The sequence below is a fragment of the Pseudomonas halotolerans genome (assembly GCF_039581215.1).
Classification (GTDB): Bacteria; Pseudomonadota; Gammaproteobacteria; order Pseudomonadales; family Pseudomonadaceae; genus Aquipseudomonas; species Aquipseudomonas tehranensis.
The window spans coordinates 284,834-326,422 of record NZ_JBCNTJ010000005.1 but is presented as its reverse complement, the minus strand read 5'-3'; the positions used below and the strand labels follow the sequence as shown (position 1 = coordinate 326,422).

Annotated in this window: 31 protein-coding genes (1 of these 31 running past the window's edge); 15 read left to right on the top strand and 16 right to left on the bottom strand. The window is 62.9% G+C overall.

Going from position 1 to position 41,589, the window contains the following annotated elements:
- Positions 1-502 precede the first annotated feature (502 nt).
- The 12 genes from tagQ to tagH form a co-directional block, all read right to left on the bottom strand.
- Positions 503-1,435, bottom strand: a complete 933-nt coding sequence (gene tagQ / locus AAIS01_RS10150; protein WP_343468851.1) for a type VI secretion system-associated lipoprotein TagQ — start codon at positions 1,433-1,435, stop codon at positions 503-505.
- 84 nt (positions 1,436-1,519) lie between these two features.
- Positions 1,520-3,247, bottom strand: coding sequence for a formylglycine-generating enzyme family protein (locus AAIS01_RS10145; protein WP_431191918.1), 1,728 nt, complete (start codon positions 3,245-3,247; stop codon positions 1,520-1,522).
- Complete coding sequence (locus AAIS01_RS10140; RefSeq protein WP_343468849.1) at positions 3,240-4,436, bottom strand: ABC transporter permease family protein; 1,197 nt, start codon at positions 4,434-4,436, stop codon at positions 3,240-3,242. The genes AAIS01_RS10145 and AAIS01_RS10140 overlap by 8 nt, the downstream gene beginning before the upstream one ends.
- The gene (locus AAIS01_RS10135; RefSeq protein ID WP_343468857.1) at positions 4,436-5,152 is read right to left on the bottom strand and encodes an ABC transporter ATP-binding protein; all 717 of its coding nucleotides are present in this window, start codon (positions 5,150-5,152) and stop codon (positions 4,436-4,438) included. The genes AAIS01_RS10140 and AAIS01_RS10135 overlap by 1 nt, the downstream gene beginning before the upstream one ends.
- Positions 5,152-8,196: a serine/threonine-protein kinase gene (locus AAIS01_RS10130; protein WP_343468848.1), complete on the bottom strand. Its 3,045-nt coding sequence runs from the start codon at positions 8,194-8,196 to the stop codon at positions 5,152-5,154. The genes AAIS01_RS10135 and AAIS01_RS10130 overlap by 1 nt, the downstream gene beginning before the upstream one ends.
- The gene (locus tag AAIS01_RS10125; RefSeq protein ID WP_343468847.1) at positions 8,193-8,924 is read right to left on the bottom strand and encodes a PP2C family protein-serine/threonine phosphatase; all 732 of its coding nucleotides are present in this window, start codon (positions 8,922-8,924) and stop codon (positions 8,193-8,195) included. The genes AAIS01_RS10130 and AAIS01_RS10125 overlap by 4 nt, the downstream gene beginning before the upstream one ends.
- The gene (gene tagF, locus AAIS01_RS10120; RefSeq protein ID WP_343468846.1) at positions 8,925-9,578 is read right to left on the bottom strand and encodes a type VI secretion system-associated protein TagF; all 654 of its coding nucleotides are present in this window, start codon (positions 9,576-9,578) and stop codon (positions 8,925-8,927) included.
- Entirely contained in the window at positions 9,575-13,075 is a 3,501-nt protein-coding gene (gene tssM / locus AAIS01_RS10115) for a type VI secretion system membrane subunit TssM (protein WP_343468845.1), read from the bottom strand. Before tssM ends, tagF begins: the two co-directional genes overlap by 4 nt.
- Positions 13,072-14,391, bottom strand: coding sequence for a DotU family type VI secretion system protein (locus AAIS01_RS10110; RefSeq protein WP_343468844.1), 1,320 nt, complete (start codon positions 14,389-14,391; stop codon positions 13,072-13,074). The genes tssM and AAIS01_RS10110 overlap by 4 nt, the downstream gene beginning before the upstream one ends.
- Before the next feature lie 6 nt (positions 14,392-14,397).
- Positions 14,398-15,732, bottom strand: a complete 1,335-nt coding sequence (gene tssK, locus AAIS01_RS10105) for a type VI secretion system baseplate subunit TssK (protein WP_343468843.1) — start codon at positions 15,730-15,732, stop codon at positions 14,398-14,400.
- A 15-nt stretch (positions 15,733-15,747) separates the two neighbouring features.
- Positions 15,748-16,248, bottom strand: a complete 501-nt coding sequence (gene tssJ, locus AAIS01_RS10100) for a type VI secretion system lipoprotein TssJ (RefSeq protein WP_343468842.1) — start codon at positions 16,246-16,248, stop codon at positions 15,748-15,750.
- Between the two features lie 50 nt (positions 16,249-16,298).
- Entirely contained in the window at positions 16,299-17,756 is a 1,458-nt protein-coding gene (gene tagH, locus AAIS01_RS10095; RefSeq protein ID WP_343468841.1) for a type VI secretion system-associated FHA domain protein TagH, read from the bottom strand.
- Between the two features lie 405 nt (positions 17,757-18,161).
- Between tagH and tssA the strand changes: the two genes are divergently transcribed.
- The 14 genes from tssA to AAIS01_RS10025 all read left to right on the top strand — a co-directional run bounded on the left by tssA (position 18,162) and on the right by AAIS01_RS10025 (position 36,495).
- Positions 18,162-19,196: a type VI secretion system protein TssA gene (tssA, locus tag AAIS01_RS10090; protein ID WP_343468840.1), complete on the top strand. Its 1,035-nt coding sequence runs from the start codon at positions 18,162-18,164 to the stop codon at positions 19,194-19,196.
- Positions 19,197-19,277: 81 nt separating this feature from the next.
- Positions 19,278-19,793, top strand: coding sequence for a type VI secretion system contractile sheath small subunit (gene tssB / locus AAIS01_RS10085; protein WP_092403365.1), 516 nt, complete (start codon positions 19,278-19,280; stop codon positions 19,791-19,793).
- A gap of 15 nt (positions 19,794-19,808) precedes the next feature.
- Positions 19,809-21,305, top strand: a complete 1,497-nt coding sequence (gene tssC / locus AAIS01_RS10080; RefSeq protein ID WP_092403363.1) for a type VI secretion system contractile sheath large subunit — start codon at positions 19,809-19,811, stop codon at positions 21,303-21,305.
- A 220-nt stretch (positions 21,306-21,525) separates the two neighbouring features.
- A complete protein-coding gene (locus tag AAIS01_RS10075; protein WP_047226771.1) occupies positions 21,526-22,014 on the top strand; it encodes an Hcp family type VI secretion system effector in 489 nt (162 codons plus the stop codon).
- An 81-nt stretch (positions 22,015-22,095) separates the two neighbouring features.
- Positions 22,096-22,554: a type VI secretion system amidase effector protein Tae4 gene (locus AAIS01_RS10070; protein ID WP_214914027.1), complete on the top strand. Its 459-nt coding sequence runs from the start codon at positions 22,096-22,098 to the stop codon at positions 22,552-22,554.
- On the top strand, positions 22,551-22,994 hold the full coding sequence (locus AAIS01_RS10065) for a hypothetical protein (RefSeq protein ID WP_343468839.1): 444 nt from the start codon (positions 22,551-22,553) through the stop codon (positions 22,992-22,994). Before AAIS01_RS10070 ends, AAIS01_RS10065 begins: the two co-directional genes overlap by 4 nt.
- Entirely contained in the window at positions 22,988-23,500 is a 513-nt protein-coding gene (tssE, locus tag AAIS01_RS10060; protein ID WP_214914029.1) for a type VI secretion system baseplate subunit TssE, read from the top strand. Before AAIS01_RS10065 ends, tssE begins: the two co-directional genes overlap by 7 nt.
- The gene (tssF, locus tag AAIS01_RS10055; protein ID WP_343468838.1) at positions 23,497-25,356 is read left to right on the top strand and encodes a type VI secretion system baseplate subunit TssF; all 1,860 of its coding nucleotides are present in this window, start codon (positions 23,497-23,499) and stop codon (positions 25,354-25,356) included. The genes tssE and tssF overlap by 4 nt, the downstream gene beginning before the upstream one ends.
- Positions 25,320-26,372 (top strand): type VI secretion system baseplate subunit TssG, encoded by a 1,053-nt coding sequence (tssG, locus tag AAIS01_RS10050; protein WP_343468837.1) that lies wholly within the window; start codon positions 25,320-25,322, stop codon positions 26,370-26,372. The genes tssF and tssG overlap by 37 nt, the downstream gene beginning before the upstream one ends.
- Complete coding sequence (tssH, locus tag AAIS01_RS10045) at positions 26,365-29,043, top strand: type VI secretion system ATPase TssH (protein WP_343468836.1); 2,679 nt, start codon at positions 26,365-26,367, stop codon at positions 29,041-29,043. Before tssG ends, tssH begins: the two co-directional genes overlap by 8 nt.
- A 167-nt stretch (positions 29,044-29,210) precedes the next feature.
- A complete protein-coding gene (locus AAIS01_RS10040; protein WP_343468835.1) occupies positions 29,211-31,142 on the top strand; it encodes a type VI secretion system Vgr family protein in 1,932 nt (643 codons plus the stop codon).
- 18 nt (positions 31,143-31,160) lie between these two features.
- Positions 31,161-31,595, top strand: coding sequence for a DcrB-related protein (locus AAIS01_RS10035; RefSeq protein WP_343468834.1), 435 nt, complete (start codon positions 31,161-31,163; stop codon positions 31,593-31,595).
- 12 nt (positions 31,596-31,607) lie between these two features.
- Positions 31,608-36,008, top strand: coding sequence for an RHS repeat-associated core domain-containing protein (locus AAIS01_RS10030; RefSeq protein WP_343468833.1), 4,401 nt, complete (start codon positions 31,608-31,610; stop codon positions 36,006-36,008).
- Positions 36,009-36,021: 13 nt separating this feature from the next.
- Positions 36,022-36,495, top strand: a complete 474-nt coding sequence (locus AAIS01_RS10025) for an SMI1/KNR4 family protein (RefSeq protein WP_343468832.1) — start codon at positions 36,022-36,024, stop codon at positions 36,493-36,495.
- 167 nt (positions 36,496-36,662) lie between these two features.
- Here AAIS01_RS10025 and AAIS01_RS10020 read toward each other — a convergent pair whose 3' ends face one another.
- Both AAIS01_RS10020 and AAIS01_RS10015 read right to left on the bottom strand, forming a co-directional pair.
- On the bottom strand, positions 36,663-37,376 hold the full coding sequence (locus AAIS01_RS10020; protein WP_343468831.1) for an SAM-dependent methyltransferase: 714 nt from the start codon (positions 37,374-37,376) through the stop codon (positions 36,663-36,665).
- 455 nt (positions 37,377-37,831) lie between these two features.
- Entirely contained in the window at positions 37,832-38,833 is a 1,002-nt protein-coding gene (locus AAIS01_RS10015) for a zinc-dependent alcohol dehydrogenase family protein (protein WP_343468830.1), read from the bottom strand.
- Positions 38,834-38,940: 107 nt separating this feature from the next.
- On the opposite strand from AAIS01_RS10015, the gene AAIS01_RS10010 reads away from it, so the two are divergent.
- Positions 38,941-39,819, top strand: a complete 879-nt coding sequence (locus AAIS01_RS10010) for a LysR family transcriptional regulator (protein WP_343468829.1) — start codon at positions 38,941-38,943, stop codon at positions 39,817-39,819.
- Positions 39,820-39,827: 8 nt separating this feature from the next.
- Here the strand turns inward: AAIS01_RS10010 and AAIS01_RS10005 are convergent, their stop codons facing one another.
- Both AAIS01_RS10005 and AAIS01_RS10000 read right to left on the bottom strand, forming a co-directional pair.
- Positions 39,828-40,559 (bottom strand): hypothetical protein, encoded by a 732-nt coding sequence (locus tag AAIS01_RS10005; protein ID WP_343468828.1) that lies wholly within the window; start codon positions 40,557-40,559, stop codon positions 39,828-39,830.
- A gap of 68 nt (positions 40,560-40,627) precedes the next feature.
- Positions 40,628-41,589: the 3' portion of an MFS transporter gene (locus AAIS01_RS10000; protein ID WP_343468827.1), read on the bottom strand. The gene runs 352 nt beyond the window's last position; the window shows 962 of its 1,314 coding nt (coding positions 353-1,314); its start codon lies beyond the right edge, outside the window; the stop codon is at positions 40,628-40,630.

Below are 41,589 nucleotides of genomic sequence, written 5' to 3'. Positions count from 1 at the left end.
ATAGCCGCGCTGGGCCATGGATGGCCCTTCGCGGCGGGCCCACGGAGCAATGCCGGAGTGAGGGCACACCGAGCCTAGGCGAGGTGCCGAGTGGTGGGGCAAAGACCTTTTGGTTACTTTTGGGGCGTTTGCCAAAAGTGACCCGCCGTAAGGGCGGAACCCTAAGCCGCCGTTACCGCAGCAACGGATATGTACCCAGTCAACCAAATCCTGGCCGGCTGTCAGGCCGCCATCGCGAGCAGGCTCGCTCCCCCAGTGTGATCGACGTACAACCGGGAGAGCCAGGCCGGCTGTCAGGCCGCCTCGCGAGCAAGCTCGCTCCCACAGAGGATCGGGGATATTGCGGCAACACAAAACAAATGTGGGAGCGGGCTTGCTCGCGAAAGCGGGGTGCCAGCCAACACACATGCTGACTGAATTGACGCCTTCGCGAGCAAGCCCGCTCCCACAGGTTTTGTGCGCTGATCACTCCATAAAGGAATGATCAGCAGCCCTCACTCAATCAAACATTCGGGCAAGGAACCGGCGCCCAGTCACCCAGGTCCGGGTTTTTGCACATGCTGTTGACCTGGCTGGTGCCGGCGCTGGCAACCTGCTTGCTTTCATCCTGCTTGGCCTTGGCCGTCTGCAGGGTTTTCTCGGTGGTCACCGCTTCTTTCGGCACGGTTGGCAACACCGGCTTTTTCGCCGGCTTCACGGCTTTTTTGGTCTTGGTCGAAGCGACAACCGGCTTGGTTTCCGCAGTCGCTACGGTTACCACGTCGGTACGCTGCACACCCACCTGCTGCAGGTCTTTTTCATAGGCCTGGGTGTAGTTGTTCAGGTCTTCGGCGGCTTTGCCGTTGACCGCGACGATCAGGTCGTTGGACTCTTTGAGGCCGGAGACGATTTCTGCCAGGCGCTTGCGGCCTTCGGTTTCGTTGACGGTCTTGGCCTTGCGGTCGGCCACCAGCTTGCTGAACGCGTTCTGGTAGCACTGCTGCGAAGCCTTGGCGTACGCGGTGCTGCGGTCGATGTCGGCGGCGCTTTTGTTGACGTCGGCGGCGTAGGACGCGATGCGCTGGTTGTCATCGGCGATCTGCTTCTGACGCTCGGTGTAGTAACCGGTCGCGCCACCGGCCAGCGCGCCACCGGCAGCACCGATGGCGGCGTTGCGACCGCGGTCTTCCTTGTCGGCGGTCAGGGCGCCCAGCAGCGCACCGCCGACTGCGCCAACCGCTGCGCCGGTGAGCACCGATTTGGTCATGTTGCCCTCGGTGGCGCGCAAGTGTTGCACCGGCTCATAGCAGTTAGGGTAGTACTCGACCTTGGTGCTCGACGCGACCTTGGAAGTCGGCGACGTGGCGCAGCCGGTCAGTACAGTGCTGAAACCGACAGCGACCATCAGCAGGTGACGCTTGGAAACCGAAGCAAAAGGTTTACGGGAGAAAAGCATGATTGTGTTCTCTTTTAAGTGTTGACCAGCTCAGTACGGCCCACCGCCGCCTGAGTCCCTTCCAAACTCGCTGACAACCAACGGTCAAGACCGCTGACCGCTCGATGCGAGCAGTTCCTTCAATATCGCTGCCGGGTCGGCTCGTTTTTGCTGACGATAATTGCCGACATGGCGAACGAATAACGTCGCGCGCGCCACCAGGCTTCTGCCCAGCACCGGCTTGCGCTCCAACTCCTCCTTGATGCGTTGAAATTGCGCCTGGATCACGGCATCGGTGTAGCGCGTGCCGGTGGCCAGGTTGTCGATGTAAATCGCCACGGCGCCATCGAGTGCGCTGCGGCCGTTGTTGATGGCCGTGGCGAACAGCTTGGCGCTGGCCTCGTCCTTGGCGTCCACGGCCTGCTGGCGACTGTTCTGCAAATTGGTCAGGCGAATGTTGTAGTTATTGATGGTCTCGGCCACCAGGGCCGCCGATTGGATCAGGTTGCCCGCCGCTTCCTCGCGTTGCTGGGCGATGAGCGAGACATTGCGTTTGAGCTCTTCGTTGACCAGCCCCAGCTCGGCTTGCAGGCGCGGGTCGACGCTGGCAGCGATGATGCTGTCCAGGCGCTTGGTCGGGTCTTCGGCTTCATCGATGGCATCGGTCAGGGATGCGAGGCGGCCTTCTTTCTCCCATTGGGCGAACAGTTCCTTGTACCGTGAGCGCGGCGCCGACAACGCCCCGACCGCCACGCGGAACCCGGTGGTTTCGTTGCTTTGCTCGGTGCCGTCGGCGGCGAATAAGGGATATTCGCGGCGCATGCCGGTGAACAGCGTGCCTTCGCCTTCCAGGTAGTTGCCGCCCTTGACCACGAAGCCACCGTAGGCGCCCTGGCGGCGACCGGCATGCACCAGCTGGAAGGACTCCTGGACCATCTCGGCGGCGTTGCCGATCACGTCGAACAAGCCGATGGGGTTCGGCAGTTTGATGCCGACGGGCATCAGCCGCGCCGCCTGGCCGGTGCCGCCAGCGACTTGGTTGAACACCGCCCAGTCGGCCAGTGGCCCGTCGCTTTCACTGCCTTCCAGGCGCCGGGGAAACAAGCGCCCCTCCAGGTCCTGGCGGCTGACGGCTTGCCCACCACGAGCGGCGAATTCCCACTCGACTTCGGTGGGCAAACGCACGAAGCCCAGCCCGCCGTCTTCGGCGGAGCTGCCGCGCCCGCTCACCGGCAGCAGCGCCTTGTGGTACTTCATCAGCCAGGCGCTGTACACCGCAGCAAAGCGTTCGGCCTCGAACTTGGACAGTTTCACCTTGGGCAGCCGTCCGGCCATGCCTTGTGGAAGCTCCGCTTGCAGCACCTCGCAGGCCGGTGCCGGTTCACCGCTGGCCAGCGATTGCGCCTGGGCCATGACCTGGGCGTATTGACGCGCGGTGACCTCGTATTTGCCGATGAAGTACAGCATCGGTTTGAGCGGGGTCTTGGCGTCTGCCTTGGGCATCAACGGCGCGATGGTTTTGTTCCAGTCCTTGGGCAGATCCTTGAGGGTGAACTGGCCGTTGATGAAGTCCCGGCGATACCCGGAAATGAACGACTGCTTATAACCGGCCTCGCCTTCGCTGAACGGGTAGCCGAGGCTGATCTCCCGATCATCCAGAGTGCCTTGGGCAAGGACGTAAACGTAACGGAACACCATTTGCCCTTCGCACGGCAACGGCAGGCTGACGTCACCGGGCAGCGGTTTAGGGTTGTCCAGTTTGTCGGTGCTTTCATCGGCCCAGGCCAAACCGGCCAGGCTCAGCGCCACGGCGGCGCCCAATAACTTATACATCGCGAATTCCTTCACACGCCTGGATGCGCACCACCCGCCAGCCACCACACGCCGCCGCCACGGCGCTGACGCCGAGCACGGCCAGCAGGGCCAAGGTGTAGTGACTCACCAGCAAATGGCTGGCGTACTCACCCGGCATCTGCGCAAATAAATAATTGAGGCCCGACTGCGCCAGGCCATACAGCCCGGCACTCAACAGGGCCGCCAATGCGGCGCTGTAGAGCGCCTGCAACACCACAAACAACAACAGCGCCGCCGTGGAAACCCCCAGCAGGCGCAACACCGACAGCTCCCGACGCTTGCGCTCGACCGCCGCCAGGGCACCGGCAAAAATCGCCGCGAACGCTCCCGCCAACGCCAACCCGGCGATGATCCAGAACACGATCGAGAGGTTGCGGCTCAGCGATTGCACTTGTGCGATGGTCTGGGCCTGGGTGGATACCAACAGGTTCTGCGCCGCGAAGTATTGGCGCAGCGGCTCGACATCGCCGAGGTTGCGGGCGTACAGGCGAAACGCCGGGTAGACCCGCTGCGCGCTCTGTCCCACCGTATCGCCCGGCCAGCCGAACGCGGGCACGGCGCGACCGTCGCGGTAGTCCTCCGCCGCTTCCAGTAGCGCCAGCGGCGCGAACAAACCATCCCGGGCAAAAGCCTCAAGCGGCAACACGTGCAACACCTGCACGCGCGTGCGCTGCGCCTCGCTACGACCGGCCACCTGCCGACTGAAACTGGCCTGCAGCCAATCACCGGCCTTGGCGCCGAGTTTTTCGGCGGCGGTGTGGCTGAGCACCACTTGATCCAGCCCTTGCGGCACCGGCAGGCGCTCAAACAAGGGATCATTGGCCGCCGTGGGGATCATTTCGACAGTGACGGGCGCAGCCTCGCTGCTCAAATCCGCAGTGGCCGCAATCTGCCGCGTGCGGGCCAGGGCAAACGCCACATCACTGCGCCGGCCCAATTGCTCAACGAACTCAGCGCTGAACCGACCACCGCCCAACGGGATGATCTCCCGGGTCGCCGGGTCATTTTCCAGGCGCTCGGTGAGGCTGCTGACCAGACCGAATTTCAGGCCGAACAACACCAGCAACGGCGCGACCACCGCCACCAGCGCCAGCACCGAACAGGCCGACAGCCAGGCATCGTTGCGGTAATCCTGCCAGGCCAGGGAAGCCACCAGCGCGCCGCGCATCAGCAAGCCTCCCCGAGGGTCGCGGTGACGCCGCCATCGGCGTCGCGACGACAACTGATGCGCCGCACCTGCAAACCACTGGCGCGAGCCAGTGACTCATCGTGAGTCGCAACGACACAGCACACGCTGTGATCGCGGGCCTGGGCCACCAACAACTGCATAACCCGTTCAGCATTCAGCGGATCGAGGGCCGCGGTCGGCTCATCGGCCAACAACAGGCGCGGCCCATGCGCCAGGGCCCGAGCACAACTGACTCGCTGACGCTGGCCAACGGATAAATCCGCCGGCTTCTTGTCCAGTTGATCGGCAATGTCCAGTTGCCCGACCAGGCGCGTGACGCTGCCGTCATCTGCCATGCCGAGCAGTTTGCGCGACAATTCGATGTTGCCGCGCACGTCCAGAAAACCCAGCAAACCACCGGTCTGCAACACATAACCAAGATGCCGGCTGCGCAGGTCCGCCAAGGCGCCCTGTTGCCCCGCACGCCATAGCGCGGCGACGTCCAACGGCGTGTTGGCCGGCGTGAAATCGAACTGCCCGGCCTGATCCGGCGCCAGCACCAAGGCCAGCAGATCCAACAAGGTGCTCTTGCCGCAACCGCTGGGGCCAACCACCGCCAGTTGTTCGCCGGCACGCAATTGCAGCCGTGGAATCACCAGACTGTAGCGCTGGCTGCCGGCGCCCCGGCTTTTGTGTACGGCACTGATGTTCAGCATCATGGCAGCGTCGACAATGGCACGCGGTACAGGGCATCGCCCGGCTCGGCATCGCCGAACCGTACCCAGTTGGCCAGATCGTTGTGGAAGGTCTCGTAGAGGCGGATTTTCGAATCCAGCTCGTCGATGAAATCCTCCTGCTCGGCCACGCTCAGGGACAGCCACAAATCCTGGGTCATGTTCAGCGACTTGCTGCGGTACGGCAGCCCTTCGAGGTACTCGCCGAGAATCCCGCCGTCAGCCAGGTTGCCACCCTTGCGCAACGCCGAAGGATCACGGCTCATGTAGGCACTGGCACTGGCGATTTCCTGGAAGAAATCCTTGGGCGACGTCTGGGTCTTGCGCGCCGCATCGACGATCAGCTTCAACGACTGCTGCAAGTCGTTGAGTTGCAGTTTGGTCAGCATCACGCAGACCTGGAACGCCGGCAGCGCCGGGTTGGTCAGGTCACGGTCGGCGGTCCAGGCGCTGACCAGTTGCGGCGCCTGGCTGGCAGATTTTCGCCCCAAAAAGTCCATGTGCATCGCGTAGCCCACCGCCGCCGATTTATCGGCCAGGCTTGGCGCGGCGCCCAGCTGCGGCACGGCTTGCGGTTTGTTGCTGCGCACCTGATGGACCAGGTCGGCGAACACCGAGCCGATCTCGTCGACGCGCTCGCCAAACTTGCGCACATCGGCGCCCGGCACCGGGATGTACAGGTCACCGATCTGCGGGTTGGCGTCGGCGGTCAGAGTGCGATATTGGCTCTGCGCACCGCCGTGGGTTTTCTTGCCGGCGTCGCTGAGCAGGTGCAAGGCATAGATCTTGATCTGTTTGCCCAGCGCCGCCTGACGCACTTCGGCTTCGTTCATTTGCGTGGCGGCAAACGGATCGTTCTTGCGCAAGGCGCCGGCATCGGTGACCAGCAGGATCAAGCGCCCGCCGTAACCGGACCAGTCCATGCCTTCAACGGCTTCCATGACCCCGGCAAACGCATCTTCGTTGAACGAGTGGCTCGACACCGTGGACGCCTTGACCTGTCTCGCCATCTCCATGAAGCGCTGCGGATCGCGACCTTGCTCCAGGGTGATCAGGGTCTTGGCGACGTATGCCAGGCCGGGGGTCTTCTGGGTGCTGCTGCGAAAACCCACCATGCCGAAGCTGACACTGTCCAGCTCGCCACGCTCGGCGATGCGGCTTTGCAGCTGGTGGACCACGTCGCGGACTTGATCGATGTAGGGCTGCATCGACACGGTGGTGTCCACCACTAGCACCACGGCGGTACGGAACGCGTCGGCGTTGGCGGTGCTGATGGGCGTGTTGGTTGTAGCCTTCGGCGCGTTGCCGGGGTCGATGGACGCCACGTTCAGCAACTGCACCGGCTGGCCGGTCTCATCGAAGCTTTCGCGGGAATCGAAGATCGGCAACAGGTAGAACTGGTTCTGCGGCACAGCGCTGGCGGCCGGTTCCAGGGCCAGCACTTGCTGGTTGTCTTCACGGTTCTGCTGGGCCTTGAGCAAGACATTCCTGGCCGCTGAAGGGTCGGCCAGCAGCTTTTCCACTTCGCCGGGCTGACGCAGGAACATCACTGGCGCACGGCCGGAACGTTCGGTGAACTTGAGCACCAGGCTTTGCTTCCAGTCGCTGACCTGTGTGGCCGGCAACCAGCCGTCGCTGCGCCCGTCCGTGGCCGCGCCGACCCGCAACCAGGGGCTGCCATCGTGGTCTTTGCGCTCATACACGTACAGCACGGAAAACGCCGGCAACGCCTTGCCCGGCGCCGCACCCGCTTCTTCAGCGAGCTTGGCGCCCGGTTTACTCAGCACTCGCTGGAACAGGGTTTTCTTGCCAGCCATCAACAATGGACGCTGGTCGCCATCGGTCTGCGTCGCCACAGGCGGTTTTGCCGGGGGCATTTCTGGAGCCTTCACCGGCGGTGGATTAACCGGCGGCGTCGAGACAATCGGCGGCGTGTCTTCTCCATCGTCGCCCGACAACCACCAATAACCCGCGCCACCCAACGCCAGCGCCACGGCTACCGCGACGGCGGCGAGTGCGAACACCGGCCCCTTGCGTTGCTCCGAGACGCTGGACTGCGGTGTCGGTTTCACGGGCGGCGCAACCGGTTTGGACGGCGTGGGCTGCGCCGGGCCGCTCGGAATGTCGATGGACACTGGCGTCAATCCCGCCAGGTCATCGCCGGAGGCTGGGGTCGAGACGGGCAGCGGCAACGGCCGGATCAACGTCGCTTGCGCCGATTCCTCGGGCAGATTGTCCAGCGCCCGCAACAGCGCCGCTGCATCCGGAAAACGCTCCGCCGGGTCTTTGGCCAGCAGTTTGCGCAACACGTCCTGGTAATGACCGTGATGCACCGGCAACTCCGGCAACGGTTCGGTCAGGTGCGCCAGGGCCGTGGACAGCGCGTCATTGCCGGTATACGGCAGTTTGCCGACGAGGATTTCGTAGAGCACCACGCCCAGGGCATACAGGTCGGCGCGACCGTCGATGTCTTGCCCACGAGCCTGTTCCGGGCTCATGTAGCTGGGCGTACCGACGGCGAAACCGGCCTGGGTGAATTGGGTGCGGTCGTCCAGGGACTTGGCGATGCCGAAGTCCGAGAGCACCGCCGTACCGTCAGCGCGGAACAGGATGTTGGCCGGCTTGACGTCACGGTGCACCAGGCCCAAGCCATGGGCGTAACCCAGGGCCGAGGCAATCTGGCGAATGTAGATCAGGCCCTGCTCCGGCGACAGGCCGGCGGCGATGCGCTCCTTGAGCGTGCCGTTGGGCAGGTATTCCATGGCCATGTAATACAGCTCACCGACGTTGCCGATGTCATGGATGGTGACCGTGTGCGGGTGGGACAGGCGCGCCAGGGTCTTGCCTTCGCGCAGGAAGCGCTCGCAGAACGTCGGGTCGGCCGCCAACGCGGCCGCCATGACTTTCAACGCCACCTTGCGCTCCAGGGACCGCTGGGTCGCCAGGTAGACGCTGGCCATCGCGCCTTCACCGATCGGCCCTTCAATGTCGTAGCCAGGGATGACAATGTTCAGGGTCAAGCTCATGACGGCACCTTCACGACAACCACGGTGATGTTGTCCGGCGCGCCGCGCATCAGGCCCAGGGACACCAGGCTGCTGGCGATCTCGCCGGGCTCATCGTGGTTCAAGACTTCACGGATTTCATCGTCCTCGACGGTCTTGGTCAGGCCGTCGCTGCACAGCAGGTAGCTGTCGCCGGGCACCAGCAGCAACTCGACCATCGCCAGGTTCAGTTGCGCCTCGACCCCGATGGCACGGGTGACGATGTTGGCCCGTGGATGCACCCGGGCTTCGGCTTCGCTGAGCAGGCCGCTGTCCTGCAGGTCCTGGACGTAGCTGTGATCGCGGGAAATGCTGTCGAGCTGGCCGTCGCGCAGGCGGTACAAACGACTGTCACCGGCCCACAGGCACATGCCGCGCAGGTCTCGCGCAACCAGCGCCACCACGGTGCTGCCCATCATGGTCACGCCACGGTTGGCGGTTTCTTCACGCACGGCGGCGTTGACCCGCAGCAAGTCGCTGTGCAGCGCAGCGACGTATTCGTCCAGCGAGCGGCCCGCGGCAATGCCGCGCAGGCTGTCGACGATCAAGCTACTGACGTAGTCGCCCGCCGCGTGCCCGCCCATGCCATCGGCGACCACCCACAGGCCGTTTTCCGGCAGTTCCAGGCACGCGTCTTCGTTGACCTGGCGAACCATGCCGACATGGCTCTTGCTTGCAGATTTGAAGGCTTTCCCAGCACTTGGACGCATCTACACCACACCTTCTTGGCCAAGCAAAAATTGCGCAAAATCAGCGGCGGCCGGCAAACCCTGGCACCGCATCAAACCGGGCGCGATACGTTCCGAACCCTGGCCCCACCACAAACTGGCGCCTTCGCAGGCCGATTCGGCGAGGGCACTCAGGCGCTGTTTCGGGTCGGTGGCATCAAAGCGATGCAGGCTGGCAAAACGGCTGCTCGGGTTGCGCGGCAGGTATGCCGGGCTGCCCAGGCTTTCCAGTTCTGCACCGAAGGCCTCGAAACTTGCCTCCACGTTCAAGGTGCTCAACAGCAGGCTCTCCACGCGCTCAAACCAATCATCCGCACCGCCCACCACGGACGCCGGGTCCGCGTCGGGGCCCAACAGCACCGCGACGGTCAGCGGAAAATAACGGCCGACCCGATCGATACTCGGCATCACTACGCCGACGGCGGCGTCGGGCCCACAGACCCCGGGCGCGACCATGAAGCGCCACAGCGGGCTGACCAGATAGGCATCCAGCCAACGCTCGCCCAGGCCGGTCTGGCTGGCGAGCAAGCCCGCCGCCAGCCACGAGTCCCAGGGGCCGATAAAACTCTGGGGCAAGCCACGGCTGACAAAGTCTCCGCGGCTGGCCAACTTTCCATAGAAGCCTGGCGTACTCATAGACGCTCCGGCAGGCTGAAGCCGCTGAGCACGCGGCTCCTGAACGGGTTGAAGGCACTGTTGGCCCGCAGTTCGTAAGAGGCGCTGGCGCCGTCGACCCGCAGCCGCAGGTTGAAGCGGTCCGGCGAGTTGCCGGCGGTCAGGTCCGATTGTTCCAACAGGCGGAACCAGGCCCACGGCCCGTCCAGGGTGATGCCGGAGCGACCATTGGCCGAGGGCGGCATGATCGAGATCCGCACCACGCCGATGCTGCCGGGGTTAGGCCACTGCATGGCGGTCGGACGGCTCGGGCCGTGGTCGTAGCTCAGTTGCTGGCCATCGAGATCGAGCAAAAACTGAGTGATGGTCGAGTCCATCGCCACCGGTTTGAGCTCGAAACGCACCAGCGGCTGAGTGCCGCCGGCGCGGAAAAACGCATCGCGGATGGTGGCCGCACGCTGAAAGGTTTGCAGCACGCCAGGGGCGATCCCGAGTTTCTGTGCCGCACCCGGTTGCCAGCGCCAGGCCTGGGTCGAGGTATCGACGTAGGGTTGCAGGTATTTGCGGAAGTAGTTATCCATCACCCCGCCGACGCCGAAGAACTGGCCGAAGTCGTCCAGGGTTGCGTCCCGCGCACTGCCCGGCGACAGGGGGTAACGCCCGGCCAGAGACTGGCGGTAGATGTTCACCACTTCGCTGGTCCAGGCAGCGTTCAGTTGATTGCGCACCCCGCCCATCATGCTGTTGGTGGTGGAGTTGACCACCGACTTGACCAGCCCCTGCACCAGCGGCGGCTGGCGCTCGGCGTTGAGGCTGACGCGGGTGGCGGCGGCCTGGGCCTGGTTCTTGGCTTCGCCGAGCAGCGCGTCACCGCTGGCGCCGACCATGGCACTGACCTGCACGTACAAGGCATTCATGTCGGCGAGCAGGCCATCGATGGCCGCCGGTTCGCCTTCGTTTTTGCTGACGATGCTGTTGAGCTCGGCGAAATGCGCGGTGACCGGGTCAACGCTGGCCTGGGGTGCGTTTTGCGCGGTCTGTTCCTGGCCGAGCAAGCTGCCCAGGCGCTCCTTGAGCTTGTCCACACCGCCTTCAACCTGCGCGCCTTGAGCGGCCAGCACACGTTCTTCCTGTTGCAGGTCGGTTTCTTTCGCCACCGCCACCAGCAGTTTTTTCAATGGCGAACTTGGCCCGGAGAGTACCCGCAAGACATCGGCGGCCTGGGCCACGCTGGTGATCGGCACAAAGTCGATGTCGGCCAGCAAGGCGTCCCATTGGCGCTGGTAATCCTGGAAATACAAGCGGCGCACTTCGGCGGCCAGGCTGGCGACGTCCTGCTGCCCGGCCTCGTCGCGACCCAACACCCATTGTTCTTCAGCCAGCGTTCCAGCCTGGTTCAGGCTGGTGAGCAAGAAACCCTGGCGGTAGCCTTTGACCGTGAAGAACCCGCTCAGTGGCTCGCCCAAGGGTTTGCCGCTCTTGCGGCTGAACACCAGCGCGGCGTCGCGCCCGGCGGCTTCGTTGAGGCGAAAGTCGGCGATGCCCTCGGGCAGTTTCTGGCGCTTGACCCGGTCATAGACGCGCTGGGCCACGGGCAGTTGCTGCAACTGCCGGCGCAGGTCTTCGATCAAGCGCGGGTCCAGGCGTGCGGTGGGCGGACGACGCTCGAACAGCGCCTGTAAATGCTCGCCCAGGGCCAGACGTTGATCGGCCGGCAGGTCACGCGGCAGGCTGCGGTCCCAATCCAGGGCCACCCAGGCCTTGATGAAGTCGGCATCGTAGTGCTCGTTGTCAGCGAGCATCAGGTAGGCCTTCAATCCTTCATAGAGGAAGTCCGAACTGCCGCCGCTGTGCAGCTGCTCTTCGATACGTGTCAGCAAGCGTGGCGCGAACACGGCGATCAGCAGCTTGCGATAGACACTGCCGGACTCGGCTTCGAGCATGTCGCCTTGATACAGACCCAGGCCCTCGGCCCAATCGGGCGCGTCGTCGGCCAGGTGCTTCACGGCGTTGAGCAATGGCAATACGGCGAGGACATCGCGTTGTGCCGGACTAAGACTTTGCACGGCCTGACCCAGCGGCGCGACTTTCTGATCGACCTGGGTGATGTACGCCTGGTTGGCCCGATAGCTGATCCACCACAACGTCGAAACCACCAGCACCAAAGCCACCGTGGAGGCCAGTACGCCACGGGCGATCCACTTGCGCCGCCGCTCGACCTTGGGATCGACGCCCACCAGCCCACGCTCGGCGAACGCCACGGCGGTGAAGAGTTTTTCGATGAAGTAACTGCGCCCGGTGCCGGTCTGGCGCGCCAGGTGCTGGCGGTCCAGGTTCATGCTCTGGGCCATGGAGCCGATCAAGCGATCGATCGGGCTGCCTTCCTGGGTACCGCTGGTGAAATACACCCCGCGCAGCAGCACACGTTCTTCGAAGGCGTTGGGCTTGAACACGCCTTCGAGGAAACTTTGCAGACAATCTTTCAACGCGCCGAACTGCTGCGGGAAACCGTAGATCAAGTCGCGCCGCGCCGGATCGCGCTCTTGCTGCAAGCGTTCCACCAGGCGGTCGTTGAGGCGCTGCTCAAGGCCAGCGAATTCGCTTTGCAGATGCGCCAACGGGCTGTCGTTGCTCTTGCCATCGTCCAGAGCGAAGGTCATGCCCCAGACCTGGGCGCGCTCTTCCTTGCTCAGGCTGTCGAAGAACTCCATGAACCCGGGCACCAGGTCGAGCTTGGTCAGCATCAGGTAGATCGGAAAGCGTACGCCCAGCTGGGTGTACAGCTCCTGGATGCGCAAGCGAATCGCCGCAGCATGCGCCGCGCGCTCGGCATCGCTGCCCAGCAGCAGGTCGGACAGGCTGATGGCAATGAACGCACCGTCAATCGGGCGACGGGCCCGTTGCTTTTTCAACAGCCCGAGAAAGCCCAGCCACGCGGCCTTGTCGACCGTCGCGTCGCTGTCCTGGGTGGTGTAGCGGCCGGCGGTATCGAGCAGCACCGCCTGATCGGTGAACCACCAATCGCAGTTGCGCGTGCCGCCCACGCCGCGTACCGCGCCGGCGCCCAGTTGCGCGGCCAACGGGAAATGCAACCCGGAGTTGACCAGCGCAGTGGTCTTGCCCGAACCCGGCGGGCCGATGATCACATACCACGGCAGTTCGTAGAGGTTGCGGCGCTCGTCCCCGCCCAGCTTGGCTTTCTTCAACAGCGCCAAGGCTTCGTCCATGCGCTGGCGCAGGGTTTCGAGTTCTTCGGCCGTCGCGACGCTGGTGGGATCGGGCGGTGTTTGCGCGGCCAGGCTGCGCATGACTTCAGCGGCCTGCCGACGGGCCTGGATGATGCGAAACACCCGGTAGGCGATCCACACCGCGAACACCAGGATGATCAACGCCCAACGACGGCCTTCGGGCACCAGCCAGTCCAGCAGCGGGCCGACGAACCAGATGATCAGGCTCAGGGCGATCAGCCCCAGCAATGGGATGACCCAGCGGATCATAAAACTGAAAAACGCCTTCACTCGACCCCCTCCGCCAATACTGTGATTTCAACCCGACGATTGCGCGCACGCCCCTCTGCGGTGGCGTTGGACGCCAACGGCTCGGTGTCGCTGCGGCCTTCGGCGCTGAAGCGCTCGGCCTGGCCGGTCTTGGCCGAGAGGATTTGCAGCACCGACTTGGCCCGCGCCTCGGACAAGGCCCAGTTGGATGGGAATCTGAGGGTGGCGATCGGACGATTGTCGCTGTGGCCGGTCACCAGGACCTGGCCCTTGACCTTGCGAATGGCGTCGGCGATGCGCAGCATCAGCGGCTCCAGATCATCGGAGATGCTGGCGCTGCCCGAGGCGAACAGTTCATCGCCACGGATGGTCACCACCGAGCGATCCACGGCATCTTCCACCGCGACCCGACCGGCGCGGATTTCATCGGCCAGGAAACCGGCCAGGCGTGGTCGCTCGATCACTTTGGGCTGCACCACGGGACGGTCGATGGCCTGCACCGGGATTTCCCCCAGGGCATGGATGTTCTTGAACACCGGCTCGGCATCGGAGGCCAGCTTCATGCGCAGGCCGAACAGCAGCGCCAGCAACAAGGCCGCGCCGATGGCCACGGCGATCCACGGCGGCATGAATTGCGCCAGTCGATCGCGGGCCACGCTGACACCGCGCCAGTGCGGCGACAGCTCACGTTCGTAGTCGCCACGGGCGCTGCGGATCACCGCGCTGGTGCGCTCGCGCAAGGCTTCCAGTTGGCTGCGCCCGTCGTTCATCACCCGGTAGCGCCCTTCGAACCCCAGGCACATGCACAGGTACAAAAGCTCCAGCAGGTACAAGCGTTCCCGTGGGCTTTGCAGGCAATGCTCCAGGAGCTGGAAGACCTTCTCGCCGCCCCAGGCTTCGTTGTGCACGGTGATCAACAGGCTCTGCTTGCCCCAGTCGCTGGTGCCGCCCCAGGGGGTGCTCAACACGGCTTCATCCAGGGCGGTACACAGGGCGTAGCGGGCCAGCAGCACGTCATTGCGCACCACGCCGGCGGCTTCGGCGCGCTCCTCGAACTGGCGCAGGTACGCCAACAGTTGCGCCCGCAGGCTGGCCGGGGCCGGGTGGGCGATGGTGCTACGCAGGCGCGTCAACAGCGCCAGCAGCGGACCGGCCGCGCTTTCCAGCGGGTTGAGGCCTTGGGCCTTGCCGGTCAGGACCGGGGCGGCCGGCATCGACAGCGGTGCGGCCGCCGGCTGTGGACGACCCAAGTCCGGACGGCCAGGATCCGGGCGGAATGGGTCGGCGCCACGGCCACCGGGCGTCGGCATGAACTGGGTACGATCGTCGTTGCTCATCGCGGTTTATCCTCGGATCGCCCAGAAAGCCAGGTTCAGCCCCGGGAACTGGCCGGCGATATGAAATGCAAAGCCGCCGGAGTTGCTCAGTTGCTGCCAGTGATCACTGCCCCGGTCGAGTTCGTAGTAGGTGGAACCGGCGTGGTACGGAAGCTGGCGTGGCGCCACCGGCAACGGCAGCAGGCCGATGCCCGGCAGTTGCAGGTTGACCAGATCGCGAATGTGTTCCACCGAACCGACCTTGCTCTGCTGGCCAAAGCGACCGCGCAGGGTTTCGGCCGGAACATCGGCACGCACCACCAGGATGAAACTGGCGCTGTCGAGCAGGGTCTTGTCGGCCAGCATCGCCACATGGATGCCGTAGGCTTTCTCGACAATCGGAATCGGCGTGGCCTTGCTGTCGATCAGCATCGACAGCGCCTCGCGCAGGGCCTGCATGACCGGCGCGTAACTGAGCGCCAGGTCATCGTGTTGGTATTGCGGATATTCCTGCGGTCGTCGTCCCGAAGCGGTGAAGGTCGAGAACTCCCCGGCCAGGCTGACCAGCTCGCTGTAGAACCGCTCGGGGTGCAATGGGCTCAGTTGGCTCAGGTGCTGGATCAGCGGCTGGGCGCGGTTGACCAGTTGCAAGAGCATGAAATCGGCGATCTCTGAGGCGCCCCCGGCACCGGAGGCCACCACCCGCCCCGCGAGGGCTTCGCCGCGTTGATGGAGCAGGCCCAACAGCTCGCTGCGAAACGCGGCCAACGGTTTGGAGGCGGCCACATCCAGCAGCGGCGGGATGTAGCTGTCGTCCAGCACCAGGGCGCGGTCGGCACGTTTTTCCTTGATGCGTACCAGGCCGATGGCGGCGTAGTCACTGATGCCGTCCTGCGCGGTCAACAGGCGCAACGCCCGCGAACCCAAGGCCACCGGCGCGCGGTTCTCGAACGGTGCGTTATCGTCGCGCACTTCGCACACCTGGCTCACGTAGCGCGCAGCGCCCAGCGCTTCGCCTTCATCCACGGTGTCACGCGCACCGGCACGCTTGAGCGGCAAGGCCAGGTACACCAGACCGTCGCGCAGGTTGTCATCGACGTTCAGCGCAGGCGGCGCCAGGTCATCCTGGGGGATATTGAACGGTGTGCCGTCCGGCAGCAGGCCCCGCGCCGAAATGATCGCCAGCTTGCCCTGGGCCAGCAGGCCCTGGTCGATCAGCAGTTCGGAAAACCCCCAGGCCCCGGCCGACAACGGGCGGCTGCGAGCGTCGATGAGGTTTTCCAGGTAACGGTCATGCTGCTGGAAGTGCTGCGTTCCAATGAACATGCCTTCCGACCAGACCACGCGATTGTTCCAGGACATGGGGGCTCCGATTGCTTATTGGGCAGGGCTGGATGGGGGGACGACGACGGCGCTGCGCACGGCGCGCACGTCGAGGCTGATCTGGTATTCGGTGTATTGGCGCGGCGGGACATTCATCACCGTGCGCCACAGCGACCGGTCCAGTTCGCGATAGCCCACCAGTACGCCGATATGGCGGGTCGCCGGATCGAGGTCGCGTTGCAGGCTCAACTGCTGACCGGGCTGGATCAGCACTTCGTCCTGATCGATCAGGTCGGCGCCGAGGGTCGCCTGGGCCCGTTCGGCCAGGGCGAAATAATCGGAGCGGGCGAAGGTGGCGGCATTTTTCAGTTCGAAAATACGCACCCGGACCGGCGCCGGATGCCCCGTAGCGCCGGGGTTGAGGCCGGCAATGGCGTGAAAGTGCAGTTCGATGGCAGCGGTATCAGCCTCTTCGGACTGTGAATCGGCCGCATCCTTGGCGCATGCCGTCAGCAGAAGCCCGGTGGCGACTGCGAGTAAAAACCTGAAAATCATCCTGCGTCCTCAATGACGTTTGAGCTATCCGTTGATTGCTTTTAAAGGTGTTATAGGCGGCGCTGTCGCGCGCTGTGCTCTTCGTAGGCGCGACTGAATTCACGACCGAACAGGTCCTGGAAATCCTCCTGGGCTTCCCGGGAAATGTTGCTGTAGAGCTCGGTGAATTGCTGCCAGTACTGGGCCTGTCGCGAGCCGTTGAAAAGGCTCGACAGGCCAGCGGGTTTGCCCATGCGCTCCTCCAGTTGCGCCGGCTCAAAGCGCGCCAGCAAATGCTTGATGGCCGCTTCCACGCCGGCCATCACTGCCAGTTGGTGAGCGCGCAGGTCGTCGAAGCTGTCACGCACCGCCACATCCGGCGCCATGAACGCCTGGTTACCATGGCGCAGCAACAACAACATGGCCTCCTCGACATTGGGGGCGAACTTCAGCGGGTTGTTTTCCACTGGCTGAATCATCGTTTGCTGAATGCGGAACTCGCCCTTGAGGCTGCTGCGGGCGCGCAAGACATCGATCAAACCTTCGACCATCAGCCGATAGCTGCGCCCGATGCTTTCCATCTGCGCCTCGGCCTGGGCCTGGTCCAGGCGCAACTGGTCCAGCCCGGCGCCGCGCAGGAAGGCTTGCAACAGGTCGGGTTGGGCGGCGTCGAGCGGCTTGGGCGGCATGGCCGGGGTTGGAACGCTGGGCACGGGTGCCTCGCGCAGCGGCGTAGTTTCGGTGGCGACGCTGACCTGGGGCGGGGGTGTCGGCACCGGCTCTACGACAGGCCGCTCGACAACGGGCGGTGGCGCAACCGGTGGCGCAGCGACAGGAATCGGGGCAACGGCCACGGACGCGGGCTTGTCGCTGAACAGGTCCCAGTCCTCCGGTATCACCGAGGCTGGCGCCTGCGCCACAGGCTCGATCACAGGCGGCGGGCTGGGAGGAGCAATGGGCGTGGGCGGACGGAAATCATGCTGTTGGGCCGGCACATGGTCAGGCTGGGTGGCCGGCGGAACACTGCTTGGGCTCAGGAAGTCGAACAGGTCCGGCAAGGTGTCCATGGCCGAGGCGCCCTGGAAATGGGCTGGGGGAGCCACGGGCATCGGCGTGGGTGTATTCACGCCGGCACCCTGGTGCCCCATCAAGGCTTCGAAGCTGCTGGGCGCCTCAGCAAACGGATTGCTGTCGGAGACTGGCAGGTTGAAATCCACCCGTGCCTGGATTTCATAATCGCCAATCCGGATAACTTCGCCGTCTTGCAGCGGTTCACTGTTGCCCTTGCGCAAACGGACACCGGCCTTGACCAATTCCACACCATTAGTGCTGTTATCGGTTAAGTAATAACGCCCGTCTTTGTATTGAATAACGCAATGTTTACCGGAAACCAGGCGCTCAGGGTCCGGTAATACCCAATCATTATCGGAGTTACGGCCAATTGCCATCACTCCCTGGTCCAGGGACTTTTCAGAACACTGGCCTGGGGTAATCTTGTGATAACTAGTGATAGTCAAACACAGCGCCATCTTGCCTCCTTGCTGAACACTTGCGCATGCGATCGAGTGACGGGATCCGCTCCCGGACGACTCGCCGACAAACCTTTGCAACCCACTGCGAAACGGCTTTTTGCCAGCATGATTGCTGATATTAACCTGCTTGCGTGACAAAAAACCTGCATCAGTGCCTGCCTCGACCTACCGGTCGCGCAGGTTGTTAAGCGCCTCACAACTGTCACACAGGGGAAATAGCTTACCTTGACAAGCCATAAGTACTACACCAAAAATGCACAACTTCTTGAATATACGTGATGGCACTTTAAGATCATCAAGCATCTAAAGGGCCATTAGCCTCAAGGAACATGTGAAGTTCCATTCGGAACTTGCGTGTGCACTGCCCGAGTTATTCAGCGGGCGATAGGGAGATCGAACGAAGTGGATGTGCCTCTGCTGCTCGCCGCTGTATCCGCAACTTCGCCGTGTGGTGAAGATTTGGAATATGACGCGGACTTCTTGCGCCTGGAACGCGATTCCCAAGGTCAGCCCGAGCGCAGCATGGGCGATTCGATATTGCCTGCCGAACCCCCAGAATGGCGCAGCATCCAGCAGCAAAGCCTGGACCTGCTGCAACGCAGCAAAGACCTGCGCATCACCCATTTCCTGCTGCAGAGTTCTCTGGCCCTGGAGGGCTTACCGGGGCTGGCCCGCGTGTTGACGCTGATCAGCGAATTGCTCAAGCAGTACTGGGCCGACCTGCATCCGCGCCTGGACGCCGAGGACGACAACGATCCCACCGTGCGGATCAACGCCCTCGCCGGCCTGACGTCCGATATCACCATTGGCCTGCTGCGCGAAAGCATCCTGGCCCGTTCGCGCACCTTCGGTGCCGTGAGCCTGCGCGCCGCCGCCAATGCCAGCGGCCTGCAAAGTTTCCCGAATGAAAGCCTCGGCGCCGAACAGCTCGCCGGAGCCTTGCTCGATGCTGATCCCGAGCAGCTGGAAATCACCCGGGCCGCCCTGTTGCAAGCCCGCAGCGCCGTCGAAGCCATCGAGCAACAGGTCAGCGATCAAGTCGGTTCTGCCCAAGGCGTGGACCTCGGCCCGCTGAAGCAACCACTCAAGATGGCCCTGCAGATCCTTGGCCAGTTCGCCCCACAGAGCGGCGACAGCGCCCTGCCCGATGTCATCAGCGGCGACGACAACGCCGCGCCGGTTGAACACGCCACCGGGCCGAGCGCGAGCGCGCCACGCAGCGCCGCCCCTGGCGAGGTCAACAACCGCGACGACGTGTTGCGCAGCCTGGACCGGATTCTCGCTTACTACGCCCGTCAAGAGCCCTCCAGCCCCCTGCCGGTGCTGTTGAATCGGGCCAAGATTCTGGTGAACGCCGACTTTGCGACCATCGTGCGCAACCTGATTCCCGATGGCATGAGTCAATTTGAAAACCTGCGCGGCCCAGACAGCGAATAAAAAGCGAACGGATCACGCAGTCACGTCACCGGCACCCCCGATGACGCCAACACCGTCGCTCAAGCGACCAGGAGCAGCAACGTGGCGAAGCAAAGTTCTCAGAAATTCATCGCGCGCAACCGTGCGCCTCGAGTGCAGATCGAGTACGACGTCGAGCTCTACGGCGCCGAAAAAAAGGTCCAGTTGCCCTTTGTCATGGGGGTGATGGCGGACCTGGCCGGCAAGCCCGCCGAGCCTCTGGCACCTGTGGCCGATCGCAAGTTTCTTGAAATCGATGTCGACAATTTCGACTCGCGCCTCAAGGCCATGCAGCCTCGCGTGGCGTTCCATGTACCCAACGAACTGACCGGCGAAGGCAACCTGAGCCTGGACCTGACCTTCGAAAGCATGGACGACTTCAGCCCGGCGGCCGTGGCCCGCAAGGTCGACTCGCTGAACAAGTTGCTCGAAGCGCGCACCCAACTGGCCAACCTGCTGACCTACATGGACGGCAAGACCGGCGCCGAAGAAATCATCATGAAAGCGATCAAGGACCCTGCCCTGCTGCAGGCCCTGGCCAGCGCGCCGAAGCCCGCCGACAACGAGCCCCAGGCTTAATCAGGACGAATGATCATGACCGAATCAGCACGTGAAAATCAGTCCCAGGCCCTGGGCACCACCGAAGTCCCCAGCGAGTTCGCCTCGCTGCTGATGCAAGAATTCAAGCCCAAGACCGAGCGCGCTCGCGAAGCCGTCGAAACCGCCGTGCGCACCCTCGCCGAGCAGGCCCTGGCGCAGACCGACCTGGTGTCCAACGACGCCATCAAGTCGATCGAATCGATCATCGCCGCCATCGACGCCAAGCTCACCGCCCAGGTCAACCAGGTCATCCACCACCCCGACTTCCAGCAGCTGGAAAGTGCCTGGCGTGGCCTGCATTACCTGGTCAACAACACCGAGAGCGACGAGCAGCTCAAGATCCGCGTGCTCAATATCTCCAAGACCGACTTGCACAAGACCCTGAAGAAATTCAAGGGCACCGCGTGGGACCAGAGCCCGATCTTCAAGAAGATGTATGAAGAAGAATACGGCCAGTTCGGCGGTGAACCGTACGGTTGCCTGGTGGGCGACTACTACTTCGACCAGTCGCCACCCGACGTGGAGCTGCTGGGCGAGCTGTCGAAAGTCTGCGCCGCCATGCACTCGCCGTTCATTGCCGCCGCATCGCCGACCGTGATGGGCATGGGCTCGTGGCAGGAACTGTCGAACCCGCGCGACCTGACCAAGATCTTCACCACGCCGGAATATGCCGGCTGGCGTTCGCTGCGTGAATCGGAAGACTCGCGCTACATCGGCCTGACCATGCCGCGCTTCCTCGCGCGCCTGCCGTACGGCGCCAAGACCGACCCGGTGGAAGCCTTCGCCTTCGAAGAAAATACCGACGGCGCCGACAGCTCCAAGTACACCTGGGCCAACGCCGCTTATGCGATGGCGGTGAACATCAACCGTTCGTTCAAACACTTCGGCTGGTGCTCGCGCATCCGTGGCGTGGAATCCGGCGGTGAAGTGGAAAACCTGCCGGCCCACACCTTCCCTACCGATGACGGTGGCGTGGACATGAAGTGCCCGACCGAAATCGCCATTTCGGACCGCCGTGAAGCGGAGCTGGCGAAGAACGGTTTCATGCCGCTGCTGCACAAGAAAAACACCGACTTCGCCGCGTTCATCGGCGCCCAGTCATTGCAGAAACCGGCCGAATACGACGACCCGGACGCCACCGCCAACGCCAACCTGGCCGCGCGCCTGCCGTACCTGTTCGCCACCTGCCGCTTCGCCCATTACCTCAAGTGCATCGTGCGCGACAAGATCGGTTCCTTCAAAGAGAAGGACGAAATGCAGCGCTGGTTGCAGGACTGGATCCTCAACTACGTCGACGGTGACCCGGCGCACTCCACCGAGACCACCAAGGCCCAGCACCCACTGGCCGCCGCCGAGGTCATCGTTGAGGAAGTCGAAGGCAACCCGGGGTACTACAACTCCAAGTTCTACCTGCGCCCGCACTACCAGCTCGAAGGGCTGACCGTGTCGCTGCGCCTGGTATCGAAACTGCCTTCGGCCAAGGGTGCGTAAAAACCTGTTGGAAGGGGGCTTCCCGTGGATGCCCCTTTGTGGCGAGGGAGCTTGCTCCCGCTGGGTCGCGTAGCGGCCCCTTCTTGTGGGCGCTGCGCACCCAAGCGGGAGCAAGCTCCCTCGCCACAGGGGGCTCCACAGGGGATCTTCATTGAGTTCACAGATTTCGCAAGGTCAGCGTCAACCAAACAATGTGGTAGAGACCACACAGGGAGAAAACATGGCTGTTGATATTTTCATCAAGATCGGCGACATCAAGGGCGAGTCCATGGACAAGGCCCACAAGGACGAGATCGATGTCCTGAACTGGAGCTGGGGCATGTCCCAGTCCGGCAACATGCATGTGGGCAGTGGCGGTGGCGCGGGCAAGGTCAACGTGCAGGACCTGTCGCTGACCAAGTTCGTCGACAAGGCATCGCCCAACCTGATGATGCATTGCGCCAGCGGCAAGCACATCGACAAGGTCAAGCTGACCGTGCGCAAGGCCGGCGGTGAAAGCCAGGTCGAGTACATGATCATCAACCTGGAAGAAGTGCTGATCACCTCCCTGAGCACCGGCGGCTCGGGCAACGATGATCGCCTGACCGAAAACGTCACCCTGAACTTCGCCAAGGTGATGGTCGACTATCAGCCGCAAAAAGCCGACGGCACCAAGGAAGGCGGCCCGGTCAAGTTCGGCTGGAACATCCGTCAGAACGTCAAGGTGTGATCGAACACGCCCCCGGTGCCACGCACCGGGGGTGTTTGGTGCTTGCTCGAATCCAATCCTTTGTCGCGCGGTGTATGAGTCATGGCCAAGCCTTCGTTTATCAATTTGTGGAAAGCGTATTCCGACCTGCTGGATACGTACCCTGACGCAAAGCCCTGTGATGGCCCTTGGGCAAACCAGTGCGCGATCCGCATGAGCATCACGCTCAACACGGAACTCACGATCAAGGTCAACACCTCCACCTATACCGAACCCAAGTGTGCTCATGGGCACGCGCGGGGCGCTGAATCGCTGGCAAACTGGTTATGGAAACATCACTTGGGGCGTCCCACTGTGCTTGGCGGCAGCGCGCAAGAACGCCGCACGCTGATGGACAAAAAAGGCCTTATTTTCTTCAAGGATTGCTTCCAACAACTGGGAGAATCTTCAGACAGTCGCACCGGTGACCACATCGACCTGTGGAACCGTGGCATTACCGCCAGCCGATACGATGACCCGGCCTATCGATCAAGGGCTATCTGGTTCTGGGAGCTCTTATGATCAAGGCTCACTGTGCGGTATTGATTGGCTGCCTGTTATCAAGTCTGACGGCCTGTGCCCAGCAGCAAGCCCCCCTGCCATCGGCAGCCGTGGAGCAAGTCGTCTCGATGGGCGGGCAACAGCTGACGCTGGAGAACGACCAACAGCGTTGCGTGCTGCGCAAACCAGACCAGACCCTGCTGCCACTCGACTTGCCGTGGCCCTGCCAGTTCACGGTCGACCGACAAGGCAAACCGTACGTCGAAACCTTCGGCAAGGTGCCCATTGTCATCGTTATCCATCTGGCGACCGACCCTCAGAACAGCCAAGAATGTCGCTCCGAGTATCGCGCCATACGCCTGATCAATGGACAACTTGAGCCTTCAATAATCGCTCGTCATGCCAGTTGCATGCGCGGCGCAGGTGACCAGAAGAACTACACGGGTCTATTCCTTTGGTAACCGAAATCGCCACTCGCGATCGCCTGCAACCGTCCCTGCTGGACCGCTTGACCGACGACGATCCGAGCAACCCCAAGGAAAGCGCCGACAAGCGCGTGTTGTCGCTCACTCAGTTGAAAGCCTCGGTGCTGCGCGACCTGGCGTGGCTGCTCAACACCACTTCGTTGCTCGATGCCGATGCCACGCTGCACACCCCGGCAGGCACTTCGGTGGTCAACTTCGGCTTGCCGGCGCTGGCCGGCAACAGCGCCTCGAACGTCGACCTGCCGGCCCTCGAAGCGCTGATCCACCAGGCCATCGCCACGTTCGAACCACGCATCTTGCGCCATACCCTGCGGGTGCGAGCCCGAGCAACCGCCGAGATGAACCACAACGCCTTGAGTTTCGAGATTGAGGGCGACCTCTGGGCGCAACCCGTGCCACTGCGCCTGATGCTGCAAACCGACCTGGACCTGGAAACCGGCCACGTGCGCGTGGTCCACGCCGACCAGCGGAGACGTCCATGAACCCGCGCCTGCTGGAGCTGTACAACCAGGAACTGCACCATGTGCGCGAAAGCGCGGCGGAGTTCGCCAAGGAATACCCCAAGATCGCCAGTCGGCTGACGTTGTCCGGGATGGACTGCGCCGACCCGTACGTCGAGCGTTTGCTCGAAGGCTTCGCTTACCTGACGGCCAGAGTGCAGCTCAAGCTCGACGCCGAGTATCCGACCTTCACCCATAACCTGCTGGAAATCGCCTACCCCCACTATCTGGCGCCCACGCCGTCGATGACGGTGGTGCAATTGCAGACCGACCCCGATGAGGGCTCGCTGAGCGCAGGCTTTGCGCTGCCCCGGGACACCGTCCTGCGCGCCGCCCTGGGGCGTGAAAGCCAAACCTGCTGCGAGTACCGCACCGCCCATGCGGTGACGTTGTGGCCATTGCAGGTCAGCCAGGCCGAGTACTTCGGCAACCCGTCCGCCGTGCTCGGACGCCTGGCCGCCAGCGAACCGAAAGCCAAGGCCGGTTTGCGCCTGACCCTGCGGACAGGCGCCGAACTGCCGTTCAACAGCCTGTCTCTGGACAACCTGCCGCTGTACCTCAGCGGCGCCGACGAACAGCCCTTCCGCCTCTACGAACAACTGCTGAGCAATGCTTGCGCCGTGTTCGCCCGCAAGCCCGGCGGCGACTGGGTTGAACGCTTGCCTCAGGACGCGCTGTGCTCCCGGGGCTTCGACGATGCCGATGCCGCGCTGCCCGTGGTGTCGCGCGCCTTCCAGGGCTATCGCTTGTTGCAGGAATACTTCGCCCTGCCCCATCGGTTCCTGTTCGTCGACTTCACCCAATTGAGCCGCGCGGTCAAGCGCTGCGACGGTCAGGAGCTGGAGCTGATCGTGCTGTTCGACCGTCACGACCCGAGCCTGGAGGGCAGCGTTGGCGCCGCGCAGTTCCTGCCGTTCTGCACCCCGGCGATCAACCTGTTCCCCAAGCGCCTGGATCGCATCCACCTCTCGGAGCGGGTCAACGAACATCACGTCATCGCCGACCGCACCCGACCGATGGATTTCGAAGTGCATTCGCTGACCGGCCTCACCGGCCACGGCACCGGGCCGGAGCAGCCGTTCCTGCCGTTCTATGCCGTGCGCGATCCGTCACGTTACGGGCGCGACCAGGCCTACTACACAGTACGACGTGAGCCGCGCGTGTTATCCAGCGACCAGCGACGCAACGGCCCGCGCTCGACCTACGTGGGCAGCGAAACCTTCGTCAGCCTGGTGGACAGCCAGCAGGCGCCCTATCGCCACGACCTGCGCCAACTGGGCGTGACGGCGCTGTGCACCAACCGCGACCTCCCGCTGTTCATGAGTGTGGGCAACGGCAAGACCGATTTCACGTTGGCCGACAGCGCGCCCGTTGGCGCAATCCGCTGCGTAGCAGGCCCCAGTCGACCACGGGCCAGCCATGCCCATGACGCCAAGGCCTGGCGCCTGATCAGCCAACTGTCGCTCAATTACCTGTCCCTGAGCGAGCAAGGCCAGGGCGCCGCTGCCCTGCGCGAACTGCTGCGCCTGTACGGCGACAGCAACGACGCGGCGCTGCAGTTGCAGATCGAAGGCCTGCGCGAAGTCAGCAGCAAGGCCTGCACCCGACGCTTGCCGATGCCCGGCCCGATCGTGTTTGGTCGTGGCCTGGAAATCACCCTGGAATTTGATGAAAACGCGTTTCGCGGCACCGGGGTGTTTTTGCTCGGCGCGGTGTTCGAGCGCTTCCTGGCACGCTACGTGTCGATCAACAGTTTTACCGAGACGGTGATCCGTACCACCGAACGCGGCGAGATCATGCGATGGAAAGCCAAGCCCGGACGTCGTCCGACCCTTTGAGTACCCTGGACGCGATGCACCAGGAGCCCTGGGAATACGACTTCTTCCAGGCCTTGCGGCGTATCGAGTGCGAATCCCCCGAACTGCCGCGTCTGGGCCATTCATTACGCCTGGCCGATGACCCACTGCGCCTGGGGCAACAGGCCGAATGCACCTTCGCCCCGGCGACCCTGGCCTCGGTGCAACCGGGCCTCGACGGTGCGCCGGCGCGCCTGGAACAGTTCTTCTTCGGCCTCGGCGGCCCCAACGGCCCGCTGCCGCTGCACATCACCGAATACGTGCGCGAACGCCAACGCAACAATGCCGACAGCACCAGCAAACGTTTCCTCGACGTGTTCCACCATCGCCTGCTCAGCCTGTTCTACCGGGCCTGGGCCGAAGCGCGGCCAACGGTCAGCCATGATCGCCCGGACGACGACTATTGGTCGGCACGCCTGGCCGCCCTCAGTGGTCGGGGCATGCCGAGCCTGCTCAAGCAAGGGCTGATTCCTGACACGGCGAAACTGCATTACAGCGGTCACTTATCAGCGCAAACCCGCTACCCGGACGGTTTGAAAGCCATCCTCAGCGAGTACTTCGGCCTGCCGGTGGAGATCGAAGAATACGTCGGCCAATGGCTGGAACTGCCGGAACGCAGCCGCGTGGGCGTCAGCGCCCATCAGTTGGGCGTGGACTTTTGCCTGGGCCGCTACGTGTGGGATCGCCAGCACAAGTTCCGCATTCGCCTGGGGCCACTCAAGCTCGATGACTACATGGGCATGTTGCCCGGCAGCCAACCCTTCAACGAGCTGGTGGCCTGGGTCGCCGAATATCTGGGCCATGAACTGGACTGGGACCTGAACCTGATCCTGGAACAACCCGAAGTACCGGCGCTGCAACTCAACGGTCGTTTGCGCCTGGGGTTCAACACCTGGTTGGGACGCCCCGAAACAGATGCCAAGGATTTAATACTGGCCCGGCATTACGCCGAACAGGCCAACACCTCACAGACCTCAAGGAGCCATGAGCATGGGTGAAATCAGTCGCGCCGCGTTGTTCGGCAAACTCAACAGCGTGGCCTACAAAGCCATCGAAGCCGCCACCGTGTTCTGCAAGTTGCGCGGTAACCCCTACGTGGAACTGGCCCACTGGTTTCATCAGTTGCTGCAGCTGCAGGACTCGGACCTGCACCGCATCATCCGCCAGTTCAATATCGAGCCGGCGCGCCTGGCCCGCGACCTGACCGAAGCGCTGGATCGCTTGCCACGGGGCTCGACTTCCATCACCGACCTGTCCTCCCATGTTGAAGAAGCCGTGGAACGCGGTTGGGTCTACGGCAGCCTGATGTTTGGCGAAAGCCAGGTGCGCACCGGCTACTTGGTACTGGGTATTCTCAAGACGCCAAGCCTGCGCCATGCGTTGCTGGGGCTGTCGTCGGAGTTCGACAAGGTCAAGGTCGAGGCCTTGAGCGAGCGCTTTGACGAATACGTCGGCGACTCCCCGGAAAACGCCCTGACCGCCAGCGACGGTTTCAACGCCGGTGCCGTACCGGGCGAGGCCAGTGGCGCCATGGCCCCCAGCGCCATGGGCAAACTGGAAGCCCTCAAGCGCTTCACCGTCGACCTCACCGAACAGGCCCGCAGCGGCAAGCTCGACCCCATCGTCGGGCGCGACGAAGAGATCCGCCAACTGGTGGATATCCTCATGCGCCGCCGGCAGAACAACCCGATCCTCACCGGTGAAGCCGGCGTGGGCAAGACCGCCGTGGTCGAAGGCTTTGCCCTGCGCATCGTCGCCGGCGACGTGCCGCCATCGCTCAAGGACGTGGAACTGCGCAGCCTCGATGTCGGCCTGCTGCAGGCCGGCGCGAGTATGAAAGGTGAGTTCGAACAGCGCCTGCGTCAGGTCATCGAAGACGTCCAGGCGTCGCCCAAACCGATCATTCTGTTCATCGACGAAGCCCATACCCTGGTGGGCGCCGGTGGCGCTGCCGGTACGGGTGACGCAGCCAACCTGCTCAAGCCGGCCCTGGCGCGCGGCACCCTGCGCACCGTGGCCGCCACGACCTGGGCCGAGTACAAGAAGCACATCGAAAAAGACCCGGCCCTGACCCGGCGTTTCCAGGTGGTGCAGGTGGCCGAGCCTTCCGAAGACAAAGCGCTGCTGATGATGCGCGGCGTGGCCTCGACCATGGAAAAACACCACCAGGTGCAGATCCTCGACGAAGCCCTGGAAGCCTCGGTCAAACTGTCCCACCGCTACATCCCGGCGCGCCAGTTGCCGGACAAATCCGTGAGCCTGCTGGACACCGCATGCGCCCGCGTCGCCATCAGCCTGCACGCGGTGCCGGCCGAAGTGGACGACAGCCGTCGGCGCATCGAAGCGCTGGAAACCGAGCTGCAAATCATCGCCCGTGAACATGCCATCGGCATCGCCATCGGCACCCGCCAGACCCAGAGCGAGAACCTGCTGAGCGCCGAACGCGAGCGCCTGGCCGAACTGGAAAGCCGCTGGGCCGAAGAGAAAGCCTTGGTGGACGAGTTGCTCGCCACCCGCGCCACCCTGCGCGAACGCGTCGGCGTGGTGGACAGCGAGGACGGTAGCGAAACCAGCCATGCCCTGCGCGAGCAACTGGTGGACCTGCAACAGCGCCTGAGCGCCCTGCAAGGCGAAACACCATTGATTCTGCCAACCGTGGATTACCAGGCCGTGGCCTCGGTGGTCGCCGACTGGACCGGTATCCCGGTGGGCCGCATGGCCCGCAACGAACTGGAAACCGTGCTCAACCTCGACCAGCACCTGAAAAAACGCATCATCGGCCAGGACCACGCCTTGCAGATGATCGCCAAGCGCATCCAGACCTCCCGCGCCGGCCTGGACAACCCGAGCAAACCCATTGGCGTGTTCATGCTCGCCGGCACCTCCGGCGTGGGCAAGACCGAAACCGCCCTGGCCCTGGCCGAAGCCATGTACGGCGGTGAGCAGAACGTCATCACCATCAACATGAGCGAGTTCCAGGAAGCCCACACCGTGTCCACCCTCAAGGGTGCGCCACCGGGCTACATCGGCTATGGCGAAGGCGGCGTACTGACCGAAGCCGTGCGGCGCAAACCGTACAGTGTTGTGCTGCTGGACGAGGTGGAAAAAGCGCACCCGGACGTGCATGAGATTTTCTTCCAGGTGTTCGACAAAGGCGTGATGGAGGACGGCGAAGGCCGGGTGATCGACTTCAAGAACACCTTGATCCTGCTCACCACCAACGCCGGCACCGAGCTGATTGCCCAGGTCTGCAAAGACCCGCAGAACGTGCCCGAGCCCGAAGAAATCGCCAAGGCCCTGCGCCAGCCGCTGCTGGAAATTTTCCCGCCGGCCCTGCTCGGGCGCCTGGTGACGATCCCGTACTACCCGCTCAGCGACGAGATGCTCAAGGCCATTACCCGCCTGCAACTCAACCGCATCAAAAAGCGCGTGGAAAACACCCACAAAGTGGCGTTCGACTACGACGACGCGGTGATCGACCTGATCGTCTCGCGCTGCACCGAAACCGAAAGCGGCGGACGCATGATCGACGCCATCCTGACCAACAGCCTGCTGCCGGACATGAGCCGCGAGTTCCTGACCCGCATGCTCGAAGGCAAGGCGCTGGCCGGCGTGCGGATCAGCGCCCGGGACAATGAATTGCAGTACGATTTCAGCGACGCGGCCTGATCTAATGGAACCGGATCGAATGTGGGAGCGGGCTTGCTCGCGAAGGCAATCTGTCAGTGACATTGATGTTGACTGACACACCGCTTTCGCGAGCAAGCCCGCTCCCACAATGGATCCGGTTTCTTCAGGGAATCAGCGGCGCAGCCATTATCACAATGAGATAACCGATGTTATTCAACCAAGCCTCACGCCTGGCCAAAATCACCAGCCCCCTGGGGCCCGAGGTGCTGTTGCTCAAGGACATGGGCGGCGGCGAAGAGCTGGGGCGGCTGTTCAACTACGAGTTGCAGTTGAACTCGCTGGACAACGCCATCGACCTCAACCAGGTGCTCGGCAAACCCATGTGCGTGAGCCTGCAACTGGACGGCGGCGGCGAGCGGCATTTCCACGGCATCGTTTCGCGCTTCAGCCAGAACGTTGACCAAGGCCAGTTCGCCAGTTATCAGGCGACCTTGCGGCCCTGGCTATGGTTGCTGACCCGCACCTCCGATTGCCGGATTTTCCAGAACCTGACCATCCCGCAGATCATCAAGCAGGTGTTTCGCGACCTGGGTTTCTCCGACTTCGAAGATGCCCTCAGCCGGCCCTATCGCGAGTGGGAATACTGCGTGCAGTATCGCGAAACCAGCTTCGATTTCGTCAGCCGCCTGATGGAACAGGAAGGGATCTACTACTTCTTCCGCCACGAACAGGGCCGTCATGTATTGGTGCTGGCCGACGCCTACGGCGCCCACACCACGGTGCCCGGCTACGGTTCGGTGCCTTACTACCCGAAAAACGAACAGCAGCGCGAGCGCGACCATATCCACGACTGGCACCTGGCCCAGGAAGTGCAGCCCGGCTCGCTGGAACTCAACGACTACGACTTCCAGCGCCCCAGCGCGCGCATCGACGTGCGTTCGGCCATGCCGCGCCCGCACACTGCCGGCGACTATCCGCTGTACGACTACCCCGGCACCTACGTGCAGAGCCAGGACGGCGAGCACTACGCCCGCACCCGCATCGAAGCCTTGCAGACCCTGCACGAGCAAGTGGAGTTGGCCGGCAACGCTCGCGGCCTGGGCTCGGGCCACCTGTTCAGTCTCACCGGCTTCACTCGCCAGGACCAGAACCGCGAATACCTGATCGTCGGCGCCCGCTATTACGTGTCCCAGGAAAGCGGTGAAACCGGCGGCGGCGCGCCTTCGGCCCAGTTCGAAAGCAGCCTGACCTGCATCGTCGCCCAACAAAGCTACCGGCCGCTGCCTATTACCCATCGCCCCATCGTCAAAGGCCCGCAGACCGCGTTGGTGGTCGGCCCCAAAGGTGAGGAAATCTGGACCGATCAGTTCGGCCGGGTGAAAGTGCATTTCTACTGGGACCGTCACGACCAGTCCAACGAAAACAGCTCGTGCTGGATTCGCGTGTCACAGTCCTGGGCCGGGAAAAACTGGGGCTCGATGCAGATCCCGCGCATTGGCCAGGAAGTGATCGTCAGCTTCCTCGAAGGCGACCCCGACCGGCCGATCATCACCGGTCGCGTCTACAACGCCGAACAGACCGTGCCTTATGACCTGCCCGCAAACGCCACCCAGAGCGGCATGAAAAGCCGTTCGAGCAAGGGCGGTTCGCCAGCGAATTTCAACGAAATCCGCATGGAAGACAAAAAAGGCGCCGAGCAGTTGTACATCCATGCCGAGCGCAACCAGGACATCGTGGTGGAGGTGGATGAAAGCCACTCGGTGGGCCACGACCGCAACAAGAGCATCGGCCACAACGAGACGGTGACCATCGGCAACAACCGCCTGCGCATCGTCAAGCAGGAAGACATCCTGTCGGTGGGCCTGCGCAAGACCGACAGCATCAGCCAGAGCTACGTCATTGAAGTGGGCGAGAACCTGCGCCTGGTGTGCGGCGAAAGCATCCTGGAACTCAACGCCAGCGGCCAGATCAATTTGACCGGCGTGCAAATCAGCTTCTATGCCAGCGGCGATGCCGAATTCAACACCGGCGGCGTGCTGCACCTGAACAACGGCGGCGGCCCCGGTGCCACGCCCGACGGCCAGGGCGTCAAGGCCAGCATCGACGCCAACGTCGCTGCCGCGTTCCCCAAAGGCTAACCTCGAGATTTAAGTGCCATGACTTACCGCATCAATGAATTCCAGTTCCAGTTGCCGGAAAGCGAATTGCTGGACGCCACGATCAACATCCTCAAGTTCCCTGAACTGGGCACCTCGTTGATCGTCAGCCGCAGCTTGCTGGCCGACGGCGAAACCTTGCAGAGCAACCTCGACGACCAGCTCAAGCGCCTGGAAAAACAAGTCCAGAACTTACGCGCTCAACCGGGCGTCCCCGTGCGCCTGGGCGCTCACCAGGAAGTCGAAGGCATCGAACTGCGCAGCCAGTTCAACAAGGGCAACGAAAAGGTCTTCCAGTTTCAGCTCGCCCTGGTACTGCCCGGCACGCGCAAGATGCTTGCCTTGAGCTACGTGAAAGCCGAGAAGCTCGGTGATGCTGAAGCGGCGCATTGGGCGACGATCAAGGGTTCGCTGTCGTTCGACGTTCCGGCTTGATGAGTAGCCTACATGTCTGATGCGCTCTGGGCGGCCCGCCTGGGCGATGCACTCAACCACACCTCGATGATGGCCGATATCCTCGGCGGCGTGCTGGAAGTGGCGGCGAACATCGCCATCACCGCCCTGGCGACCGCTGCCGTGGTGGCCGCCACCGGCATCACCGTCGCCACGGGTGGCTTGGGTTGCTTCCTGCTCGGTGCCGTGGTGGGTGCCGTCGTTGGCCTTGCCATGAGCAAGACCGGGGCCGACAAAGGCTTGAGCAATATCTGCGAAGGCATCGGCAACGCGCTATTCCCGCCCACGGTGCAGGCCAACATCCTCACCGGCTCCAAGGATACTTTCACCAACAACATCCCCTCGGCCCGCGCCGCCGGAGCGGTTGTTTCCCATGTCGCGCCGGCCGGTACCGAACTGGACATGCCCGAGCCGGAAGAAGAGGCCGAGCCTAGCTACCTGGACATGGCCGGCAACTTCTTCTCGCAGATGTGGCGCCCCACCGTCGCCTCGCCCGCCCCCGGCACGGAGACCCGGCCGGAAGACCTGGTGATCTGCACCAAGCACCCACCGATGCCGCCGCAGTTCATGGCCGAAGGCTCGGACAAAGTCACCATCAACGGCCAGCCCGCCGTGCGCAGCGGCGACCGCAGCACCTGCGATGCGACGGTGGTGTCGGCCGGGTTGATTTCCCAGGACGTGACCATTGGCGGCGGCTCAGTGGTGGTGCGCGAGATTCGCAGCGGCAAGACCCCGGGCGTGGGGCTGGCGGTCACCGCGTTGCTGATGCTCAAGGGTGGCAAGGGCAAGTTCTTCAGCAAACTGCCGTGCATGCTGGCCGGTGGCGCGGCGTCGATGGCGGTCAGCAGCGCCATGGGGGCCGCCGCCAACGCCGCCATGGGTTCGTCAAACCCGGTGCACGCCGCCACCGGCGCCAAGGTGCTGGGCCGCGATGAGGAACTGGATTTCGTCCTGCCCGGTGTTCTGCCGATCGACTGGCAACGCTTCTACAACAGCCGCGACGAGCGCCGCGACGGCTTGTTCGGCCCTGGTTGGAGCGTGGCCTACGAGGTGCGGGTCGAGATCCTGCCTCACCCGGACGGCGGCGAAACCCTGCTCTACACCGACGAACAGGCCCGGCCCATCGACATGGGCTCGATCCCGTTGGGCGGCGCGGTGTTCAGTGCTGGCGAAGGCCTGGCCGTGCGACGTCATCTCAACGGGCAGTTGCTGATTGAAAGCGACGACGGCCTGTACCGTTTGTTCGAACCCACGCCAGCCAACACATCACTGCTGCGCCTGAGCCAACTCGGTGACCGCAACGACAACCGCATCTTCCTCGACTACGACGCCGCCGGACGGCTGATACGCCTGCGCGACACCTTCGACCTGGTGCAAGTCGAGCTGATCCACGAGCGCGAACGCGTCAGCCGGATAGAACGCCTCTACCCCGACCAGCAGCGCGAAATGCTGGTCAGCTACGCCTACGACACCGCGAACAACCTGAGCGAAGTGCGCGACGCCACCGGCCAGGTGCAACGGCGTTTCAACTACGACGCCGGCCAGCGGATGGTGGAACACCAACTGCCCACCGGGCTGCGTTGCTTCTACGAATGGGCTCTGATCGAAGACCAGGAATGGCGCGTGGTTCGACACTGGACCGACGAGGGCGACACCTATCAGTTCGACTATGACCTCAAGGCCGGCGTCACCCGCATCACCGACGGCTTGCAGCGCGTCAGCACACGACACTGGAACCGCCAGCACCAGATCACCCGATACAGCGACAACCTCGGCCAGACCTGGCTGTTCGAGTGGAACGACGAACGCCAACTGCTCAGCGCCACCGACCCACAGGGCGGGCGCTATGAATACAGCTATGACGAGGCCGGTAACCTGATCGGCGAAACCGATCCGCTGGGCCGCGGCGATTCGACGTTATGGCTCGAACACTGGGCCCTGCCGCTGGTGGACACCGACGCCGCCGGCAACAGCTGGAAATACCGCTACGATCAACGCGGCAACTGCACCGCCGAAACCGATCCCCTGGGCCACGTCACCCGCTACCGCTACGACGCCCACGGTCAGGTCATCGAAATCATCGACGCCACCGGCAAGCTTAAAAAGCTGCGCTGGAATCCCTTCGGGCAATTGGTGGAGCACATCGATTGCTCGGGGTACCCGACACGCTTCAGCTACGACCAGCGCGGCTACCTGCAGACCATCACCGACGCCCTCGGCGAGCGCACCCAGTTCAGCTACGACGCCCAAGGCCGTTTGCTCAGCAGCCAATTGCCGGATGGCCGCACCGAACAGTACCAGCGCGACCTCGCCGGTCAGTTGACCGGCTACACCGACCCGGCCGGGCACACCACGCTCTATCAACACAACCGTCGCGGCCAGGTTCGCCAACGCACCGATGCCCACGGTCGGCAGGTGCAGTTCGCCTACGACAGCTACGGACGGCTGCAAGCGCTGATCAACGAGAATGGCGAAAGTTATCGGTTTGCCTGGGATGCCGGGGATCGGCTGACCGAACAACAGGACCTCGATGGCAGCGCCAAGCGCTACACCTACGACGTACTCGACAACGTCGCGGCGGTGACGGCGACTCCGGCGCCGTACGGCACGGGCTTGGCGATCATTCCTGAAGCACCGCCGGCGCCCATCGTCCATCGCCTGGAACGCGACGCCGTGGGCCGGTTGATTGCCAAAGTCACTGACGATGGCCGTACCGAGTACACCTACGACCCGCTGGACCAGCTCACCGCCGTCACCTTCACCGACCTGCAAGGCAACGCGCAAACCCTGAGCTTCGCCTACGACGCCACTGGCCAGTTGCTCGCCGAAAACAGCGCCGCCGGCAGCCTGCAACACCACTACGACGAACTGGGCAACCTGATCCAGACCCAATTGCCCGATGGTCGCTGGGTCAATCGGCTGTACTACGGCAGCGGCCACCTGCACCAGATCAACCTCGACGGCCAGGTCATCAGCGACTTCGAACGCGACCGTCTGCACCGCGAAGTGCTGCGCACCCAAGGCCAGATCAGCACCCGCAGCGAATACGACCGCAGCGGCCGCCTGCGTGCACGGCAACGCCGCCACAGCAGTCAACCTTCGTTGTTGCCGGCGGCGGTGCAAAAACACTTCGAGTACGACCCCGCCGACAACCTGATCGGCAAACTCGAACAACAACCTGCCGCGCAGCACCGGCAACTGCTGCACTACGACGCCACCGGCCGCATCGTCGCCAGCCAGGACAACCTGCAGGGCCAGCGCGAAACCTTCGCCTACGACGCCGCCGCCAACCTGCTGGACGGCCCGCAAGCCGGCGCCGGGCTGGTGGTGCACAACAAACTGCTGACCTACCAGGACAAGCGTTATCGGTACGATGCCTTTGGCCGGATGATCGAAAAACGCAGCGCCGCACGCGGCCTGCAACGCTTCACCTACGACGCCGAAAGCCGCCTGATTGAAGTGCGCAACGACAATGGCAGCGTGGTCAGGATGACCTACGACCCGCTGGGCCGGCGCATCGAAAAAACCGAGCACGACGGCCACGGCTACCCACTGGGCGAAACCCGTTTCACCTGGGACGGCCTGCGCCTGTTGCAGGAACACCGCCACCAGCAAACCAGCCTCTATCTCTACGAAGACGACGGCTACGAACCCCTGGCCCGCGTCGACGGCAGCGGCCCGCTGCAAAAGATCCGCTACTACCACAACGACCTCAACGGCCTGCCCGAACAACTCACCGAAGCCGACGGCCATGACGTGTGGCGGGCAACGTACCGGGTGTGGGGCAACACGCTGGAAGAGGTGCGCGAGCCGTATTACATCGAGGAGCAGAACCTAAGGTTTCAGGGGCAGTACCTGGACCGGGAAACGGGGCTGCATTTCAATACGTTCAGGTTTTATGATCCGGATGTGGGGCGGTTTACGACGCCGGATCCGATTGGGTTGGAAGGTGGACTCAATCTTTACCAATACGCTCCAAATCCTATTGGCTGGGCGGATCCATGGGGCTGGGCGTTTGCAGGGGTGGACTTCACTGGAAGCAGTGACCTGTTCCCGACAACAGGCTCACAAAAGAATATCGTGACCATCAAGATGCAAGGCGCAAGGGGGCGCGACTTCACACAGGCCTTCAAAGAGGCCGGTATCTCTAAGAAAACAGCGACGGGCTATACCTGGCACCACGTTGATGACTTCAACCCCAAAACAGGTACAACCACGATGCAGCTCGTTAAAACGGCCGCACATGAGGCTACGTTCCCGCATGGTGGTTCCGTAGCGCAATATGAAAAACACTTCAAGGTTAAGTACGAGAGCACTGAGTCAGTTCTTGCGGCCTCCAAAAAAGGCTGGCTGGCTAACAAGATCCCTAAAGCCAAACCTGGCCGCTGCTCATAAACGGAGATTAACGATGCTTGAAAATACATTCTCAAATGCCGAAGCAGCCATCACGCCAGCGGACTTAGACCTCTTGGAGTCCACTATCGGCAAGAAGTTATCAACGCCCTTTAGAAACCATTACCTCAAGTACAACGGCGGCGTACCGGCGCGCACCTACTGGGTCGGTGACGATTTCGACGAGCCACTGGAAGTGGCCGCTTTCAAGCCGATTGCCGTTGGCGACTCCACGGTGCTGTCCACCTACCAGATGATGTTGAAGAAAAAGGTACTTCCTGCGCGCCTCTTGCCTTTCGCAAACGACTGGGGTGGTAACTTTTTTTGCTTGAACCTTGATACCCAAGCCGTTAGCTATTTCACGACGGATAGCTTTGATAGTGACTTGAGCCCTGAAGAGAATCAGGCTCAGTCTGAAAAGCTGGTCTGCTCGAATTTCCTCCGTTTCGTCCAAGGGCTGATTGATGAGGATGATTTGGACGATGAGTAAATAAGCCAACCCCGCAGAACTTGATCAGAAACACAAACCCCGTGGCGAGGGAGCTTGCTCCCGCTCAGGTGGCGAAGCCACCCCGAAAAGGTTGGCCAGACACGCCGCACCATGGCGCTAGCGGGGCTACGCTCGCATCGCTCCGCCGGTCTACTTGGACGCACGCTTTAGCCCCTTTTACACGTCAACCAAGCACTCCAGAACAGGCTGCTAAAGAAACGGGTGGCATCATCGAATCCCGCCTCATGCAACAGTTGCTGAACCGCCGCCTCGGAATGCGGCGGGTCAGCGCCCTGAAGAATTTTTCCAAGCTTGGCCTCCACCTCATCCGGGCTTGCGCCGTGCTGCCGCCAACGTTGGCCCCAGGCGGCGAGCAACAACGGTTGGCTGGCGTAAGCGTATTGATTGCCCGCGACGATCAGCGGCGCTCCCGGCTTGAGACGAGCCCGAATGGCCTGAAAAATCTGGCGCTTGGCCTCGTCGCCATCAAGATGATGGAACACACCGATCAACGTCGCAGCGTCGTATGACTCATCTGCCGCCAGGTCCTCGACATGCCCCAGGTGCAGCCGGGTTCTTTCGAGCAAATGGTTCGCCTGCAGCTGCTGCTGGGCGGCCTCCAGCATCGGCTCGGATGGATCAACCGCCGTGAAGCGCCACCCCGGCTCCAGCGAAGCCATCGCGATTATCTCCTGCGCCGTACCGCCAGCGCCCACCACCAGTATGTTCGCTGAGCCTTGATCCCCAAGGCTCGCCGCGAGCATGCACGCCGCCAGATCCTGGCAGGCGTCATACCCGGCCAGCGCGATACGGCTCTGTCGGCCGTACTCATTGGCGCGAGAAGTGTCGAATTTATCAACTGAGGTGTGAGGTGATTTCAAGGCGGTTCTCCTGTCCGCCAATCACGCTACGTCATGGGCTGTGATAATAAAAATTCATTGTTTTTATACGCTGCATTCCCATGAGGAATGGGGTGCTCAACCTCGGTCCAACACACAAATGGGATCCGGTGCCTTGGGTTGAGGCGACTGTTGGGGCAGTCCTCTCCCACCACTTGCAGGCATCCGTCCGACCGAGCCTACAGCCCGATTGCCGCGCTCGCGCCAAGCTACGCATCCATGCGCCTTTGCCTACAACTGCGCCAGAATTCCCCCCGCTTATGCGCCTTGTCTCCGGGCTCTATCGTTTTCCTGCCGCAGCCCATCAGTGGTCGGGTTCAGTAACTTGCGCACAGCTGAGCTGACTCCTTTCGTTTAGTAGCGAGAGGGTTTCGGCCTACTAATCAGAGGTAACGCAATGTTCAAACCGGCTTCCTGATAACAATGACGGACCAGCCTCACTCCCTCGTCATCTCTACCACCGTTTTCCCTTGCCCAGTCACCTGAGCTACTTGCGCAAACGCCTCATTCACGTCTTCCAGGCCAAACCGGCGCGGGTCTACCTTGATCCGCAATACCCCGGCCTCCACCAAAGCCGCCGCTTCGCGCAATATCTGCCCATGATGCTCACGCCCCTTACCGGTCAGCAGCGGCATCAAGGTAAACACCCCGGAGTAACTCGCCCCCTTGAACGACAAAGGCGCCAGGCTGTGTTGTCCCCAGCCGAGACAGCTGAGTACGTGGCCGGTATAGGTCTTCACCGCCTTGAAGGACGCATCCAGCGTCGAGCCGCCGACGGTGTCGTAGACGATGTCAAAACCCTCACCATCGGTGTGCAGGCGTACGTAACTGTCGGTGTCCTGGCTCCGGTAGTCGATGGGCGTCGCGCCCAGTTCGCGGATGAAGTCCAGGCGGGTGGCCGAGCCGGTGGCGTAAACCTTGGCGCCACGGGCCTTGGCGATTTGCACGGCCACGTGGCCGACACCCCCTGCGCCGCCGTGGATCAACACGTGTTGGCCGGCACGAACATTGGCCCGGTCTACCAGACCTTCCCAAGCAGTGATGAAGACCAACGGCAAGGCTGCCGCTTCACGCATGCTCAATGAACGGGGCTTGAGCGCGATCAGGCGAGTATCGACAGCAATGTATTCGGCCAGCGCCCCCTGGGCACCGCCGATCCCGCCGGCCATGCCGAACACGTCATCGCCGGGGGCGAAATCGTGCACGCCCTCTCCCAGCTCAACGACTGTTCCGGCCAAATCGATGCCCAGGACGGCGGGCAGCGGCTGGCGGGCATGAGCGCCACCACCTGCCGCGATCTTGGTATCCAGAGGATTGATCCCTGCGGCGTGAACCCTGATCAATACCTGTCCTTTGCCGGGAACAGGCCGGGGGATGTGGCGAACGACCAGCGGAGCCTGAGCGGTTTGGGCAATGACAGCGAACATGGTGTTGTTCATGACGGTAAACCTCCAATGAGTGGGTGAGTACATGTTGCGGCCGTCGACGCATTCCGATAAGTAAGCAACTATGGATAGGATTTATTCCAACCAGAGGCCAAATCCCGATGGATCTATTCGACGCGATGCAGATGTTCGTGCGAGTGGTAGAGCGCGGTTCGTTCTCGGCGGTCGCCCGGGAGCTGAACCTGGGTCAACCGGCCGTCAGCAAGCAGATCCGCGCGCTGGAGCAACACCTTGGCGGGGCGTTGTTTGCCCGCAGCACCCGCCAGCTTGCACTGACCGACCAGGGACAACGCTTCTACGCCCAGAGCAAGGAAATACTCGCCAGCCTGAACACCGCACGGCTCAGTTTCGCCAGCGGACAGGAACAGATCGCCGGTCCCCTGCGCGTGGCGGCGCCAGTGAGTTTCGGGCGGCTGTGCATTGCACCCTTGATAGGCGAGTTTTTGGCACGCCATCCACAGGTTCAGATCGACCTTAGGCTGAGCGATCAAAACGAAGATGTGCTGAAGGAAAACATCGACGTTGCCATCCGTATCGGCGTGGTGAAAAACGAAGGATTGGTAGCAGTCGCCCTTGGCGACAGCCCACGCGGGGTGTACGCCTCTGCCGCGTACCTGCAACAGCACGGGACACCGCTGGAACCAACGGATCTGGCCCGCCATAACTGTTTGGGTTTCACACTGCTGGAGCATTACGACGTGTGGCGCTTCCACCACCCTGACAAACAGCACCGCGTGACGATCAAGGGCAATGTCACCAGCAACAGCAGCGAGGCGATCCGGGAAATGGTGCTTTGCGGGCTGGGCATTTCGCTTTCACCGCAGTGGTTATTTGCCGCCGATGTTCGCCAGGGAACCGTGTCCACCCTGCTCGACGCTTATCGGCCGGTGGCGCTGCCCATCAGCGCCGTGTTCAGCCAAGACCGGCGCCGCTCGGCAAGAACTCGCGCCTTTGTGGATTTTTTGCGCGAGCGCCTTTGAATCACCGGTCAGGCGTAACGAACCTGACTGATATCAATCGCCACAAGCAACTCCCCCTCCACCGCCTGATCATCGGCATCGCGCCGATATGCCCGCCGCTTGCTGGGCACGAGCAGCCCATCGGCCTTGATGTAGTCCTCCACATACTGGGCCGCCGGCAGGCCACCGCTCACGTCCACCGTGTAATCATGCCGGCGCAGCAGACAGTCGTCGCCAAAGTAGAAGTCCTGGACCGGACAGTGAGTGGCGAGGGTGTCCGGGAAGCTCACCCGCAAGCGGCGCCAGACCTGGCCGCCTTCCTTCCAGGGTTCCAGTTCCTGGGTGGTAACGCCCGCGAAAGTAAACAGGAACGGCATGGTCAGGTAGGACCAGAGCGCATAGCCATTGAAGTAGGCACGGTGAAGCGGATCCCAGGGAGTGGATGGCTCGTGTTTGAGGAACGAGGCCCTGGGGTCCGAACGTTCTGCAATCACTTTGCCCTCTGTGGTTTCGATGGCGATGCGATCAGGCGTGAACGCAGTGCGCTGGTTCAGCGCACCGAACGGCATGACCGAGGCGCGCTGTTCATGCAGCCAGACCGTCATCTCCCGTGGGGTGTTGTCCTGAACCAGCCCCTTCATGGCCCACAACGAGCCGCCGGTCACAAGGGTGGCCCGGACCGTATTGAAGGTGTTCCAGCGCTCCAGACCGCCGTGGGCGATCAGGACTTGTTGCAGCAGGTCGTGCTCGTGTGCGCTCATGATGGCCACCCTCCTCGCGTTGGAACGGGGTCATTTCTGAGTGTAGTCGTGCGCCTGAAGCAGAGTCTTTACGATTCACACGCCAACGACGGCTGCGAGACCTTTGAATGCCGATGGGGGAAATACGTCGCCGCGCCTACACCCACCGCGCCCATCACCACGCAATACCCCACGCACACCCACGGGCTCCACGGCACCAGCGCAATCAGCACCAACGGCGTCATGCTGGCCCAGAGCGCGTAGGCGATGTTGTAGGTGAACGAGATGCCGGACACGCGAATTTTCGCCGGAAACAGACTGACCATCACCGATGGCACCGCGCCGACCACGCCGCAACACAGGCCGGCCACGGCGTAGGCCAGGCCCAGCCAGGCGCCGCCGTTGATCAGGCTGGCGTAGAGCACGGTGATGCCCACCGGCAGCAGCAGGCTGTAGAGCATGACGGTACGCCAGGCGCCGATGCGGTCAACGATGAGGCCGGCCAGGACGCAGCCGATGTTCAGGAAGACGATGCCCAGGCTGCTCAGGGCAAAGGTGTGGCTGGGGGTCATGCCGAAGCTTTTTTGCATGACGGTCGGGGTGATGACCACGAACACGACCACGGCGGACGTCAGCACGCAGGTGAGGATGGCGGCGGGCAACAAGGCATGGCGATGGTCCCGCAGCACGGTGCGCAGCGGCAGTTCCGTCGCGCCTTCGCGCTTGGCTTGCAGAGCCATGAAGATCGGCGTTTCGCTCAGCCAGCGGCGCAGCCAGACACCGATTACACCGAAGACCCCACCCAGCAGGAACGGCAAGCGCCAGGCGTAATCGAGAATTTCTGCTGCCGTGAAGATTTGCGCCAGCGCCGTGGCGGTCAGGGCGCCCAGCAAGTAGCCGAAGGTCAGTCCGGCCTGAAGAAAGCCCAGGGCGTAGCCGCGATGGTGCAACGGTGCATGTTCGGCCACGAACACCCAGGCACTGGGAACCTCACCGCCCACCGCCGCCCCCTGCAGAATGCGCAACGCCAATAGCAACAACGGCGCGAAGT

Coding starts and splice junctions, on each gene's coding strand:
- AAIS01_RS10065 (WP_343468839.1), top strand. CDS start 22,551: ATGATCAAGGCTCACTGTGCGGTATTGATTGGCTGCCTGTTATCAAGT.
- AAIS01_RS10070 (WP_214914027.1), top strand. CDS start 22,096: ATGGCCAAGCCTTCGTTTATCAATTTGTGGAAAGCGTATTCCGACCTG.
- AAIS01_RS10015 (WP_343468830.1), bottom strand. CDS start 38,833: ATGAACAACACCATGTTCGCTGTCATTGCCCAAACCGCTCAGGCTCCG.
- AAIS01_RS10040 (WP_343468835.1), top strand. CDS start 29,211: ATGTTATTCAACCAAGCCTCACGCCTGGCCAAAATCACCAGCCCCCTG.
- tssC (WP_092403363.1), top strand. CDS start 19,809: ATGACCGAATCAGCACGTGAAAATCAGTCCCAGGCCCTGGGCACCACC.
- AAIS01_RS10035 (WP_343468834.1), top strand. CDS start 31,161: ATGACTTACCGCATCAATGAATTCCAGTTCCAGTTGCCGGAAAGCGAA.
- AAIS01_RS10145 (WP_431191918.1), bottom strand. CDS start 3,247: ATGTATAAGTTATTGGGCGCCGCCGTGGCGCTGAGCCTGGCCGGTTTG.
- tagQ (WP_343468851.1), bottom strand. CDS start 1,435: ATGCTTTTCTCCCGTAAACCTTTTGCTTCGGTTTCCAAGCGTCACCTG.
- AAIS01_RS10075 (WP_047226771.1), top strand. CDS start 21,526: ATGGCTGTTGATATTTTCATCAAGATCGGCGACATCAAGGGCGAGTCC.
- tssH (WP_343468836.1), top strand. CDS start 26,365: ATGGGTGAAATCAGTCGCGCCGCGTTGTTCGGCAAACTCAACAGCGTG.
- AAIS01_RS10005 (WP_343468828.1), bottom strand. CDS start 40,559: ATGAGCGCACACGAGCACGACCTGCTGCAACAAGTCCTGATCGCCCAC.
- tagH (WP_343468841.1), bottom strand. CDS start 17,756: ATGGCGCTGTGTTTGACTATCACTAGTTATCACAAGATTACCCCAGGC.
- tagF (WP_343468846.1), bottom strand. CDS start 9,578: ATGAGTACGCCAGGCTTCTATGGAAAGTTGGCCAGCCGCGGAGACTTT.
- tssF (WP_343468838.1), top strand. CDS start 23,497: ATGAACCCGCGCCTGCTGGAGCTGTACAACCAGGAACTGCACCATGTG.
- AAIS01_RS10030 (WP_343468833.1), top strand. CDS start 31,608: ATGTCTGATGCGCTCTGGGCGGCCCGCCTGGGCGATGCACTCAACCAC.
- AAIS01_RS10130 (WP_343468848.1), bottom strand. CDS start 8,196: ATGAGCTTGACCCTGAACATTGTCATCCCTGGCTACGACATTGAAGGG.
- tssK (WP_343468843.1), bottom strand. CDS start 15,732: ATGTCCTGGAACAATCGCGTGGTCTGGTCGGAAGGCATGTTCATTGGA.
- tssJ (WP_343468842.1), bottom strand. CDS start 16,248: ATGATTTTCAGGTTTTTACTCGCAGTCGCCACCGGGCTTCTGCTGACG.
- AAIS01_RS10010 (WP_343468829.1), top strand. CDS start 38,941: ATGGATCTATTCGACGCGATGCAGATGTTCGTGCGAGTGGTAGAGCGC.
- AAIS01_RS10135 (WP_343468857.1), bottom strand. CDS start 5,152: ATGCTGAACATCAGTGCCGTACACAAAAGCCGGGGCGCCGGCAGCCAG.
- AAIS01_RS10110 (WP_343468844.1), bottom strand. CDS start 14,391: ATGAGCAACGACGATCGTACCCAGTTCATGCCGACGCCCGGTGGCCGT.
- AAIS01_RS10125 (WP_343468847.1), bottom strand. CDS start 8,924: ATGCGTCCAAGTGCTGGGAAAGCCTTCAAATCTGCAAGCAAGAGCCAT.
- tssG (WP_343468837.1), top strand. CDS start 25,320: ATGGAAAGCCAAGCCCGGACGTCGTCCGACCCTTTGAGTACCCTGGAC.
- AAIS01_RS10140 (WP_343468849.1), bottom strand. CDS start 4,436: ATGCGCGGCGCGCTGGTGGCTTCCCTGGCCTGGCAGGATTACCGCAAC.
- AAIS01_RS10025 (WP_343468832.1), top strand. CDS start 36,022: ATGCTTGAAAATACATTCTCAAATGCCGAAGCAGCCATCACGCCAGCG.